A 57,671-nucleotide genomic window follows, 5' to 3' on the forward strand; every position below is an offset into this window, starting at 1 on the left:
GCTCGACCTGACTTCGGGCGCGACCGGCAACGACCGGGTGCTGGGCTTCGCCCTCGGCGACCTCGTCGAGGCCTTCACCGGCACCTACGACCCGGCCTCCTGCTATGCCGGCCACCGCCAGGTCGGCGCCGACCTGTTCCTCGATTTCCTGACCACCAGCGGCCAGGCGGCCTCCGTCTGCCTCGTGGATACCAGCTGGAACGCCGATGCGCTGAGCTTCGCCGCCGACCGCGTCATCTATGCCGGCACGGCCGCGCCCGCGCCAGCTCCCGCTCCGGAAGAACCGGCCGATCCCGGCACCGATCCGGCGCCCGCCCCCGACTCCGTCTCGGGCATCGAGATCACCGGCACCGAACAGGACGACACGCTTTCGGGCACCATCGGCGACGACACGCTGACCGGCGGGGCCGGAAACGACATCCTGATCGGCAACGGCGGCAATGACGTCTACCGCTTCGACCTGCCCGGCATCACCGGCGGCGGCGGCTCGGCCGCGCTGCCCCAGAGCGGCAACTTCTTCGGCAATCCCGCGGACGCCTACCTTAATTTCAATCTCGGCACCGGCTACGATCCGCTGGACCGGATCTACGGCATTGCCGACGGCCAGACCCAGCAGGCGGTCAATGTCGGCTCCACCGCGTCGACCATCCTGATCGACGACCGCATCTCCGAGCTGAAGATCTCGGGCACCCTGACCTCGCTGACGGACCTGTCCGAGGGCAGCTTCCACGCCCAGACCCTGGGCGAGAACATCAAGGACAAGCTCGGCATCCACCTGGCGGCCTATGCCGACCTGGCCTCTGCCGAGTCCGACAAGGGCCTGACGCTGGCGCTGCTCGACGGTCAGGGCGCCCTGTCCTTGGAGATGAAGGTGCTGCTATCCATCGCGGCGGGCGGCGGCGCGGCAGGCAGTGCGGCGGACTACGGCCTGCGCCTCGGCAGCTACGACATGACCGGCGACGGCATGCTCGAACTTCTTGTCGACGGCCGCGGCCAGACCGACATCCTGCGCTTCGAGGGCGACATCGCCAAGCTCGCCTTCGACCATGTCGCCATCGCCAACACCGCCGCCGACACCACCTTCGCCGACTACCAGGCCGAGATCGACCGGATCGGCGGGCTGATCCAGAACTTCCACGCCGCGACCCTGTCGGACGCGTTCCGCAACACCGTCGACGTGGCGCGCGACTACTTCTCGATGAGCGTGCTGGATGCCGGGCGCTCCTACGAGATCGACGAGACCGTCAAGTGGTTCCGCATCGGCGGCACGCTCTACGACGCCACCGACACGACCTCCGAAACCGCCTTCGTCAATCTCGGCGCCCGCGCGGCGATCGAGGCGGGCTACGGGCTGCATGTGGCGGCGATGACCGTGCCGGGCGACACCACCGCCAGCGCGCGCGAGCTGATGATCTACGACACGGCCGGCAACCTGACCGCCGAGTTCAAGGCGCTGCTGACGATCGCGGATGCCGGCGGCGCGGTGGACAGCGGCACCGACCTGAACCTGCGGCTGGGCGACTGGTCCGCCGGCGACGCGGCGCTCGAGGTCTATATCGACGGCACCCTGGCCACCGACCGGGTGACCCTGACCGGGGACCTCGCCGCCGCCGCTCTGGCCTATCTGGGCTCGGCCGCGAACGATCTCGACGCGCTCTTCCCCGAAGCCGTGACGCCGGGCGCCACGATCCTTTCGGGCGCCGCGCTGAAATACAAGAACTACGACCTGGGGTCCGGCTACGACCCGACGCTGCGCTACTACGATGCGCTGCGGCCGCAGCAGACGCTGAGCCTGTCGAACCAGGCAACCACCGTGGTGGTCGATGACAGCGTCAACAAGATCCGCCTGACAGGCCGGCTGACCAACACCAACGATGCCGAGGGCTTCGCCTCCAAGTCGCTGGCCGAGAATATCGCCGAGGGCTACGGCATCCATGTCGCCGCCATGGCCGACCTGGAGAACGGCGCCCGCGACAAGACGCAGGCGATCCGCATCCACGAGGCAGACGGCAGCCTGAGCGACGAGATGAAGGCGCTGCTGTCGATCGCCTCCCGCGGCGGCGAGATCGGCTCGGAGACCGATATCGGCCTGCGCATCGGCGACAGCGATCCCGCGGCGGGCTGGATGGAGATCCTGGTCGACGGCGTGAACCAGACCGACGTGATCCGGCTCGAAGGAACGGTGGCGCAGGAAGCGGCCGACTACCTGGCGGGCGACACCGCTTCCGTTCTGGCGGACCTGCAGGCGGAATACGACGCGCTGGCCGAGAAGTTCCAGGGCTTCATCCCCTCGACGCTCTACGACCCGTTCCGCTTCCGCCACGTGATCACGCGCGACAAGTTCGCCTTCGCGCTGACCGATGCCGCGCGGACCTATGTCTTCGACGAGACCGTGGACACGATCAATGTCCGCGGCCGGCTGACCGACATCCGCGACACGTCGGAGGGCGGCTTCGCAAGCCAGAGCCTGCAGCAGAACATCGAGGACGGCTGGGGCATCCACGCCGTGGCCGCGCTGCTGGCGCCGGTGGAAAGCAACCGCGAGAACACCGAGATCGACATCTGGGACGATTCGGGCAACCTGAGCCTCGAGATGAAGGGCCTTCTGGCCGTTGCCTCCGAGGGCGGACTGGACGGCACCTGGAACGATTACGGCCTGCGGCTGGAGATCCCGTCGGACGAGCCGGGCGTGCTGCTGGTCTATGTCGACGGGACGCGCTCCACCGACGTCTTCAAGCTGACCGGGGCGCTCGGCACGGCGGCCCTGGATTTCGTCAATTCCGCCGCCTGCTCGATCGAGGCCGTTCTGGGCTACACGCCCTCCGACGAGCCCGCCGGCGGCGCGGGCAGCGCCGATCCGACCCCATCGAACCTGCTGGGCGCGGCCGACGGGTCGGGCGTGACCGAGCTGGAGATGGGCTTCGGACGGGACGAAATCCGCGGCTTCGACCTGGGCGACCGGATCGAGGTTGCGACCGCGGAGGGCGACGCGACCCCGCTGGAGATCATTCTCTACGGCCGCGACACGATCCTGAAATTCGGCACCGCACGGAATAGCGAGATCACCATCAAGGGCTATTCGCTGGACCCATCCGAGATCTCATGGGACGGCACGACCTGCGTCATCACCGGGACCCAGGCCGCGAACACCGCATCGGCGGCCGCAAAGCCGCTGCAATCGGGCACGGCGGATGCGGATGTCTTCGACTTCGCGGCAGGCGAAGCGGGCTTCGGCCGCCAGCACCTGAACCATCTCGGGGCGGGCGATTCCATCGAGGTGGACGGCAGCGCGGCCGATTTCCTCGGGCTGCGCGTGGCGGACGGCAATTCGATCCTGCGCTTCGCCGATGCCGATGGCGGCTGGAAGAGCGAAGTCGTGCTCTGGCACACCGAGATCGCGGCGGACCAGCTGAGCTGGGACGGCGATCACCTGACCGTGCTGGTCTGACGGGACCCGAGCGGGGGAGGGAGCGCGGCGCAGCGATGTTGCGCTTTCCCGCCTGCGGGCGCCTCTCAGCCGCGCAGCCCGTCCAGCGCGATATCGAGCGCCGTGCGGAACCGTCGGCAGCGCTCGTCCAGGCATTGCTGCGTTCCCGGGTCCATCAGCTGAACCACAAGGTTCTGATGGATCATGTCGAGCAGGATCGACGAGACCAGCGCGGTATCCGCCGGGCGGATCTCGCCGCGCAGAATCGCGCGGTCCAGCTCCGCCCGGACGATTCCCATCGCCCGCTGGCGCAGCTTGCGCATGAATTCGCGGGCCATCTCGGGCCGGGCCGGCGCCTCGGCGATGATGCAGCGGAAGATTTCCAGCGGCAGCGCCGTCGGGCATTCCTCGCGCGGCTCGAGGATCAGCGTCAGCCGCTCGGCCAGCGGCAGGCCCTCCGCCTCCGCGGGCAGGTCGCGGATGAACTGGCAGCCGACCTTGTCGAAATAGGCGGTGAACAGCGCGCCGCGGTCCTCGAAGATCTCGTAGAGCGTGCGCTTCGACATGCCGGCGCGCCGCGCGACTTCCGCCATGGTCAGGCTGCCCGCGCCGCCTTCCTCGTAGACCAGGTCGAGCGCGTCGAGCACCAGAGCGCGCCGCGCCGCCTGCCCCAGGGCGGCCGGCCTGCCGCGGCGGCGCATCTTGCCGCAAACCTCGGTAACCACAGCAATTCCTCCTTCAGCCACTCTGATCACGTCATCGTGATCCGAAACCCGGTCGCTTCCTCTGCCGCGCCGGGCTTGCCAAGCGGGGGATTCCGCATTTATGAAACCCCTGAGTTTCGTAATTCAAGACCAGGGGCCGCGCAAGGTTCCCGCACGCGGAGTGCCAGACATGTGTTCCACCCGAATTTCCCGTCCCCTCCCGGCCCTTGCGCTCGCTTTCTGCGCGCTGGCCCTGCCCGCCGCGGCGCAGCAGGGCGGCGGACAGCGCCCGCCGAGCCCGGTCACCGTCGTCACGCTGGACCCGCAGCAGATCACGCTGACCTCCACCCTGCCCGGCCGCGTCGTCGCCTCCGGCATCGCCGAGGTGCGCCCGCAGGTGGCGGGAATCATCACCGAGCGCCATTTCAAGGAAGGCAGCCATGTCGAGCAGGGCGACCTGCTCTATTCGATCGACCCGGCGACCTACGAGGCGGCGGTGAAGCAGGCCAAGGCCTCGGTCGCGGCGGCGGAAGCGTCGCTGGCCGCCACGCAGCGCGACGAGAAGCGGGTGTCCGAACTGCTCGACCGCCGCGTCGGCACGCAGCAGGCCGTGGATGACGCCCGCACCGAGCGCGAGCAGGCCGAGGCGCAGCTTCTTGTGTCGCAGGCGCAGCTGGCCTCCGCGCAGATCGAGCTGGACCGTACCTCGATCCATGCCCGCCTTTCCGGCGAGATCGGCCGGTCGGACGTGTCCGAGGGCGCGCTGGTGACCACCGGCCAGACCACCGCGCTGGCGGTGATCCGCAACATCGACACGGTCTATGTCGACGTGACCCAATCGGCTGCCGACGTGCTGCGCTGGCGCCGCCGCGGCGATGCCACGCAGCCGGGGGTCGAGGACCAGACGGTGCAGCTGCGCCTCGCCGACGGCACGGTCTACGAGCAGACCGGCACGCTGACCGCCGCCGAACCGCATGTCGACGAGCAGACCGGCGTTGTCGTGCTGCGCCTGACCTTCGACAATCCCGCCAAGCTGCTGCTGCCGGGCATGTATGTCCAGGTGGAGATGCCGACCGCGACCGTCAACGACGTCTATCTCGTGCCGCAGGAAGGCGTGACCCGCGACCGCCGCGGCAACCCGATGGCGATGGTGGTCAATTCCGAGAACGTGGTCGAGACGCGCCAGCTGGACATCATCCAGGACCGCGGCAACAGCTGGATCGTCGACAGCGGGCTGAACCCGGGCGACAAGGTGATCGTTGCCGGCCTGCAGAAGACCGCCCCCGGCGCCACCGTCGCCCCCCAGGAGCGCGAGGCCCCGGCCGACGCCTCCGGTGCCGCATCGGAATGAGCCGTCCCCACGGCCCGTTCTGATCCCCAGTTTCCCGGAGTACCTCCATGGCCCGCTTCTTCATCGACCGACCGATCTTTGCCTGGGTGATCTCGATCATCATCATGGGCATCGGCCTCCTGTCGATCTTCTCCCTCCCGGTCTCGCAATACCCGCAGATCGCGCCGCCCTCGGTGCAGATCCGCGCCACCTATCCCGGCGCCTCGGCCGAGACCGTCGCCAATACCGTCACCCAGGTCATCGAACAGCAGATGACCGGGCTCGACGGGATGCGCTACATGTCCTCGAGCTCTACCTCGGCGGGCTCGGCGCAGATCACCCTGACCTTCGAGACCGGCACCGATCCGGACATCGCCCAGGTCCAGGTCCAGAACAAGCTCAGCCAGGCCAGCTCGCTCCTGCCCGAGGCGGTGCAGCGCCAGGGCGTGACCGTGCAGAAAAGCTCGGCGGGCTTCCTGATGGTCGTGGGCCTCGTCTCCCCCGACGGCACGTTCCAGCAGGCCGACCTTTCGGACTACCTGGTGTCGAACCTCGTCGACGATCTCAGCCGGGTCGAGGGCGTGGGCAACGTGCAGGTCTTCGGCGGGCAATATGCGATGCGCATATGGCTCGACCCGGCCAAGCTCGCCGCCTACGAGCTGACCCCCTCGGACGTGGTTGCGGCTGTTTCGGAAGAAAACGCGCAGATTTCGGCGGGCGCCTTCGGCACCCGGCCGGCCCCCGACGGGCAGATGCTGAACGCCACGATCACGGCGCAGTCGCTGTTGTCGACGCCCGAGGATTTCCGCCAGATCGTGCTGCGCGCCGAAACCGACGGCGGGCTCGTGCTGCTCGATGACGTCGCGAAGGTGGAAATCGGCGCCGAGAACTACTCCACCATCGCCCATTACAACCGCGGTCCGTCCTCGGGCATGGCGATCAGCCTGGCGCCCGGCGCCAACGCGCTCGACACCGCGACGCGGGTGAAGGAACGCGTGGCGGAATTCGCCCGGTTCTTCCCGGAGGGCATGGAATACGTCATCCCCTTCGACACCACGCCCTTCGTCGAGATCTCGATCCACGAGGTGGTCAAGACGCTGATCGAGGCCATCGTGCTGGTGTTCTTCGTGATGCTGCTGTTCCTGCAGAACCTGCGGGCGACGATCATCCCCACCCTCGCAGTTCCGGTCGTTCTGCTCGGCACCTTCGGGATCATGGCCGCGCTCGGCTTCTCGATCAACACGCTGACCATGCTTGCCATGGTTCTGGCGATCGGCCTGCTGGTCGACGACGCCATCGTGGTGGTGGAGAACGTCGAGCGGATCATGCACGAGGAGGGCCTCGGCCCGGTCGAGGCCACGCGCAAGTCGATGGACCAGATCACCGGCGCGCTGATCGGCATCGCCATGGTGCTGTCGGCCGTGTTCGTGCCGATGGCCTTCTTCGGCGGCTCCACCGGCGTGATCTACCAGCAGTTCTCGGTCACCATCGTCTCGGCCATGGCGCTGTCGGTGCTGGTCGCGCTGACCCTGACGCCCGCGCTCTGCGCGACGATCCTGAAGAACACGCCGCACAAGAAGAAAGGCTTCTTCGGCCTCTTCAACCGCGGCTTCGACAAGGTGAACAACGGCTATGGCGGCTTCGTCGGCTACCTGGTCAAGCGTCCGCTGCGCGTCGGCCTCCTCTACCTGCTGATCGGCGCGGGCGTGGTGACGCTGTTCCAGCGCACGCCGACCGGCTTCCTGCCCGACGAGGACCAGGGCATCCTCTTCACCCTGATCCAGGCGCCGTCGGGCGCCACCGCCGAGCGCACCGAAGCGGTCGTGCGCCAGGTCGAGAACTACTTCCTCGACCAGGAATCCGAGAACGTCCAGGCAATGTTCGGCGTCACCGGCTTCTCCTTCGCAGGCCAGGGCCAGAACATGGGCCTCGCCTTCGTGCGGCTGAAGGACTGGGAGGAACGCACCCGTCCCGACCAGAGCGCCCAGGCCATCGCGGGCCGCGCCTTCCCGGCCTTCATGGGCATCCAGGACGCCATGGTCTTCCCGATCGTGCCGCCCTCGGTGATCGAGCTCGGCAACGTCTCGGGCTTCGACTTCTACCTGCAGGCGCGCGGCGGCCAGACGCACGAGCAGCTGCTGGAAGCCCGCAACCAGCTTCTCGGCATGGCTGCGCAGAGCCCGCTGATCGGCTCCGCCCGGCCCTCGGGGCTGGAGGATGCAGCGCAGTACAAGCTCGACATCGACTGGCGCAAGGCCGGCGCGATGGGGGTTTCGGCCTCCGACGTCGGCAACCTGCTGAACGTCGCATGGGCGGGCAGCTACGTGAACGACTTCATCGACAACGGCCGGATCAAGAAGGTCTATGTCCAGGGCGAGGCCGGATCCCGCGCAACGCCGTCGGACATCGAGCAATGGCGCGTGCGCAACGACTCCGGCGGGCTGGTGCCGTTCTCGAACTTTTCCGAAGGCATCTGGACCTACGGCCCGCAGGGCGTCGTGCGCTACAACGGCGTGCCCTCGATGCAGATCCAGGGCTCGCCCGCGCCGGGCGTGACCACCGGCGAAGCGATGGCGGAGATGGAGCGGCTCGTCTCGCAGCTGCCCGAGGGCTACAACCTGGCCTGGACCGGCCTGTCGCTGGAGGAAGTCGAATCCGGCAACCAGGCGCCGATGCTCTACGCTCTGTCGCTGGCTGCGGTGTTCCTGTCGCTCGCCGCGCTCTACGAAAGCTGGTCGATCCCCTTCGCGGTGATGCTGGCCATGCCGATCGGCGTGCTGGGCGCGCTGGCCGGGGCCTGGGTCGGCGGGTTCGAGAACGGCGTGTTCTTCCAGGTGGGCCTGCTGACCGTGATCGGCCTGACCGGCAAGAACGCGATCATGATCGTGGAATTCGCCCGCGACCGCTACACGGCCGGCGAGCCGCTGCTGGAGGCGGTGCGCGAGGCCTCGAAGCAGCGCTTCCGCCCGATCATCATGACCTCGATGGCCTTCTCGCTCGGCGTGCTTCCGCTGGTCCTGTCGACCGGCGCGGGCTCCGGCGGGCGGACGGCAATCGGCTCGGGCGTGCTCGGCGGCACGATCTCGGCGACCGTGCTGGGCGTGCTCTTCGTGCCGGTCTTCTTCGTGGTCGTGGCGCGTCTGACCCGTCGCCGGAATCCCGCCGCCGCGGCCCCGGCCGGACAGGCCTGATCCGCCGGCGGACCGGCTGCAAGGCGCAAGGGCAGGACCTCCGGGTCCTGCCCTTTTCCGTTGCCGCAGAGCCGACGACGCGACGATCCGGGCGCTTTCGGTCGGCGGCGGCTTGTGGCCCTATGCCCGCAGAACGGGGCGGCAGATCCGCCCGCGCAGGGGACAAGATGGCAGAAGCGATTTTCCATATCGGCATGGGCAAGACCGGGACCTCTTCGATCCAGGCAGCCCTGCTCGGCAATTCCGCGGCATTGGAGGCCGCCCGGACGCGCTACATGGGCATGTGGATGGAACATCTCGACCCTGCTTTCGGCGGCTTCGCGGGCTTCCTCAAGTTCCGCGACCAGCCGCAGGAGAATTTCGCGCCGCAAGCCGAACGGCTCGCGCGGATGATGGAGGAGGCCGGGCGGGACGGCGGGCCGCAGCGCTTCATCTTCTCCAACGAGGCCTATCTGCCGCTGCTCGGCACGTTCCGCCCGTTCTTCGCCGCGCTGGCGGAGCTGGTCGATCTCAGGATCGTCGCCTATGCCCGCCCCGCGGGCAGCTGGCTGCCTTCGGCCTGCGCGCAATGGGCGCTCCTGCACAAGACCAATGCCGGGCCGATCGAGACGCTCGGGGAGGCCGGCACGCGGCTGATGGTGCAGTACGAGCCGATCCCCCAGTGGCATGACATGTTCGGCGACCGGATGGTCCTCCGCCTCTTCCACCAGGGCATCGACATCCTGGAGGATTTCAGCACGGTGATCGGCGTGCCGCTGGGGTCGGACGGGTTCCAGCGCCAGGCAAGGCTGCCGATCTCCGACCAGATCCTGCGCGCGGCGATCAACAACCAGATGCAGCCGCCCTGCCTGCCGGACCTGGCCGAGCGCGTGTACCTGCCGCAGCCCCGCGGCGGCCTGACCGGATCGGTCTCGGGCAAGTTCCGCCACCTCTTCGACAACAGCCAGCTGCGCCCGGTGATCGACGCGCATGCGCCGATGCTGCGCGAGATCGAGGCCAAGACCGGGATTGACCTGATCTCGGAACCGATTGCCCCGACCCCGGCCTACGATGCCGGGCTGGTAGCCGACGAGCTGATCGGCAGCCTGCTCGACATCACGGCCCGCCAGGCGCTGCAGCTGCGCCGGTCGGAGAAGCGGATCGGCGAACTGGAAACGCGGCTGGAGGCGCTGGAGAAGCGCCTGTCCGGAGGCTAGCGGTCCCGCCTGCGGACCGGGCGGGCAGACTGCCTCTGCGCGGCGCGCGGCGCCGGACAGGTCAGGCGCCGGCGGAAGACATGCATTTCCGGGCAGACAATGGCGACCTGCACGCCTCCGGCTGTCGGCGCGTGACCGGTCGGCTGACGGCCACGGCAGCCGGGATCCGACCCTGCGCTTGCGGAACCGCCCGCCTCCCCGCCCAACCAGCTGGGGACCATGCAACCGGTCCGGCGCCATGCCGGCCGGGACCGGCATCGGGAATGCCAGCGCGGCTGTGCAAGCCCGGCCGCCTCTGACATGAGCCGCGGGCCGCTCCCGATCTCGGGCGCCGCCGCGGAAACGCCAGGCAGCCGGGTTCCCGCTTTCCGGCGCCCTTCCCTGCGGTCCCTCGCGGACCGCAACTGCCGGTCCGCGCCCGCGGGTCGTGTCCCGGCCGGCTAGCGGGCCGCCTCCAGCCGGTCGGCGATCAGGCCAAGCGGATGGCGAAGCACGCGCCCGGCCTGCCGGACGGCCTGGCAGCGGCAGGAAAACCCGGTCGCCGCCGCATCCTCCGCCCCGGCCAGCGGCGCGGCCCAGGACATGTCGAACAGCCGCTCCGACACCTCGCGGTGGCGCGCCTTGTGGCCGAACATCCCGGCCATGCCGCAGCAGCCCGTCGCCGGGGTTTCCGCAGCGATACCCACGGCCGCAAGGACCGCAGCCCAGTCCTTCCGCGCCGCAGGAGCCCCGGTTGCCTCGGTGCAATGGGCGAAAACCGTGGCGCTGCCCCCCGCGGCCTGCGGGAACGCCCTTCCGCCCGCCGCTTCGGCCGCCAGGAATTCCTGCGGCAGCATCACCTCCGGCAGCTTGCGCCCGGCCTTGGCGTAATCCTGCCGCAGCGCCATGACGAAGGCAGGGTCCAGCCCGATCATCGGCGCGCCGGTCTCCGCCCCCGCCTCCAGCGCCGCCTGCAGCCGGTCCGCCATCTTCGCGAAGCCCGCCCGGTCGCCCAGATCGCCCGCCAGCTTGCCCGCAGGCAGCATGTCGACGAAGCGCGGCCGGTAGCCGAGCGCCGCCAGACCGCGCCGCACGTCCTCCTGCGCCGCGCCGTCATAGAGCGCCGAGAACCAGTCCATCCAGACCAGAACCGTGCCCTCGGACAGGGCCCCCTGTCCCAGCTCCGCCACGCTGATCCGCGCCTCGGCAGGCAGCGGCCCGGCCAGTTCGGCGGGCAGGTCGGTCATCCCCATGGCCTTGCCCGCCAGCCCCGAAACCAGCGGCCAGACCGGCCGCAGCAGCGGAGCGGCGCGGATCATCCACGGGCTGAACCGCTCGCCCATCAGCGCCAGCCGGTCGGCGAGCGGGCGGGCATGGCGGGAATGGTAGTCCTCCAGGAAGGCCGCGCGCATCGCCGGGATGTCCACTTGCACCGGGCAGGTCGAGGCGCACGCCTTGCAGCCGAGGCAAGTGTCGAGCACGCCTAGGATCTCGGCCTCGTCCACCGTCTGCGTGCCCGTCCGCCGGTCCTCGTGCCACGCCCTGAGCGCATCGGCCCGGCCCTTCGGCGAATGGCGCAGGTCGCCGGTCGCCTTGAAGGACGGGCACATCGGCGTCGCGGCGGCATAGCTGAGGCACTGCGCGTTGCCGTTGCAGCGGAAGGCCTTCTCCAGCGGGTCGCCCTCGGGCGCGTTGAAGGGGCGGAACGGCGTGGTCGCGATCCCCATCACCGGCGCGCCGTTCGACACAAGCTTGCCCGGGTTGAACCGCCCCGCGGGATCGAAGGCGGCCTTCACGCCCTGCAGCGCGCGATAGGCCTCGGCGCCGATCCAGCCTTCCAGATAGGCACCGCGCACGCCCTTGCCGTGCTCGCCCCAGAAGATGCCGCCATGCCGGTTCACCAGCGCGAAAATCTCGTCCGAGACGGCCTGCAGCCGCGCCCGGTCGGCCCCGCTGTCGATATCCAAGGCGGGGCGGATATGCAGGCAGCCGACATCGACATGGCCGTAGATGCCGAAGCCGAGCCCATGGCTGCGCAGGATGCCGAGGAAGCCATCGAGGAAGTCGGGCAGCTCCTCGGGCGGCACGACGCAATCCTCGACGAAGGCGACCGGGCGGGCGCGGCCCTCGACCTTGCCCAGGAGCCCGACGCCGGCGGAACGGATCGCCCAGAGCTCGCGGATCTCCTCGGGGTCCCCGGCGACATGGACAGCGCGGATGCCCGGCAGGCCGGCCAGCCGGTCGCGGCAGGCGGCCAGCCGCGCGGCCAGGTCCTGCGGATCGTCGCCGTTGAACTCCACGAAAGTGTACGCCGGGGCGGTGCCCGCAGCGGGGCGCAGCGCCTCCGGCAGGCGGCCGAGCAGACCGGCATCGCCCGCCAGCTGCGCCACGCGCTCGTCCATCACCTCGATCGCGGTCGGGTCGTCGGCCAGCAGCGGCACCCCCGCCGCCAGCGAGTCGCGGAAACTTGCGAAGGCGGCAACGACCAGCCGCTTCTCCTTCGCCAAGGGGCGCAGCTTCAGCCGGAGCCGGGTGATCGGCCCCAGCGTGCCCTCGGAGCCGGGGAAGAGCCGCCACCACTCGAAGCCGCCCTCTTCGGGACAGGCACGTTCCAGATCATAGCCGGTGAAGCGCCGGTTCAGCCGTGGCGTGGCGGCAATGAAGGCGTCGCGGCCCGCGCGTGCCGCCGTCTCGGCTGCGTCCAGCATCGGCCGCGCCCAATCCGGGGCGGGCGCGAGGCTGGACACCAGCCCCTGACCGCGGGCAATCTCCACGCCGATGAGGTTGTCCGACGTCTTGCCGTAGACGCGCGACCCCTTGCCCGAGGCATCGGTCGAGACCATGCCGCCGACCACGCAGCGGGTCGAGGTGGAGGTCTCGGGCGCGAAGAACACGCCATGGGGCCTGAGCTGCGCGTTGAGGTCGTCGAGCACGATGCCCGGCTCGACATCCGCCCACTGCCCCTCCGGATCGACCGCGATCAGCCGGTGCATGTGGCGCCGCATGTCGAGGATCACGCCGCGGTTCAGGCTCTGCCCGTTGGTGCCGGTGCCGCCGCCGCGCGCGGTCAGCGGGATCGCGTCGAAGGGCGGCGTCTCCAGCACGGTCATCGCCGCCACCACGTCGGCGGCATCCATCGGCGCGAGGATCAGGTCGGGCAGGATGCGGTAGACCGAGTTGTCCGTCGACATGGCCGCGCGCAGGGCGCTGTCGCGCTCGATCTGCCCGCGGAACCCGGCATCCTCCAGCGCGGCGGGCAGGCGGGACAGGCTCTGGCGGAAAGCGGGGTCTTGGGCGGTCACGTGGGGCACTCCTTCGGGTCGGGCGCATATTGACCGCTCGGGCAAGTTCTTTGAAATGGAAAGTTATGAAGACAGATTCGGAAAACACGAATTTCAGCCTGCGCCAGCTGCGCGCCGTCCATGCAGTCTGGACCGAGGGCAGCTTCGCCCGCGCCGCCGACCGGCTGGGCGTGGTGCCTTCGGCGCTGTCCGAAACCGTCCGCCAGCTGGAGGAACTGGCCGGAGGGCCGCTCTTCGACCGCCGCAGCCGCCCGCCGGAGCCGACGCCGCTGGGGCTGGGCTTCCTCGAGGAGACCCGCCCGCTGCTCGCCGCGCTCGACGGCGCGGTCCGGCACATGCGCGCGCGCGCCCGCGGGCTGGAGGGACGCCTGCGGATCGGCGCGGCGCCTTCGGCGATCTCGCCGCTGGTTGCCCCGGCGCTGGCCGCCTTCCGCCGCCTGCATCCGGGCATCGCGGTCACGCTGCATGACGACATCGCCGAGACGCTGGCGCGGATGGTCGCCGAAGGCGGGCTCGACCTCGCGATCGCCGGGCGCGCGCGCAGTTCCCCCGAGCTGGAGCAGCGCGAGATCGGCGGCGATCCCTTCGTGCTGACCTGCCATGCCGACCACCCTTTCGCCGCTGCCGGCGCCCCTGTCGCCGTGGACCGGATCGACCCGGCCGAGCTGATCCATCTCAGCGCCGATACCGGCACGGCGCGGCTGCTGGCCGAATGCGCCGCCCTGCCCGGGCCGCTGAAATCCGGGCCGCTGCAGACCCATTCTACCATCGCCCAGCTCTGTCTCGTGCGCGCAGGCGCGGGCATCGCCATCCTGCCGCGGAATGCCGCCGAGCTGTTCGGCGATCCCGCGATCCGCCTCCTGCCGCTGGCCGGCCTGGCGCTGGACCGGCGGCTCTGCCTGATCCTGCCCAAGCGCCGCCTGCCCGCGCCGCCGGTCGAGGCCTTCCTCGCCGAACTCTCCCGGCGCGGCCTGAACGTCACCGGCTGAGTTCTGCGCACCGCCCCCGAGGTTGGGCAAAACCTACCCGTTTGAACAGGCGACGGCCGAAGGAAAAGCCCCGCGGCGCTTCCCGGAGCGGGCGCCCGGACCCAGTGCGGGCATGGGCAGCTGGCCTGCGAGCGCCAATGCCCGCGATCTCGGAAGGCCGAGGCGGACAAGGCGTTCGGAGCTCCGGCTTCGACCGGGCCGCGAGGCCACCTTTCCCGGGCCGAGACGAGGCCGCCCGCATCGTCCGCTGGCCCATTTCCGCGCGCCTGCGGCGCAACCCTTCTGTCCGGTGCCACGGTCAAAGCGCGCCGGACGGCAGCGCAGGCCATCATCCGCAGCTTGGCGCCCAGTCCGGCGCGGGGAGAGCCGGCGGACCGATCTTCTGCCCATCCCGCCGCAGCTGCCCAACCGGCCGACTTGCACGCGAACAGTGTCGGCGCGGGCGGATGCGCGCCTCCGGACCATCGGCATCTCGGGCAACCGCTGCCGGACCTCGCGGAGGCTTCGGCCGATGAACCGCAAGAACGCCCGGTGCCAGGCGCCGGAAACATCCGGCAGCCCCGCGCAGGTCCGGCACCGGCACACGTCCCGCGCCTCCGCCCCGGCAAACGGCCGCCGACGCAGGCGCCGCCACGGCATGCATGCGCTCCGCTGCCATTGCCGGGGCGGCGGGACAGGGCGTTCCGGAACATCGCGTGGCAAAGCTTCCCGTTGCCATCCCTGTGTCGCGGGTTTCCGGCAATCCGGGCCTTCCGGACAGCCGCTCAGCCCGGTCCTGGCGAGGATCCCGGGACCGGTCCGCATGCTGCCGCAGCGTTCTGTTCCGGCCCGGCGGCGATTGTCTCCCGCGGGCCAGGCATCGCCGCAACCGCGATGGCCGGACGGCCCCGCGCCGATGCGCCAGCCGCGCCCGCCCTGCCGCGCCGTGCCGCAGGGCCTGCACCCGCGCGGACCTCGACCGGCTGCGGCGCCGCTGCTAGATCCGTCGGGCGGGCCACGGTGGCGCCCGGAGGATAGCCGATGACAGCGATGCCTGCGCCGCCGCCGCGCCGCGCGATCCGCCTTGCCTTTCTCGGCGGCATCTGCGCGCATCTGCTGACCATCGGCATCGCGCGCTTCGCCTACACGCCGCTGCTGCCCGCGATGCAGGCGGAGGCCGGGCTGACCCAGCAGGGCGCGGGGCTGCTCGGCGCGCTGATCTATGCGGGCTATCTTTCGGCCGTGCTGCTGCTGGCCGGACTGCGCGATCCCCGGCTGCGGCTCGGCGTGTTCCGGGCCTGCCTGGTCCTCGCCGTCCTCAGCACCGCGATGATGGGCCTGACCGCGCATCCCTGGCTCTGGGCCATCTCGCGCTATCTCGGCGGGCTGAGCGGGGCGGGCGGCATGCTGCTGGCGGCCGAGTTCATCCTCGGCTGGCTCTGCCGCAACGGCGCGCGGCCCGACCTGGGCCCGCATTTCATGGGACTGGGCCTCGGCATCTGCCTCAGCGGGCTTGTGGTACTGCTGCTCGGCGGCAGCCTCGGCTGGGCCGGGCAATGGGGCGTCTTCGCCGTGCTCGCGGCCGTGCTGCTGCCCGCCGCCTGGATGCTGACGCCGGTGCCGGAACCGATGGCGCCTGCCGCGGCCGGGACGCATGCCCCCAGCCCCGCCCCCGGCGCGAGGCGCTGGTTCTGGCTCTTCGGCGCGGGCTATCTCGCGGCCGGCTGGGGCTATGCGGTCGGCGCCACGTTCTGCGTCGACATCCTCGCGGCGGGCGGCCATGGCGGCGGCACGGCTGCGGCAGCCTGGATCGTGCTCGGCCTCGCCAATGCGGCAGGTGCCATGGCCGGCTCGGTCGTCTCGCGCTGGTACGGGCTGATGCCGGTGCTGTTCGGCGCCATGGCGCTGCAGGCGCTGTCGCTGGCCGGGCTGGCCGCTGGGGGCGGGATCGTCTTCGCCTATCTCTCGGCCATCGTCTTCGGCGCCGCCTTCGTCGTGGTCGTGGCGCTGTCGCTGCTGCTCGCCGGGCTGCGCATGCCGGGCGCCTCCGGGCAGGCGATGGCGCGGATGACCCTGCTCTACGGCACCGGCCAGATCCTCGGACCCCTGGCCACGGCAGAGCTGGCGGGGCGGAGCGGCGGCTATGCGCTGCCGCTCCTCGTGTCGGCGGGCCTCACTGCGCTCGGCCTCGCCGCGATGGCGGCGGCGGGCGGGCGGCAGGACCCGGGCTGAGCGTGGCTCAGCCCTCGATCAGTGCCGCGGTGACGATCACCTCGACCTTCAGCACGTCGCGGGCAAGCTTCGCTTCGCCGCAGGCCCGCGCCGGAGCATGGCCCTCGGGCACCCAGGCATCCCAGACCGCGTTCATCTCGTCGAAATCCTTCATGTCGGCGAGCCAGACGATGGCCTGGAGGATGTGCTCGCGGCTGGAACCTGCTTCCTTCAGCAGGGCATCGACCCGCGACAGGCAGTCCTCGGTCTGCGCGGTCACGGTCTCGCCCGCGCCGACCTGGCCGCACAGATAGACCGTGCCGTTGTGCTTGACGATCTTGCTCATCCGAGCGCCGGTATGGTGACGTTCGATCATCGGAGAGGTCCTTTCCCGTTCCATGGTTCCGGCCCGCAGATAGCAGCCCTCCCGCCCGGCCGGTAGTGCGGCGATGGCGCGGGCCGGCTGGCGATGATGCCGGAAGATGCCGCAGGTCCAGAGCTGTGCGAGCGGCCCGGCACCTCCATCGCTTTGCCTGCAGGCGCTGCTGCGCGGGCGGATGGATGCCGAGGCGGCGATGGCCCGGGCGGCCTTCTGCGGGAGGCAGCTGGACATCCTCGATCATCGTCGCTTGCCGCGGCCCGGATCGGGTCGTGGTCCGCGTATCCCGCCTCGGGACATGCCGGGCCTGGCCGGAGCGCAATGCCATCCGGCCCCCGTCCCTCAGGCAGTACCCGCCGAGATCTGGGGAGCTTGCGCCATGACCCTAGGGTAGATCGACGAAGGTATCTTGGGATCCTTGGGCCGCCCCGTCGCCGCGGACGCGGAGCGTGACGCGGCAAGCGCGCCCGTTCGCGTGCCAAGGCGAGGGAGTGCCCGAGCCCGCCAGTCCGGCCTTCGCCGTGACCCCTGGCGACAGCAAGCCTCCGCGGGGTGAAGGATAGCCCGGCCCGGAACACCGCAGGGGCCGGGAAAGGCGGCGGGCCCTGCCCGTTCCCCGGACGACCGTGTCGGCGGACCCGTGGCCGAGGAGACCGGCAGGCTGCCTGCGGCCCGGGCCATGCAGTCCGGCATCAATCCTGCCACCGCCCCCGGAAGAACCAGGCTGCCGGGGCAGGATCGTGCCACACCAGCTTCGGGACGCCGTCAGATATGGAAGGACACGCCCTCGTCCGCAAAGCCGCCGCCGAGCGCGAAGACCGTGCCGTCCGCGCGCCAGCAGGCCGCGCCGGTCATCACGCCCTCGGGCCCGAAGCCGATCGCGTTCATGCCGCCGCCGATATGCGGGACGATCCTGACATCGTGGCCCTTGGCGCGCAGCGCCTCGGCGTGGTGCTGGTAGGCCGGTTCCAGCTCGACATGCGCGCCCTCGGTCCAGATCCGCGGCGCCTCGACCGCCTGCTGCACGCTCATGCCGTGCTCGATCAGGTTCAGGATCGCCTGCATCGCCGAGGGGAAGATCCGCAGCGCGCCGGGCAGGCCAAGCGCGAAGCGCGGCTTGCCGTCCTTCAGCACGATCATCGGCGCCATCGAGGTCGGCACCCGCTTGCCCGGCGCGATCGACAGCGCCTTCCCGGGGTGCGGATCGAAATTGTACATGTAGTTGTTCGGGATGATCCCGGTCTCCGGCACCATGAAGCGCGCGCCGAAGAGCCCGTTGATCGTGTGCGTCGCCGACACGATCATGCCGTCGCCATCGGCCACGGTGATATGGGTGGTGTTGTTGCTTTCGTAGCCCGGCGGCACCTCGCCCGTCCCGCCAGCCCCGCGCATCCGCGCGCGGCAGGCCTCGCCATAGGCCTTGGAGACGAGCTTTTCCACCGGGATGTCGACGAAATCGGGGTCGCCCGAGGCCGCGCGGCGGTCCTCGAAGCCGATCCGGATCGCCTCGGCCACCAGATGCAGCCGCTCCGCGGAATCGAAGCCCATCGCCGCCAGGTCGTAGCCTTCGAGGATGTTCAGCATCTGCGCGACATGCACGCCCGAGGAGGCGGGCGGCGGCGGGCCGACGATGTCATGGCCACGGTAGCTGCCGAAGATCGCGTCGCGCTCGCGCGCCTCGTAGCCCGACAGATCCGCCATCGAGACCAGGCCCTCCGAGGCCCCGTCCTGCGCCAGCCGGTCGGTCAGCGCCTGCCCCAGCGCACCGCCATGCAGCGCCTCCGCCCCCTCGCGCGCGATCAGCCGCAGGCTTTCTGCATAGTCGCCCTGCACGATCCGGTCGCCCGCCTTCGCGGGCGTGCCGCCGGGCAGGAAGATCGCCGAGATCACCGGGTCGCGGATCATGTCGGCGGCGTGGCGCTCGATGTTCGAGCTCAGGTAGTGCGTCGCGCGGAAGCCCTCGGCGGCCCAGCGGATCGCCGGGGCGATGACATCGGCGAAGGGCAGCGCGCCATGGGCGGCATGCATGGCACACCAGCCGCGCAGGTTGCCGGGCACCGCCACAGAAGCCGGGCCCACCAGGTTGCGTCGGCCGTCGGTCTCCATGTAGTCGGGCAGATTGTCGGAGACCGGGCGGAACTGGTCGGCCCGCGCCGCCGCGGGCGCCTGCGAGAGGCAGTCATAGACGGTGTGCCGCCCGTCGGGCAGGCGCAGATGCGCGACGCCCCCGCCCGCGATGCCGACCATCATCGGTTCCACCACGGTGAGCGCCAGAAGCGCCGCGACCGCGGCATCGACCGCGTTCCCGCCGAGCGCCAGCATCTCCTGGCCAGCTGCGGAACCCAGCGGATGGTTGGTCACGACGACGCCGCGCGCCGCGGAGGCAGGCATCTTGCGGCAGGCGAAAGGCAGCGGGAGGGGGGCGGAGGTCATCTGGATCGTCTTCTTCTTCCGGCGGTCACCGGCACCCGCACCTGCCCCTCGCGGACAGGACCGGGAGTCCGGCCATGCATTGCCACATGAAAATGTGGTTTCGGGCAAATTAGCCGCGACCCCGGCAGAGGTCACGGAAAAATCTGACGCAGCCAGCAGCCTGCCGCCAGATGCGCTTCCGGCTGCCCGGATTCCCGGCATGGACGTGGCAAACCCGCCTGCAACCATGCCCGGATCGGGGTTATGGATGAATTTTCAGGCAATCTATATGACCGATCGCTCAGTTTTTCGCCTACCGGGCGTGCATAACCCGCGAATCTTGACCTCACGGCTGCTTTGCCATGGACAGGCATCACATAAATGACCGATCAGTCACTCATGATTGCACGTTCGGTCAAAACTGCACGACAGACGCAGCCGCCGATGCAGCCGCCACCAGACGCCCCGGCACGGTCCGGGCCCAAGAGGAGACATCAGATGGCCCTTGCAGCCAAACTTGCCAAGCTCGCCGCCGGCGCCGCCCTCGGTGCCATGCTGGCCCTGCCCGCCGCCGCGCGCGACATCAAGATCGGCCATTTCGGCACGCCCGGCACGCCCTTCGACGACGGCGTCGAGTACTTCATCTCGAAGGTGGACGAACTGTCCGGCGGCCGCATGACCGTCAAGAACTTCCCCTCGGGCCAGCTCGGCAACGAGGCGCAGCAGATCGGCGCGCTGCAGGGCGGGCTGCAGGAGATGCTGATCACCTCCTCCACGAACCTGATCAAGTACAACGAGCTGTTCCAGGTCATCGACCTGCCCTTCGCCTTCGCCGACGACGCCGCCACCGACAAGGTTCTGCTGGGCGACCTGGGCAAGGAAATGCTGGCCGGGCTCGACGGCTCGGGCATGCACGGGCTGATGTACATGGACAACGGCTTCCGCGACCTGTCGAACTCCAAGCACCCGATCGAGAGCCTCGCGGACTTCAAGGGCCTGACCTTCCGCGTCATCGGCGCCCCGGTCTTCATCGACACCTTCTCGGCGCTCGGCGCGAACCCGGTGCCGATGCCCTTCCCCGAGGTCTACACCGCGCTGGAAACCGGCACCGTCGACGGCCAGGACAACCCGCTGCTGACCGTGCGCGACATGAACTTCTACGAAGTGCAGGACTACCTGACCACCTCGAAGCACGCATATTCGACCCTGGTCATGCTGGTCAGCCAGCCCTGGTGGAACAGCCTGTCCGACGAGGACAAGGGTATCCTGCAGGAAGCCGCCGACCGCACCGCCGTGGAAAACCGCAAGGTGATGCGCGCCGCCGTGGCCGATGCCAAGGCCTTCCTCGCAGACGAGGCCGGGCTGCAGATCTCGGAATTCTCGCCCGAGGCGCTGGAGGAGATCCGTGCAGCCGTCGCGCCGGTCACCGAGAAGCTGCTGACCGACAAGACCCGCCCGCTCTACGAGAAGATGCAGGCCGTCCTCGCCGAGTGATCCGACAAACGGGACCGGCCGCCCCGCCGGTCCCGCCTTTCCAGGGAGCCCCCCGATGCCCGTGCTGCGCCTCGCCGAGAAATGCCTCGAAGCGCTCGTCGCCCTCCTGCTCTTCGTTCTGGTGGCGATGGTCTTCACCAATGTCATGCTGCGCTTCTTCCTCAATTCCGGCATCGTCGTGACCGAGGAACTGTCGCGCATCGCGCTGAGCATCCTGATCTTTTCCGGTGCCGTCCTCGCGCTGATCCAGCAGCGCCACATCGCCATGACGCTGGTCGTCGACCGCCTGCCCGAAGTGCTGCGCAAGGCGCTGGTCCTGCTGACCGGCGCGGTCATGCTCTACGGCAACTGGCTGCTGGCCAAGGGCGCGTGGATGCAGGCCAAGCTGAACTTCTCGGCGTCCTATCCGATCTCCGGCCTGCCCTCGGCGACGATCTATGTCGTGGCGACGCTGGCAGGCGCCGCGCTGGCCGCCGTGGTGGCGGTGCGGATGGCGCTGATCCTCTCGGGCCGGATGCCCTCCGCCCGCTTCTTCCAGGCGGCTTCGGCCGATATCGCGGAGTGACCGCCCCGTGACCTTCGTCATCTTCCTTTCCGTCCTGATCCTCGGCATCGTCGCGGGCCTGCCCATCGCCTGGGCGCTGATCGCCTGCGGCATCGCGCTGATGCTGCATCTGGACTATTTCAACGCCCAGATCGTCGCCCAGAACATGATCCTGGGCACCGACAACTTCATCCTGCTGGCGATCCCATTCTTCATCCTCGCGGGCGAGCTGATGAACCGCGGCGGGCTGTCGCGGCGGATCATCGAGGTCGCGATGTCGGCCTTCGGCCATGTCAACGGCGGGCTGGGCTACGTTGCCATCGCCGCCTCGCTGGTGATGGCCTCGCTCTCGGGCTCGGCAATCGCCGACAGCGCCGCGCTGGCCGCGATCCTGATCCCGATGATGAAGCTCGGCAACTATCCCGAGGGGCCCTCGGGCGGGCTGCTGGCCGCGGGCGGCGTGATCGCCCCGGTCATCCCGCCCTCGATCGCGCTCGTGGTCTTCGGCGCCATCGCCAACATCTCGATCAGCGGGCTCTTCATGGCCGCCATCGTGCCGGGCGCGCTGATGGCGCTGTCGCTGGTGCTGGCCTGGCGCTACGTCTCGCGCGGCGGCGGATTCGCCACGCTGGAGAAGAAGAGCCGCGCCGAGACCCTGCGCGCGCTCTGGCTGGCGATCCCGGCGCTGGTCCTGCCCGTCGTCGTCATCGGCGGGCTGCGCGCGGGCGTCTTCACCCCCACCGAGGCCGCGGTGATGGCCGCTGTCTATGCCGCCGCCGTCGGCGCCTTCGTCTACCGCGAGCTGACCGCGAAGGCCTTCTACGAGGCGCTGGTCGAGGCGGGCAAGACTTCCGCCGTGGTAATGTTCCTCGTCGGCACCTCGATGGTCTCGGCCTGGCTGATCACCATCGCCAACCTGCCCGACCAGGTGATCGCGTTCCTGTCGCCCTTCCTCGGCGCGCCGCGGCTGCTGGTCGGCATGGTCGTGCTGCTGACGCTGCTTCTGGGCATGGTGCTCGACTTCACGCCGCTCAGCCTGATCCTGATGCCGATCGTCATCCCGCTGGCCAAGGCGGCTGGCATCGACCTGACCTATTTCGGCGTGGTCTTCACCATTGCCGGGGCGCTCGGGATGCTGACCCCGCCGGTCGGCAACGTGCTGAACGTGGTGGCGGGCGTGGGCCAGGTGCGGCTCGACCGGATCATGACCGGCGTGCTGCCCTTCCTCTTCGCCGAGATTGCCGTTCTGGTGCTGCTGGTGCTCTTCCCCGGCATCGTGACCGTGCCGCTCGGCCTGCTGCGCTGATCCCTCCAAGGCGCAGCAAGAAGGCCGCCATTCCCGCGAATGGCGGCCTTTTCCGTTCGGGGGAAGGCTGTCAGCCGCGCCAGCCGCGCGCCCGCGCGACCGCGCCGCCGAAACGCGCCAGCCGTCCCGTCCGGTCGCAGTCCCGCGGCACGATCACGGCGCGCGGCGGAGCGGCAGGCAGCGCCGCCCCGATGCCGACCGCGGCCAGCTGCGCGGCGCCGAAGGCGGTGAGCTCCTCGGTCGCGGGCAGGACGATCTCGGCCCCGGTGACATCGGCAAGGAAGCGGCACAGATAGTCCGAGCGCGTCAGCCCGCCATCGACGGAGATCCGCTTGACCGGCTTGTCACCGGCCATCCGCGCCGCGATCTCGGCGGCGCGCAAGGCGATGCCTTCGACCAGCGCCTGCGCCATGTCGGCCCGGGTCGTCGCTCCGGTCATGCCGATGAAAAGCCCTGCCGCGGACCCGTCCCAATGCGGGGCGGCCAGCCCGGCGAGCGCGGGGACGAAGGCTAGATCCCGGTCGATGGCAGCAGGCGCATCGAAGCCCGACAGTGCCTCCGGCCCGTCGACGAGCCCGATCCGCATCGCCCATTCCACCGCCGCGCCGGCGGCATGCACGCCGCCTTCCAGAGCATAGGTCGTGTCGCCGCCAATCTGCCAGGCGACGGTCGGCAGCAGCCCCGACTCCGTCTCGGCTTGCGGCAAACCATCGGCCAGTGCCAGCGCGAAAGCGCCTGTGCCGAAGGTGATCTTGGCATCGCCCGTTGCGCGGCAGCCATGGCCGTAGAGCGCCGCCTGCTGGTCGACAACCGCCGCGGTCACGGGCATCCCGTTGATCGCGCCGAAATCGGCAACTGTGGGACGGATCGGCGGCAGACATTCGATTGGCACGCCAAACAGCGCGCAAAGCTCCGGGTCCCATTGCCCGGTCGCCAGCGACATCAGCGAGGTCCGCGACGCCGTGGTGATGTCGGTCGACGCCTCTCCGGTGAGGTTCTGCAGGAAATACGCATCCGTCGTGCCGAGCCGCAGCCGCCCCGCCCGATGCGCCGCCTGCACCGGCGCTGAAGTTTCCAGAAGCCAGCCAAGCTTCGAGGCGGAGAAATACGGATCGAGCGGCAGCCCGGCGCGGGCGCGCACGAAGGCTTCGCGCTGCGCCATCTCCGCCAGCCGCGCCTCGGTCCGCCGGTCCTGCCAGACGATGACCGGCGACAGCGCCTCGCCGGTCACCGCGTCCCAGGCCAGGCAGCTTTCGCCCTGGTTCGACAGCGCGATGGCATCGACCGGCCCGGCCGCATCGAGCACCGCGCGGAGATTGGCCAGCAGCTCGGCCGGATCATGCTCCACCCGGTCGGCCGCGGGGAAATGCTGCTCATGGCGGACCGCGCGGACGATCTCCGCCCTGCCGCCGTCATCCGCCACCAGCCCGCGGGTCGAGGTCGTGCCCTGGTCGAGCGCAAGGATCCGCATGGCTCAGCCCTCCCGGTCCAGCCGGACGACGAGCTGGCCCGGCAGCACGTCCAGCGCCGGCACGTCGAGGCGCAGGGACGCTTCGGGCGCGGCAGACACGCTGGCCGCGGCGAGTTCGCGGCCCGACGGCTCGGCCAGCACCAGCCGCCCCTTTGCAGCCCCTTCGGCGCGCAGGTTCAGCGTGACCGGACCCTCGCCCGCCACGAGGCGCTGCGGCACGGCATAGCGGAGCCCCGGCCCCAGCGTCAGCGGCACCGGCGCGGCCGCCGGCGCCTCCCCGGCCAGATCGGCGGCGATGCGGCCGGCGATGCGGCGGCCCTCGGCCCAGCAGTAGCCGGCGGTTTCCACCGGATGCAGCACGTTCCCGGCCACGAAGACGCAGGGGTCCGAGCTGCGGAAGGCGCCGTCGATCTCGGGGCCCAGAGTTCCGGCATCCAGCGCCAGCCCGCTGGCGCGCGCCAGCGCCGCCTCGGGCGTGAAGCGCCCCGAGAAGATCACGCCGTCGCAATCGATCCGCCGTTCCGCGCCGGAGGCCTCGCGGAGGCGCAGCCCGGTGACGCGGGTCTTGCCCTCGATCGCGACGATCTCGGCCCCCGTGACCAGCGGCACCCCGAACATGCGGTTGGCCAAGGCGTAGAAGCGCGGCCCCTGCACCCGGCCGCGGCTTTCCACCATGGCGGCGGGGCGGATTCCGTGGCGGCGGCAGCTGAGGACCGCCGAATAGGCGACCATCTCGCTGCCGACGATCACCGGGCGCGAGAACGGCGAGCGGCCTTCTTCGTAGAGGAAGGATTGCAGCGCGGCGGTGTTCATCACGCCGACCGGACGCAGCCCCGGCACCAGGGCCGCGGCGCGGGTGGTCTCGCGGTTGCCGGTGGCCAGCAGGATGCGTTTCGCCGCCAGGGTCTCCGCCCCATCCGTCGTGGCCAGCTCCAGCACGCCGCCGGGCCGGATCGCGGTGACGGTGCAGCGGGTGCGGATTTCGACACCGGCAGCCAGCGCCGTGCCGACGAGGCGCCGCGCATAGGCCGGGCCGGTCAGCACGCGGCGGAATTCGCGCATGCCGAAGGGCGGGTGGCCGCAATGGCGGGGAATGCCCCCGGCCACGCCGAAGCGCTCCAGCACCACGACCCGCCCGACGCCGAGGCGGCGCAGCTCGGTCGCGGCAGCCAGGCCCGACGGCCCGCCGCCGATGACGGCGACATCCAAGTCCATCGCGCTCATGCCTTGTCCTCCGGAACGATCGGCGCGCGCAGGCGGCCCTCGCTCAAGGTTGCAATCCGGGCGAGGCAGTTGAAGCCCTGGCAGCGGCCCATGGCACAGCGCGTGCGGCGGCGCAGACCGCCGAAATCGCCGGGCGGCAGCGGACTGTCCAAGGCCGCGCGGATCTCGCGGCCGGTGACCATCTCGCAATGGCAGACGATGCCGTCATGGCCCGGGGCCTGCCAGTCGCGCGGCAGATGCTCGGCCAGGTTCGGCATGACCGGCACCGGCGGATCGGCGGGCGGCACCGCCGCCCCGTCCCAGAGCGCGAAGACATGGCGCGCAATGCCGAGCGCCGCGGTCAGCCCGGTCGAGCGGATGCCTCCGGCGCAGTAATAGCCCATCTCCGGCACGGCATGGACGCGGTAGTCCTTCTGTTCGGTCGCGGGACGCAGCCCGGCATAGACGGCGGCAACAGGCATGCCGGCCAGCGCCGGGACCAGCTCGGCCGCCTTGGCGACCAGCGCCTCCAGCTCCGGGCGGGTCACGTCGGGGCGGTCGCGGTCCTCCTGCTCTTCCGCGGTCGGTCCGACCAGCAGGTTGCCGAAGACGGTGCGGGTCAGCACGACGCCCTTGGTGCGGTCGTTCGGCACCGGCAGAAGGATCGTCCGCAGCAGCGCGCCCGAGGCCTTGTCGAAGACCACGAACTGGCCCTTTCGCGGGCGGATCTCGAAACGCGACGCGCCGAGCAGCAGCGCCTCGATCCGGTCGCCCTGGTTGCCGGCGCAATTGACCACGCTGCGGGCCGTCACCGTTTCGCCTCCGGCCTCCAGCCGCCAGGTGCCGCCCGCGCGCTCCGCGGAGGTGACCGGCGCGCCGAACAGGAAGCGCGCGCCCAGCATCTTCGCCTGGGTCGCATAGGCCAGAGGCGCCGACCAAGGGTCAATCAGGTATTCGCGCGGCACCAGCAGCGCGGCGCGGATGCCCGGCGCGATCTGCGGCTCGCGCGCCAGGACGGCCTCCCGCCCGATGATTTCCGCGTCCGCCACGCCGTTGCCATGGGCCTGGGCCAGCAGGTCGGGCAGCCGCGCCTCTTCCTCGTCCGTCCAGGCCGCGACCATGGCGCCGGTTTCCAGCACCGGCAGGTTCATCGCCGCGCGGATCTGCATGTATTCGTCATAGGCCGCCTGCATGCAGCCGAGCTCGAGCGAGCCCGGCGGCGCGTCGAAGCCGGTATGCAGGATCGCGCTGTTCGCCTTCGAGGCGCCCGACAGGATGTCGGTCCCCGCCTCGATCACGGCCACCTTGGCGCCTTCCAGCGCAAATCTCCGCGCCATCGCGCAGCCGACCACGCCGGCCCCGATGATCGCCACATCCACGTCTGCCTCAGCCAAGAGCGGCCTCCGTCATCTTTCCGCGCCTCCACGAACGGGAGGCTGATTAAGTTGACTCGTGCACTTTTTTGACCGTTTCCACAATATTGCGGCAAGGCCCGCCGCCGAATTCACGGCCTCTGCCCGCCGGATGCGTCAAATTTCATCGCTCGCGGCCGGATTCAGACCTCTGCCACGACGATTTCAACCCCGGCGGCACGGAGTTCCGCGGCCAGCTCGGCAGGCGGCTCGCGGTCGGTGACCAGCCGGTGGATGGCGGAAAGCGGCGCGACCTCGAAGACCGCGGCGCGGCCCAGCTTGCCGTGATCGGCCAGCACGGTCACCGTCTCGGCCCGCGCCACCATGGCGCGCGCCATCTCGGTCTCGCGCAGGTCGTAATCCATGATTTCCGAACCGGTCAGCCCGCCGATGGTCAGCACGGCATGCTGCGCCTTGAAGCGCGAAAGCTGCTCGATGGCCAGCGCGCCGAGGGTTTCGCGGCCCTCCGCGGCCATTTCCCCGCCCAGCAGGTAGAGCCGGTGATGCGCCTCGGCGCGGGCGAGGATGCCCGCAACCTCGGTGGAATTGGTGATCACGGTCAGGCCGCGGCGCCGGGCCAGCGCGCGGGCGAAGGCGATGGTGGTGGAGCCGGTATCGACGAAAAGGACGGCGCCTTCCTCGAACAGCTCGGCCGCGCAGCGTCCGATCGCGGCCTTTTCCGCGGATTGCGCCGCCATGCGCGCGTCGAAGCTGCCTTCGACCGGCGCGCCCTCGGGCACCAGCGCAGCCCGCCGCGCGCCGCCATGGATCTTGCGGACCTGCCCGCAGGCGTCGAGCTCGTTCAAGTCGCGCCGGATGGTCTCGCGCGAGGTATCGAAGCGTTCGGCAAGATCGACGACCTGGACCTCGCCCTGCTCCTCGACGAGCTGCAGGATCATGTCGCGGCGGGCAGATGGCTTCATGGTCGTCCTTCCGGTTCGGGGCGCGGGCGGGCCGTTTCTGACGATATGGTCAGCCAGGCCGCCCGTTTCCACAAATGCCGGAAATTCCTCCGTCCCGCAATCGCCTTGCCCGCGTCACAGCGGCCAGAAGAGCGGGATCAGCAGGATCGTCGCCGCCCCGACGATGATGTTCATCGGCAGGCCGACCCGCAGGAAGTCGGAAAAGCGGTAGCCCCCGGCATTGTAGACCAGCGTGTTGGTCTGGTAGCCGATCGGCGTGGCGAAGCTGGCGGAGGCGGCGAACATCACCGCGATCAGGAAGGGCCGCGGATCGACGCCGAGCCGCGCGGCCAGCCCGGCCGAGATCGGCACCATCAGCACGGCGACCGCATTGTTGGTCACCAGCTCGGTCAGGATCGAGGTCGCGATGTAGACCAGCGCCAGCGCGATCAGCGGATTGCCCGCCGACAGGAACGGCGCCAGCCAGTCGACGATCATCGCCACCGCGCCGCTGCGGTCCAGCGCGGCGCCGATCACCAGCATGGAGACGATCAGCAGCAGGAGCCGCCCGTCGACCGCGCCCATGCCCTCCTCGCCGTCGACGCAGCCGGTGGCCAGCACCGCCGCCGCGCCAACCAGCGCCAGCGACAGGATCGGCGCGACATCGAACGCCGCGAGCCCGACCACGGCCAGCAGCACCGCGATGGCAATCGGCGCCTTTCCGCGGCGGAATCCGCGCGCGGCGGTCTCGGACAGCAGGACCAGCCGCTGGTCCTCGGCCAGCCGCTCCAGGTCCGAGGGGGCGCCTTCGACCAGCAGCGTGTCGCCGGGCACCAGCCGCGTTTCCTCGAGTCCGCCGACCGCGCCGCCATGGCGGTGCAGCGCCAGCGGATAGACCCCGAAGCGGCGGCGCCAGTGCATCGTGCCGAGGCTGCGGCCCGCCGCCTTGGCACCGGGCACCACGAGCAGTTCCATGACACGGGTGCGCCGCACCGGGCCGGAGGTCAGGCCGGGCAGGTCCGCCCCCTTCGCGGCGCCCTCGCGGAAGCCCATCAGCTCGGTCTCGCGGGTCTTCACGACCACCGTGTCGCCCGGCTCCAGCCGCACGGCGCCGAGGTCGCGGCGCAGCGAGACATCGGCGCGGATCACGTCGATCACCCGGCTGCCGCCGCGCTTCAGCGCCGCGATCTCCAGCGGCGCGCTGCCCAGCAGCGGAGAGCCTTCGGGGATCGTCAGGTTGACCAGCCAGGACCGGCCCTGGCGGCGGTCGAGCGCGGCGGCCATGGTCTGGCGCTCCGGCAGCAGCCGAGGGGCGGCAACGGCGAGGAAGAGCGCGCCGATCGCGGCGACGCAGAGGCCGAGCGGCGCGACCTCGAACAGGCCGAAGGGCGCGAGCTGCAGGTCGCGCGCCATGCCGTCGACCAGCAGGTTCGTCGAGGTGCCTATCATCGAGACCGTGCCGCCGAGGATCACCATGAAGGACAGCGGCATCAACAGGCGCGAGGGCGTGCTGCCCACCTGCCGCGCCAGCGCCGCGGCGACCGGGATCAGCACCATGACCACGGGGGTGTTGTTGACCAGCGCTGAGGACGCCGCCGCGGCGAAGAAGAAGAGCAGCACGGCCAGGCGCGGGCGGCTGCCCGAGAGGCGGCCGAGCCCGGCGGTCAGCGCCTCGAGCGCACCGGTGCGGACCAGCGCGGCGCTGAGGACGAACATCGCGCCGATCGTGGCGGGGGCCGGGTTGGCGATGGCGGCGAGCACCTGCTCGGGCCCGACAAGGCCGAGGGCCAGCGCGGCCGCCGCGCCGGTGAAGGCGACGATGTCGGCGGGCCAGCGCTCGGACAGGAAGGTGGCGAAGACGCAGGCGATCAGCGCAAGCGCCAGATAGGGGGCAAGGAAACCGGGGTCGATAAACATGGAAAGGCCGTTGAGGGAGGGACGGGAAACCCGGCTGCGGCGCCGCCGGGGCGCGGACCGGGGTCTCTGGAATGGCTGGGTCTGAAAAGTCCTTCGGGCGGAATGGCCGAGACCCGATTATAGAGAGGCGCGGAGACCCCGGCAATCGGCCGCTGCGGCCCCGCCCCGGCGGCGGCGCGAAACCGGCGGATATCGGGCGGCGGCGCGGCCTTCCCGGCGTCCGGTGCCGCGAAAACGGGCAATTCCGGCGGGCCCCGCCCCTGCGCGGGCCCCGCGGAACCGTTCGAACGCAAACGTCACAAAACGGATAACGGCACGACGCAAAACTGTCATGGCGGCCCGCTAGGACCCGCCGGAACAGCAAACGGGGGCAGCCATCCCCCGGCATTCCGAGGGACAGACATGATCCGCAAGGCCACGGTTTCCGCGATCGCCCTGATCGCCACGCTCGCATCCGCCACGGCAGACGACGCCACCCAGATCCAGTGGTGGCACGGCATGGGCGGCAAGAACCAGGAGGTCATCAACGAGATCTCCAAGCGCTTCAACGCAGCCCAGTCCGCCTGCGCGCTGACCCCGGTCTCCAAGGGCACCTACGAAGAGGCCCTGGCCTCCGGCATCGCCGCCTTCCGCTCGGGCGAGCAGCCGAACATCCTGCAGGTCTTCGACGCAGGCGCAGCGACCATCATGAACGCCCCGGGCGCCACCATCCCGGCCGAGGACCTGATCAAGAACGCAGGCTACGACTTCGACCGCGAGGCCTTCATCAACGGCGTGCGCTACTTCTACGCCGATGCGGACGGCAAGTTCGTCGGCATGCCGTTCAATTCCTCGGCGCCGATCATGTACACCAACACGGAAGCCTTCGAGAAGGCCGGCGTCGCGCCGCCGGAGACCTGGGAAGAGTTCGAGGAGATCGCGCCGAAGCTGAAGGAGGCGGGCTACATCCCGATGACCGCCTCGCAGCTGACCTGGATGTTCTTCGAGAACTTCTTCTCGCGCAACAACATCCAGATGGCGACGAACGGCAACGGCTACGACTCGGTCGAGGGCACCGAGATCAACGCCACCGACCCGAACCTCGTCATGATGTTCGAGAAGCTGAAGGAATGGCATGACGAGGGCCTGTTCGGCTTCTACGGCGCGGGCTGGTCGGACAACCAGGCGCCCTTCGAGCAGAACAAGGTCGCGATGTGGATCGGCTCCTCCGGCTCCTTCGGCGGGCTGCAGCAGACCGCGGAAATGCCGTTCTCGGCGACCTTCCTGCCCTATTGGGACGGGATCGAGGGCGCAGGCACCAACAGCTTCATCGGCGGCGCCGCGCTCTACGCGATGGCGGGGCATGACGAGGCGCAGGACAAGTGCACCGCCGACTTCTTCCAGTTCCTGACCTCGCCGGACGTACAGGTCTTCTGGCACGAGGAAACCGGCTATGTCCCGATCACCAACGCCGCCTACGAGCAGGCCAAGGCCGAGGGCTGGTACGAACAGAAGCCGGTCGCCGAGGTTGGCATCCAGCAGCTGAGCCTGCCGGGCGGCGAGTGGTCGAAGGGCTACCGCCTGGGCTTCTACCCGCAGATCCGCTCGGTCGAGGAACGCGAATTCAACCGCATCTTCTCGGGCGAGACCTCCGTCCAAGACGCTTTCGAGACGATCAAGGAAGAAGGCGACGCCCTGCTGGCGCGCTTCGCCAAGACTTCGGGCTGACGCCTGCCTGATCTGGGACCGGGGCTGCCGCGAGGCCGGCCCCGGTCCTTTCCGTTCCGCAAGACCGCATGCATCCGGGAAGACCGACTTGGCCGAGATCTCCGACACCTCCGTTATCGGCGGCCGCTTCCGCCGCAAGCCCCGCGCCGCAGCCGCCCCGGCGGAGCCCGCCAAGCGCGTGCAGTTCGACCGTCCGCTGCTGCCCTGGGTCTTCCTCGCGCCGCAGCTGCTGGTCGTTGCGATCTTCTTCTACTGGCCCTCGGTGCAGGCGGTGACCTCGTCCTTCTATATCGAGGATCCGTTCGGCTTCGGCGCCACCTTCGTCGGGCTGGAGAACTATGCCGACGCGCTGACCAGCTCCGAATACCACCGCGTGGCGCGCTTCACCGCGATCTTCACCGTGGCAGTCACGGCGCTGTCGCTGGGGCTGGGGCTGCTGCTCGCGGTCAAGGCCGATGCGGTGATCCGCGGCGCGTCGAGCTACAAGACGCTCCTGATCGCGGTCTATGCCATCGCGCCGCCGGTTGCCGGCCTGATCGGCATGATGTTCTTCGACATGCATATCGGCCCCTTCGTGACCGCGGCTTCCTGGGTCGGCTGGGACATGCAGGTCGGGATCGACTATTTCGACACCGCCTTCGCGATGATCGCCGTCGCGGTGTGGAAGCAGATCCCCTACAACTTCATCTTCTTCCTCTCGGGGCTGCAATCCGTGCCCGTGCCGGTGCGCGAGGCCGCGGTGATCGACTGCCGCAGCGGCTGGCGTCGGTTCCGCACGGTGACGCTGCCGCTGCTCGCGCCGACCGCGTTCTTCCTCTTGATCATCAACATCACCTACGCGCTCTTCGACACGTTCGGGATCATCGACGTGATGCTGAAGGACAAGCCCGCGAACAACCCGGTCACGCTGGTCTACAAGGTCTACAACGACGGCTTCCGCGGCAACGACATCGGCGGATCGTCGGCGCAGTCGGTGATCCTCATGGCCGTAGTCTTCGCGCTGACCCTCGTGCAGTTCCGCTTTCTCGAGAAGCGCATCCATTACAGCTGAGGCAGTCCGATGCACCGCACCCGCCCTCTCGACCATGCGATCCTGATCCTCGGCGCGCTCTTCCTGATGCTGCCGGTGATCATCGCCTTCACCACCTCCACCCACACCGCCGCCGAGATCCATTCCGGCGGGCTGACCCTGGTCCCCGGCAACAATTTCGCCGAAACATACGGCACGGTGCTGACCCAGAAGGGCGGCTTCACCGGGCAGGTCACCGGCGCGCGGATGCTGATGAACTCGATGATCCTCGGGCTGGGCTTTGCCTTGGGCAAGATCGCCTTCTCGATGCTCGCCGCCTATGGCCTCGTCTATTTCCGCTCGCGCTATGCGACCCTGCTCTTCTGGATCATCTTCACCACGCTGCTGCTGCCCCTGGAGGTCCGCATCGTGCCGTCCTTCCAGGTGATGGCCGATCTGGGGCTGATCAACACCTATCCCGGGCTGATCGTGCCGCTTCTGGCCTCGGCCACCGGCACGTTCTATTTCCGCCAGTTCTTCAAGTCGGTGCCAGATGAACTGCTGGAAGCCGCGCGGATCGACGGTGCAGGCCCGGTGAAGTTCTTCTTCGACATCCTCGTGCCGCTGTCGCGCACCATGATCGCGGCGATGTTCATCATCATGTTCGTCTATGGCTGGAACCAGTATCTCTGGCCGATGCTGATGACCACGGACGAGGGCATGTTCACCCTGATGCGCGGCATCAAGTCGATCCTGCAGGTCTGGGTCGGCAGCCAGATCCCCGAATACAACCAGGCCTTCGCCCTCGCGGTGCTGGCGATGGTGCCCCCGGTGGCAGTCGTCGTCATCTTCCAGCGCTGGTTCATCAAGGGCCTGACCGAGAGCGACAAGTAAGGAGCCGTCCCATGGGATCCATTTCCATCCAGCAGGTCGGCAAGACCTATCCCGGCGCCGGGAGCGCGTCGGTCGAAGGCGTCGACATCGAGATCGCAGAGGGCGAATTCCTGGTCCTGGTCGGCCCCTCGGGCTGCGGGAAATCCACGCTCTTGCGGATGATCGCCGGGCTCGAGACCATCACCGAAGGCACGATCTCGATCGGCGGGCGCGTCGTCAACGACGTCGACCCGGCGGACCGCGACATCGCCATGGTGTTCCAGAACTACGCGCTCTATCCCCACATGAGCGTGCGCGACAACCTCGCCTACGGGCTGAAGAACCGCCGCGTGCCGAAGCCCGAGATCGCCTCCCGCGTCGAAGAGGCCGCGCGGATGCTGGAGCTGGGCCGCTTCCTCGACCGCAAGCCCCGCGCCCTGTCCGGAGGCCAGCGCCAGCGCGTCGCCATGGGCCGCGCCATCGTGCGCGAACCGGCGGTGTTCCTCTTCGACGAGCCGCTGTCGAACCTCGACGCCAAGCTGCGCGTGCAGATGCGCGGCGAGATCAAGCAGCTCCAGGACCGGCTGGGCACCACCTCGGTCTACGTCACCCATGACCAGCTGGAGGCGATGACGCTGGCCCACCGGCTGGTCGTGCTCAACGGCGGCAAGGTGGAGCAGATCGGCAAGCCGCTGGAGCTGTACCACCGCCCGGCCTCGGCCTTCGTCGCTGGCTTCATCGGTTCGCCGGCGATGAACCTCCTGGATGCGGATTGCCGCGGCGGCCAAGTCCGGCTGGGCAATGCCCAGCTCTGGCTGCCCGGTGCGCCGGACGGTCCCGCGATCCTCGGCATCCGCCCCGAAAGCCTCGCCCCTGCCCTGCCCAGCAGCCCGGGCGCGGTGGCGATGCGCATCCTCTATGTCGAGGAACTGGGCGCCCAGCGGCTGGTCCATGGCGAAGTGGACGGCCAGCGGCTGACCGCCGCCCTGCCGTCGTCGGCAGAACTGGGGACCGAGCTCTGGCTCTTCCCCGATCCCGGCGCGCTACATCTCTTTGACATCGCTTCCGGAAAGCGGATGGAGACTCAGCAGCCCGCTCCTGCCGGAAGCTACGCCCCGGCCTTCTGACCCCGCCTGTCCGGCCTCCTACATTGGTCGGACAGGACATTTGTCGGACTTCCCTTCCGGCCCCCAAAAATGTGTGCTCCGTTCCGAGGCAAGCGTCGGCACAAGCGCCGGGATCACCCCCGACCGCCGTAGCGCAGTACCGCCGGATGGAGCGGCAGGGGACAGGGTCCCCACCACGAGTTTCATCCCAGAGACAGACCGGGATCGGCCGCGGCGCCGTTCCCGGAGGCATGCCGGAAAGGCTCCGGCGGATTTGAAGCAGGCGGCAGACGCCGCCCAGGATTTGACCTTAGGGAGGACAGACATGAACGAGATGACCCAGATCGACGCGAGCCGCACCTCGCCGTTCAAGACCCGCTACGACAACTTCATCGGCGGCAAGTTCACCGCGCCGGTGAGCGGCGAGTACTTCGACAACATCACGCCGATCACCGGCGAGGTCGTCTGCCAGGTCGCGCGTTCCGGCGCCGCCGATATCGAGCTGGCGCTCGATGCCGCGCATGCCGCCAAGGATGCCTGGGGACACACCTCGGTTGCCGAGCGCGCCAACCTGCTGCTGAAGATCGCCGACCGGCTGGAAGAGAACCTCGACCTGCTGGCCCGCGCCGAGACCTGGGACAACGGCAAGCCGATCCGCGAAACCACCGCCGCCGACATCCCGCTCTCGGTCGACCACTTCCGCTATTTCGCGGGCGTTCTGCGCGGCCAGGAAGGCTCGATGTCGGAAATCGACGCCGATACCGTTGCCTACCACTTCCACGAGCCGCTGGGCGTCGTCGGCCAGATCATCCCGTGGAACTTCTCCATCCTGATGGCCGCCTGGAAGCTGGCGCCCGCGCTGGCCGCCGGCAACTGCATCGTGATGAAGCCCGCCGAGCAGACCCCGGCGGCGATAATGGTGCTGATCGAGTGCATCGCCGACCTGCTGCCGCCGGGCGTGCTGAACATCGTCAACGGCATGGGCGCCGAGGTCGGCGCGCCGCTGGCCAGCTCGCCGCGCATCGCCAAGATCGCCTTCACCGGCTCCACCGCCACCGGCCGCAAGATCATGCAGGCCGCGACCGAGAACCTGATCCCGGTCACGCTGGAACTGGGCGGCAAGTCGCCGAACATCTTCTTCTCGGACGTGATGGCCGAGGATGACGCCTTCCTCGACAAGGCGGTCGAGGGCTTCGTGCTCTTCGCCTTCAACCAGGGCGAGGTCTGCACCTGCCCATCGCGTGCCCTCATCCAGGAGGACATCTACGAGGAGTTCATCAAGCGCGCCATCGCCCGCGTCGAGGCCATCGTCCGCGGCGACCCGCGCGACATGGCGACCATGGTCGGCGCCCAGGCCTCGCAGGAACAGCAGGACAAGATCCTGTCCTACCTGACCATCGGCGTCGAGGAAGGCGCGGAAGTCCTGACCGGCGGCAAGGCAGCCAAGGTGCCGGGGCTGGAGAACGGCTTCTACATCGAGCCGACGATCCTGAAGGGCCACAACAAGATGCGCGTCTTCCAGGAGGAGATCTTCGGGCCGGTCGTGTCCGTGACCACCTTCAAGGACGAGGAAGAGGCGCTCGCCATCGCCAATGACACGATGTACGGCCTCGGCGCCGGCGTCTGGACCCGCGATGCGAACCGCTGCTACCGCTTCGGCCGCAAGGTGCAGGCCGGCCGCGTCTGGGTGAACAATTACCACGCCTACCCGGCCCATGCAGCCTTCGGCGGCTACAAGCAGTCGGGCATCGGCCGCGAGAACCACAAGATGATGCTGGACCACTACCAGCAGACCAAGAACATCCTGATGAGCTACAACCCCAACAAGCTCGGCTTCTTCTGAACCTCCCTTCGAAAGTTCGAGCTTGCCTGCGGCGGTCCCATCAGGGGCCGCCGTTTTTCGGCTGGGTCATCGGTGTCTTCGGAGGGGTGCGGCAGAGAGCCTAGCGCTTGGCGGGCTCGATCTTCACCACGTTGGAAAGGTTTTCGTAGGGAGCATTCTTCACGGCCTGGTCGATATCGACCGGGCGCGGCTGCGGGCGGTGGCGGACCATCGCGGCGTAGCCCATGCAGGTGGCAAGCGCGCTGATCCCGATGATCGAGCCGCCGACCAGGACTTCGCTAGAAAGTGCTTCGAACATGCGCAGTCTCCCTGTACTCCCGCAATATAACCCGCCGGGCCGTTAATTTCCAGTTCCCGGCCCCGCGGCCCCGGCGGAGGCGACGAGCGTCTCCAGGTTGGCCAGCCTTGCGCAATCGCTGCGCAGGGCGACGCAATCGGCGGTGATCCGCGACCGGAACCTTGTCGTCGCCCAGCTTGCGGCGGCCCCTGCCGCAACGGCGGCAGCCGCCATGCCGCCGCCCAGCGTGCCGGTCGCGAGGAAGCCCATCGCCGCCAGGAGCGAGCCGCCGCCCAGGCGCTGCGCCCAGACGCCCTGGCTGCGGTCGTCGCCCTCGCGGCTGTCGAGCTGCCGCGCGATCTCGGCCTGGCGGTCGCGGATCAGATCCAGCACCACCGGCGGCAGATCCGGGTCCTGCGAGCTCTTCACCAGGGAATAGAGCTGGAACCGCTCCTCGGGCCGCACCGCGATCTCGTCGATCAGCCCGTCGATGACCCGCCGGTCATAGGCGCGCCGGCTGGGCACGGCCATGGCATGGGCCATCAGCGCCGCCGCCCGCGTCCTGTGATGCACCCGCTCGCCGGTCACCGCTGCCTCTCCTGCCTGACACTCCCCAGGCTAGGGCAAGGGCACGCGCCTGCCCAGAGGACGGGGCGCCTCAGCCGCCGATCGCCAGCACCGCGTGATAGGCGAGGAAGCTCGCCGCGTAGGCCAGCGCGAACATGTAGCCGGTGGCGATCCACATCCAACGGGCGGAGCCGGTCTCGCGGCGGATCACGGCGAGGGTCGACAGGCATTGCGGCGCGAAGATGTACCAGACGATCAGCGAGACGCCGGTCGCGAGGCTCCAGTGCCGGGCCAGCGCCAGGGCCAGGGCCCCGTCGCCGCCGCCCTGGATCGCGTAGACGGTGGACAGCCCGGCCACCGCGACCTCGCGCGCCGCCATGCCCGGCACCAGCGCGACGCAGATTTCCCAGGTGAAGCCGATCGGCGACAGGATCGGCGACAGCAGATGGCCGATCATCGCCGCGAAGCTGTAGTTGATCGCAGGGCCCTCGGCCCCCGCCGGCGCGAAGGGGAAGGTGGACAGCACCCAGATCACCAGGCTGGCAGTGAAGATGATTGTGCCCGCCCGGCGCAGGAAGGCCTGGCCCCGCTGCCACAGGCCCAGCACCACGCCGCGCAATTGCGGCAGCTTGTAGTCGGGCAGGTCCAGCATCAGGGGCGCTGCGATCTCGTGGCGGCGGAACATCATCCGGCCGGCGAAGGCGACGGCCAGCGCCGCGACGATCCCGGCGGCATAGAGGCCGAACATGACCAGCCCCTGCAGCCCGATGCCGAAACCGATGGTCCTTGCCGGAACGAAGGCGCCGATCAGCAGGACATAGACCGGGATCCGCGCCGAGCAGGTCATCAGCGGCGCGATCAGGATGGTGGTCAGCCGGTCCTTGCGGTCGTCGATCACCCGGGCCGACATGATGCCGGGGATGGCGCAGGCGAAGCTGGACAGCAGCGGGATGAAGGCGCGGCCATGAAGGCCCGCCACCCCCATGATCCGGTCCATCAGGAAGGCCGCGCGGGCCATGTAGCCCAGGTCTTCCAGGATCAGGATGAAGGCGAAGAGGATCAGGATCTGCGGCAGGAAGACGATGACGCTGCCGACCCCGGCAATCGCGCCGTCGACCACCAGCCCCTGGATCAGCCCGTCGGGCAGGATCGCGGCGGCGGCAACGGCCACGCCATCGACCGCGGCGGCCAGCGCGTCCATAAGCGGCGTCGCCCCGGCGAAGACCGCCTGGAACATCAGGAACATGATCGCCAGCAGGATCACCGGCCCGGCGACGGGATGCATCACCACCGCGTCGACCCGCTCGGTCGCGCTGCGGCGGCGCTCGGGCACTGTCACCGCATGGGCGATCATCCGGTCCGCCTCGCGCAGCAGAGCGCGCAGGTCGGCGGCCGAGGGCTCGCTCCAGCCCATCTCGCCGCGCGCGGGCAGGCCGCTGCCGATCATCGCGTCGAGCTGCGTCCAGAGCGCCTCCATCCCCGCCTTGCGCACCGCGGTGGAGGCGACGACCGGCAGGCCGAGATCGCGCGACAGCAGGCCGAGGTCGATCTCGATGCCGCGGTGGCGGGCGATGTCGATCATGTTGACCACGACGAGCAGCGGCAGGCCGATCCGGCCCAGCTCCTGCGCCAGCCGCAGGCCCGGGCGCAGATGGGTGGCATCGATCACCACCATCATCAGGTCGATTTCGCCCGCGTCCCTGCGGACCCCGAGGATGATGTCGCGCGTCACCATCTCGTCGGGGCTGCGCGCGCGCAGGCTGTGGGTGCCGGGCAGGTCGACGATCGCCAGCCGCTCGCCGCCCGGGGTGGCCGCCATGCCGATCTTGCGCTCCACCGTGACGCCGGAATAGTTGCCGACCCGCTGGTTGGCCCCGGTCATCGCGTTGAACAGCGAGGTCTTGCCGCAATTGGGCGCACCGATCAGGGCGATGCGGGTCTCCCGCTCGCCGGTTGCTGCCGCAACATCCTTCATCATGTCACTCCGTCAGGATCGCCATCGCGTCGCGGCGGCGCAGCGCCACGGTCGAGCCGCCGACCCGGACCGCGATCGGGTCCCGGCCGAACGGGCCCTCGTGGATCACGGAGACCTCGACGCCCTCGATGAAGCCCATCTCGATCAGCCGGCGCTCCATCTCCTCGGGGGCGAGGCGGCCGCTGCCGGGCAGCGGCAGCAGGCAGACCACCCTCCCGCGGAACCCCTTGCCTGCCTCGCCGAGCGAGACCGTGCGGTCGATGGCATCCAGCTGTCTCAGTTCCATGGCAGGTCCTTTCGGGGCGCGGCTAGTAACTGATAGATTCAGTCGGATTAGCTTGGCAACCTTGTTCCAGATCAAATTCCCGGGATGCCAGCCGTCACGGAACCGTCATGTGCCCGGGTTTTGTGCGCATGGATGCCCGGAAGAACCGCAACATGGCCTGCGCAGGACCGGAGGTCCCGGAAAGCGCGCGACTCGCCCGCCGGGATACGGCACGGCCCCGTGCTCACGGCGCCGCGATCCGGACTTGCTGCCGCGGAGGGTAGGATGCTAGTAATATATCACTGGCATTTCAGAAGAACCGCAAGAACGGGCCGGAGCGCGGGACGAGGCGGACACAGAGGGGAGACGGCAGATGGACGGAACCGGCAGCGCGCGCGCAGGCAGCAAGCGCAGGACGGACGGAAAGCCGTCCGGGCGTCCCGCCAGGGCTCCCTCCCTGACCGAGCAGGTCTACCAGCGGCTCAAGTCCGAGATCCTGTCCTGCCGGCTGGAGCCGGGCCAGGAAATCTCCGAGGCCGAGCTGGCCGAACGGTTCGAAGTCTCCAAGACCCCGGTGCGCGAGGCGCTGGCCGCGCTGCGCCAGGAAAGGCTCGTCCAGACCTTCCCGCGCCGCGGCTACCAGATCGCGCCGATCACCTTCGGCGACATGAACGAGCTGTTCGACCTGCGCACCATCCTGGAAGCCGGGGCCGGCGAGCTCGCCTGCGAGCAGATCACGGAAGACGAGCTGGCCCAGCTGCGCGAACTGGCCGTAGTCGCCTACGAGAAGGACGAGGTGCCGACGATAGAGGCCTTCATCGCCGCCAACCGCGAATTCCACCTCGCCATCGCGCGGGCCTCGCGCAACGAGCGGCTTCTGGGCGTGCTGACCCGGCAGATCGCCGAGCTGGAGCGGTTCTTCTATCTCGGCGCGCAGCTGCGCGACGTGAACAGCGAGACCAACACCGACCACGTGGAGATCGTCGACGCGCTGGCCGCCCGCGACCGGGCCAAGGTGCGCGAGCTGATGATCCGCCACAACGACGTCACGCGGCAGGGCCTGTTCCAGGCGCTCGCCACCTCGCGGCAGTTCGGCAGCATCCGCCTCTGACCGCCGCCGCGGGACAGCTGCCGCCGCCGGCGCAGGCCTGTCCCGCCCCCCGCCGCATATGGCAATCCCGCAGGCATGTTTTCCCGCAGCCGCCCGCATTTTGCGCGGAGGAAGAACTTTATCCGGATTGACGAACTGAAATATCAGTCGCAACATCAGAATAGTAAGACAGATATTTCACGGTGCGCAAAATGTCCCTCGCCCTCCGGAACACCCTCATCGTCCATGGCCCCGCAGGCAGCGCGCCCCCGGTGCTGGCAGAGGCGCTCCGGGCCGCGCAGGCCGAGGCGATGCCGCACCTGCCGCCGCTGGACCTGCTGCCGAAAGGGGATGATCCGGGCGTCGATTCAATGCATTGGATGCGGGCCCGGAGCGGCGACGCCAGCCTGGTCTCGACCTGCACCCCGGTCTTCATCCAGGCGCCGCTGCTGCGCGGCATGTCCCTGACCCATCGCGACCTGACGCCGATCGCCCGGCTCGTGGCCGACCGCTTCTTCGTAGTCGCGCGCAGCGACTCGCCCTGGGCGACGGCGGCGGGCTTCCTCGATCACATCGCGAAGACCACGACCCGCACCGGCGGCTATTTCCTCGGCGGCATCAACCACCTGCTGGCGCTCTCCATCGCCGACGGCACCGGCGCGGATGTCGAGTTCATCGTCACCGAAAGCGAGCCCGCCGTCTGGAACGCGCTGATCGAGGGCCGCATCGACTGGGGCGTCGGTGTCGCCGCCGAGATCCTGCCGCATGTCGAGGCAGGCACCATGACAGTCATCGCCGCGCTGGACGGAACCCGCCGCCCCGCCTTCCCCGACGTGCCGACGCTGGGCGAGGCCGGGCTGCCGGTCAGCTTCCAGCTCTGGCGCGGGATCATGGCGCCCGGCGGACTGTCCGAAGAGGCCCAGGCCGATTGGCACGCGCATTTCGAGCGGCTCCGCGACAGCGACGCCTGGCGCGGCTACCTCGCCCGCAACGGCCAGGAGGACGCCTGGCTGGCCGGCGCGGCCTTCCGCGATTTCCTCGAGGCCGAATGGGACTGGTACGGGAAGCATCTGGGCCTCGCGGGCCTGCTTCCCGAACCCGCCTGATCCGGCCGCAGGCAAGCCACGAGCAGGCAATCCGCCAGACGGGCCCAAGCCCGCATTCCCGCCAACAGGAGAACCCCAAATGCTGAAGACTGGTCTCGCGACCTCGACGCTCGCGCTGATGCTCGCCGCCGCCCCCGCCATCGCCCAGGATGGCGCCGCCAAGGCCTTCGAGGAGGCAATCGGCGCGCCGCAGCCGGTGAAGAACTATCCCACCCCCTGGCCGCTGAAGAACCTCATCAAGGACGGCGTGCTGACCGTCGGCACCACCGGCGCCTCCCCGCCCCGCACCTTCGTCGACCCGGCCACCTCCGAGCTGACCGGGTCCTATGTCGAGCTGTTCGAGAAGCTCGCCGCCGATCTGGGCCTGAAGATCGAGTTCGTCCAGCTCGAATGGGCGGGCATCCTGCCGGGCCTTGCGGCGGGCCGCTTCGACCTCGCCTGCGACGGTGCGTCGTGGAATCCCGACCGGCTGGGATCGGACCAGTTCCTGATGACCTCGCCCACCGGGCTGAACGCCACCGTCGGCATCACCACCAAGGATAGCGGCGTGACCTCCTTCGAGGATGTCGGCGACGCGGTTGTGGGCGGCGTGCGCGGCGAAATCTATTTCGAGGGCGCCAAGAAGGCGCTGCCCGAGGCCGAGACCACCGAATTCCCCGGCCTGCAGGAAAGCCTGATGGGGCTGATGAACGGCCAGGCGGGCGTGATCGTGATGAACCTGTCGAACGCCCTGAACACGCTGGAGGAATCGCCAGTGAAGGATCAGCTCGCCATGGTCGGCCCGGCGCTGGAGGTCTTCCCGCAGAGCCTCTGCGTCAACCCCAACGAGCCCGACCTGCTGGTCGCGGTCAACACGATGCTCGGCAACTACCGCGCAGACGGCACGCTGTCGGAGCTGATCGGCAAGTACGCGACCTCCACTGCCGAAGTCGACCTGCTGAACCGCATCGGGTACTGACCCGATTGTCCCTGGATTTCAGCTCCATTCCCACGGTGGTCCCGGCGCTCCTGAAAGGGGCGGCGGTGACGCTGGAACTGACGCTGGCAGTGCTGGTGCTGGCCACGCCGGGCGGGGTTCTGGTCGCGCTCCTGCGCGGCGCCCCCTCTCCCGCGCTGCGCGGCGCGGTGATGGGGGCGAGCTGGATCTTCCGGGGCATCCCCCCGCTCCTGCTGCTGTTCTTCGCCTTCTTCGGCCTGCCGCTGATGGGGCTGACCCTGCCGCCGCTGCCGGCCGCGATCCTGGCGATGACGGTCTACATGTCCTTCTATTTCGGCGAGGTCTTCGCCTCCGGCCTGGCCTCGGTGCCGAAGGGCCAGTGGCAGGCGGCCGCCGCGCTCGGCCTGCCCAGGCACCGGGTGCTGCTGCGCATCATCCTGCCCCAGACCATTCCCGCGGCGCTGCCGCCCTACATTTCCCACGCCACCGAGATCCTCAAGGGCACCGCGCTGGCCGCGGCCGTGGCGGTGCCCGAACTGACCTCGGCGGCCAAGAAGGTCTTCGTCGTCACCTTCCGCCCGATGGAGGTGCTCATCGTCGCGGCCGCGATCTATGCGGTGCTCGATGCCGGGCTCCTGATCCTGCAGATGCTGGGCGAGCGCTGGTCGGCCCGGCGCCGGGCGCGGAGCTGACATGCCCGCCTGGTCCGTCATCGCCCCCTACTGGCCGAACCTCCTCTCCGGCTTCTGGATCACGGTCCAGCTCTCGTTCTGGACGCTGCTGCTGGCGACGCCCATCGCGCTCGCCATCGCGCTGGCCCGCGAGACCGGCCCCCGCTGGGCGGCGCTCCCCCTCGCCATCCTGGTCAATGCGGTGCGGCTCCTGCCGGCGCTGATCGTGCTCTATTTCGTCTTCTACGGCATGCCGCAATTCGGCATCCGGCTGAAGCCCTTCGCGGCGGCCAGCATCGGCCTCGTCGCCATGGGCGCCGCCTATATGAGCGAGGACATGCGCGGCGCCATCGCCGCCGTGCCGAAGGGCCAGCTCTCGGCTGCGGCGGCGCTCGGACTGCCGCGCACCCACGCCATCCGCCGCATCCTGCTGCCGCAGGCGCTGCCCCTGATGATCCCGCCCTACATGACCCGCGCCATCATCATGGTGAAGGGCACCTCGCTGGCCTCCATGGTCTCGGTCGCCGACCTGACCGCCGAGGCGACGCGGGCCTCCTCGATCACCTACCAGCCCTATGTCTTCCTGCTGATCGCCGGGGGGTTCTACCTCGCGCTCAACGGCATCCTCGCCCTGATCCAGGCTCTGGCGGAACGGCATCTGCGGCTCAGCCGACGGACTGCCGCCGCATGACTGCCCCCATCGTTTCCGTGAAATCCGTGACCCGCCGCTATGGCAGCTTCATGGCGCTTGACGACGTGTCGCTCGACGTGATGCCCGGCGAGGTGGTCGCGATCATCGGCGCCTCGGGCTCGGGCAAGTCGACGCTCCTGCGCACCATCAACCATCTCGACCCGCCGGACGAGGGCCAGGTCTGGATCGACGGCCGGCTGATGGGCGTCGCCGAGGGCGCGCGCGGACCCCGCCGCCTGTCCGAACGCGACCTGCGCCGCCAGCGCTCCGAGGTCGGCATGGTGTTCCAGCATTTCCACCTCTTCCCGCATTTCACCGTGCTGCAGAACCTGATCGAGGCGCCAATGGCGGTGCGCGGGCTCTCGCGTCCCGCCGCCACGGAGCGCGCCGAAGGGCTCCTGGCCGAGGTCGGGCTCGAGGGCCGCGGCGGTGCCTTTCCGGCCGAGCTTTCCGGCGGCCAGCAGCAGCGCGTCGCCATCGCCCGCGCGCTCGCCATGCAGCCCAAGGTCATGCTCTTCGACGAGCCGACCTCGGCGCTCGACCCCGAACTGGTGGGCGAGGTGCTGCGCGTCATGAAACGCCTCGCCGAGGGCGGCATGACCATGCTGGTCGTCACCCATGAAATGGATTTCGCCGAGGAGGCCGCCGACCGCGTGGTGTTCTTCGACAAGGGCCGCATCGTCGAGACCGGCCCGCCGGCCCAGCTCCTGCGCAGCCCCTCCGAGCCCCGCACGCAGGCCTTCCTGCAACGACTGCTGAGAAAAGACCGATGACCGACATGCTGACCCCGCCTGAACGCCAAGTCCTGGACGCGCTCTTCGACCGGATCTTCCCGCCCGGCGAGGGCACCCCCGGCGCAGTGGAGATCGGGGCGGCGGAGTATGTCGCGGCGGCGCTGGCCGGTCCCTATGCCGGGCATCTGGCCCTCTACCGCCAGACGCTGGCCGCGCTCGGCGCGGCGGGCTTCGGCACGGCGGAGGCAGAGGCGCAGGACCGCCTGGTGGCCGCGCTGGAGGATGGCACCCTGCCCGGCCTGCCGCATCCGGCCGGGCATTCCGCCTTCGACCTGATCTGGCGTCACCTGCGCGAGGGTCTGTTCTGCGACCCGGCCCATGGCGGCAACCGCGACATGGCGGGCTGGCGGCTGATCGGCTTTCCCGGGGCGCAGAACGGCTATGAGGAGGCCGAGCAGACCGTCGGCCGCAAGGTGGCGCGCGATCCCCAGCCGATGGCGTCCCTGTCGCAGGATGCGCGGCTGGCCGAGGTTCCGCAGACCCGGCCGGCCGGCGCGCCGATCGACGGCGCCGATGCGGTGATCGTCGGCGGCGGCTTCGTCGGCAGCTTCATGGCGCTGAAGCTGGTGCGCGCAGGCAAGCGCGTGGTGATGCTGGAGGCGGGCTCCCCCCGCCATGGCCGCGAACACGCGATGGACGAGTTGTCCGCCACCGCCTTCCGCAACCTGGGCGGGGCCGAGAAATTCAATGCCGAGGTGCCGACCTGGCGGCTCAACCCGGAGAGCCCCGCCCGCCCCGCGAGCATGAGCCAGGGGCTGGAGACCCGGCTCGGCGGCAATTCCGTCGCCTGGGGCGCGGTGGCGATGCGCTTCTACGAGGATGATTTCGAGATCCATTCGAAGACGGTCGCGAAATACGGGGCGGAGCGTCTGCCCGAGGGCCATGCGGTCGCCGACTGGCCGATGAGCTACCGCGATCTGGAGCCCTTCTATGACGAGGCCGAGGAGTGGCTGGGCGTCTCGGGCCATGCCGGCGGGCCGCGCGATGGCGGGCGCAGCCGCGGCAACCCGTTCGAGGCGCCGCGCGCCAAGCCCTACGAGATGCCCGCCCTGCGCCGCTCGGGCCTTGGCGCGCGTTTCGCCGGGGCCGCCGAAACGCTCGGCTATCACCCGTTCGCGCTGCCCGCCGCGATCCTGACGGCGCCCTACAAGGGCCGCCATGCCTGCACCTATTGCAGCTTCTGCTCGCGCTTCGGCTGCCATGTCGATGCCAAGGCCTCGGCGCAGAACACCGTGCTGCCCGAAGCGCTGGCCTCCGGGCTTCTGACCATCGTCACCGGCGCGCGCGTCACCGAGATCGTCACCGAAGGCGGCCGCGCCACGGGCGCGCGCTACCGCACGACGGACGGCGCCGAGCATGTCCAGTCCGGGCGCCAGATCATCGTCGCGACCTACGCCTTCGAGAACACGCGGCTGCTGCTGCTGTCGCGCGACGCGGACCACCCCGACGGGCTCGGCAACAACCAGGGCCAGGTCGGGCGCTACTACATGACCCGCCAGCAGCCCTCGGTCTATGCGGTCTTCGACGGCGAGCCGGTCAACCGCTTCATCGGCCCGACCGCGCAGGCTCAGGCCATTGCCGATCTCAGCTGCGACCACTTCGACCATGCGGACAAGGATTTCATCCGCGGCGGGCGGATCGCGGTCTTCAACCAGTACCTGCCGATCGAGGCGTCGGGCGTGCTGCCCCCGGACGTGCCGCGCTGGGGCGCCGCCTGGCGGGACTTCTTCGTGAAGAACTACAACTCGATCTCGATGCTGTTCCTCGATCCCGAGATCCTGCCGAGCCAGAACAACCGGCTCGATCTCGACGACACGGTGACCGACGATCTCGGCCGCCCGGTGGTGCGCATCACTTTCGATATCGGCGGCAACGAGAAGAAGATGATCCCCTGGCTGCAGGATCGCGCCGAGGAAATCGCCCGCGGCATGGGCGCGACCCGGACCTGGCGGCGCCCGGCGCTGACCGGGCCGATCTCCACCCACGACACGGGGGGCACGCGGATGGGCCATGATCCGGCGACATCGGTCACAGACGGCTTCGGCCGCGTCCATGACACGCCCGGCCTGACCGTGGTCGGCGGGTCGAGCTTCGTCTCGCTGCCGCCCGTGAACCCGGCGCTGACCATTCTGGCGCTGTCGCTCAGAGCCGCCGGGGCCGTGATCGCCGATCTGGCCGAAACCCGCCTGGAGGAAACCGCATGAGCCCCGATGTCATCGTCCTGGGCGCCGGCGTCACTGGCGGCGCCATCGCCTGGCATCTGGCGAGATCCGGGGCAAAGGTCGCGCTCGTCGATGCCGCAGGTCCGGCCGCAGCACCCTCGGCAAGCTGGGCCAGCGCCGGCGGGCTGCGCAGCCAGGGCCGCCACGCCGCCGACCAGCCGCTGACCCTGATGGCCGCCGCGCGCTGGCCCTTGCTCGGGGCCGAGCTCGGGGCCGATCTGGAGGAAAGCTTCGGCGGACACCTGCATCTGGCCGAGACCGAGGCGGAGATCCCCGTGATCGAGGCGCGCATTGCCGCCGATCTGGCCGGCGGGCTTGCCATCGAGCGGGTGGAGCCGGCCCGGATCCGCGAGATTGCCCCCGAGATCACGGCCCGCGCGCTGCTCGGCGCCTATACGCAAGGCGACGGGCAGGCGCATCCGGGCCGTGTGGCCCGCGCCTTTGCCGCCGCCGCGGCACGCGAGGGCGCGGCGCTGCGTTTCGGCCAGGCGGCCAGGCTGCTGCCCGGGGCGGACGGCGTTGCCGGGGTCGCCTTTGCCGATGGCAGCGCGCTGAAGGCGGGCACGACCGTCGTGGCAGCCGGGGCCTGGACGGAGGCGCTGCTGGCGCCCTTCGGCCTCGACCTGCCGATCCGGGCGCGCGGGCTGCAGATGCTGCTGTCGGATATCGCGCCGCGGGATCTGCTGGCCCCGACCGTCACCGCCGTCGGGCGCAACCTGTCGCTGAAGCAGCTCCGCTCGGGCGCCTTCATGATGGGCGGGCGCTGGTTCGCGCGGCCGACCGGGCGCGGGCTGGAGACGCTGCCGCTCGACGCCCATGCCGCGAAGCAATGGGCCGGGGCGGCCGCCATCCTGCCGCGTCTCGCCCGCCACCGGCTCGTGCATCAATGGGCCGGGACCGAGGCGCAGTCGATCGACGGCAATCCCTTCATCGGACGGTCGCTGCCCGGGCTCTACCTCGCCTGCGGCTTCTCGAACCACGGCTTCCAGATCTGCCCGGCGGTGGGCGAGCTCGTCGCCCGCGACCTGGCCACCGGGTCCGAGCCGCTGCTGGCGCCCTTCGCGACGGACCGCATCGCGCCTGACGCCGCAAGGCTGGCGGCCTTCCGCGCCGAGCCGATCCTCGAGGTCGCCTGAGCCATGACCGCCTTTCCGCGCCTGATGGAGCCGATCCGGCTCGGCCGCTGCGAGATCGCCAACCGCATCGTGCTGACCGGCCACGGCACCGGCATGCCGAAGGACGGCACGCCGAACGACCAGATGATCGCCTATTACGAGGAGCGCGCGAAAGGCGGCACCGGGCTCATCATGCTGGGCTCGCAGCAGGTCCACCCGTCCTCGCCGGGGATCACCGGGCTCCTGTGCAACTATGACGACCGGATCATTCCCGGGCTCGCGCGGCTGGCGCGCGCGGTGCAGCGCCATGGCACGAAGGTCTTCGGCTATCTGTCGCATATGGGCTTTGCCACCTCCGCCCGCCCTGTGCCGCTCTGGTCGGCCTCAGCGGGCTACGAGGAGAAATACGGCGAGGTCGCACATGAGATGACCGCGGCCGAGATCGCGATGATCGTGGCGGCCCATGCCGATGCGGCGGCGCGCTGCATCGAGGCGGGGCTCGACGGGATCGAGGTGCATTGCGGCCACGGGCTTCTGGTGCAGCAGTTCCTGTCGCCGCTCTCCAACCACCGCAGCGACGGCTATGGCGGCAGCCGGGAGAACCGGGCGCGCTTTGCCATGGAGATCCTCGCCGCGGTGCGCGCCCGCATCGGTCCGGACGTGCCGCTGGGCATCCGCTGTTCCGGCGACGAGCTGGTGCCGGGCGGGCTCGGTGCCGGGGAAATGGCGGAGATCGTGCCGATGCTGGTGGCGGCGGGCCGGCTCGATTTCGTCGATGTCTCCGCCGGAACCGATGGCAATCTGGTGTCGAACATGCTCCACGAGCCGCCGATGGGCCTGCCGCCGGGGCCGTTCCGCCCGGTCGCCCGCACCATCCGGGAGCGCATCGGCGTGCCGGTGATCCATGGCACCCGCATCCATACCGCCGAGTTTGCCGAAGAGATGCTGGAAGCGGGCGACGCCGACATGGCCGGGATGGCGCGCGCGCTGATTGCCGATCCGCATCTGCCGCGCAAGGCCCGCGAGGGCACGCCGGAGCGCATCACCCCCTGCATCGCCTGCGAGCAGGCCTGTTTCGGGCGGCTCTACCGCGGACGGGCGATCAGCTGCCTCGGCAATCCGGTCACCGGGCGCGAGACCGAGCTGGCAGCGCCCGCATCCGTCCTGGCCCCGCAGAAGGTCCTGGTGATCGGCGGCGGCCCGGCCGGGATGGAGGCCGCGCTTGCCGCGGCGCGGCGCGGCCATCGCGTCACGCTCGCCGAGGCGACGGAGCGGCTGGGCGGCCGGCTCGACCTTGCCCGCCGCCCCGTCGGGCGCAGCGAATGGGCGCGGCTCATCGGGTTCAAGGCGGCCGAGCTCGCGCGGGCCGGCGTGACCGTGCGCACCGGCGTGGCGGCGGACCGCGCGCTGATTGCGGCGCTGGCGCCCGGCCGGGCGATCCTGGCCACCGGCGCCGTGCCGCGTCCCTTCCTGCTGCCCGGGGCTCCGCCCGGGACGATCCTGACGCTCGACGAGGCCGTTCTCGACTGGTCCGAAGGCGGCAGCCGGATCGGCCGGCGCGTGCTGGTCCATGACGGGATGAACCGTGCCCCGGCGCTGGCCCTGGCGCTCAGCCTCGCGCAGTCGGGCCATGAGGTGACGCTCTCGACCGCGGCCTTCCATGCCGGGCAGAACCTCGAAATCCAGAACCTCACCTATTTCCAGCGCGAATGCCTGCGGGCCGGGGTGCGGTTCCTGGCCACGGTCGTGCCGCTGCGCGTCGAGGACGGGGCGGTCGTCTTCCACAACGTGATGACCCGGACCGAGACGGAGCGGCTGGCCGCCGACAGCCTCGTCGCTGCCCTGCCCGGCCTGCCGCGGAACGGGCTTGCCGCCGATCTGGAGGCGCTCGGCATTCCCTACGAGGTGATCGGAGACGCCTATGCGCCGCGCGATGCCGAAGCGGCGATCCTCGAGGGGCTCGAAGCGGGGCTCCGGGCATGACCGGCCGGGATGGCGCCGCAGCGGCGCAAGCCGCAGCCGCTGCGCGCATCGCAGGCGGTCAGCCTTCCGGCCGCGCCGCGGAGGCGCCAGGGACCCGATCGCCGCGAAAGATGGCGCGGAGCGCCCCTGCCGCAAGGCCCGCACCCGTCGCTCCGCAGCGCGGCCGGCTCCCCGGGGCCGGCACCGGATTGCGGCGGCTGCCCGCCGCACGGCGCCCCGGAGCGGCCCAGTCGCACCGCCCCCTGCCGGTCCGGGCCGCAGGCGCAGTGCGGCGCAGCGCGGAGAGACCTGCATGACCGGCAATGGATCGCTCTGGGAACGGCTGGCGCCGCCCGCCCCGTACTGCCCGCCGCTTGAGGGGAGCGCCAGAACCGACTTGGCCGTGATCGGCGGCGGATTTCTCGGGCTCTCGGCAGCGCTGCATGCGGCGGAGGCTGGCATGGATGTGGTGCTGCTGGAGGCCGAAGGCCCCGGTTTCGGTGCGTCGGGGCGCAATACCGGCTTCGTCGTGCCCTCGCTTAAATCCGCGCTCGGTCCGGCAGAGGCCGAAGCCCTTCTCGGGCAGCCCCATGCCGCGCGCCTGCTGCGGCTGGTGGCCGGCTCCGGCGATGCGGTTTTCGGGCTGATCGAGCGGCACGGGCTGGAGGTCGCCCGCGCGCGGAACGGCTGGCTCCAGCCCGGGCACAGCACGGCCGCGGAGGCGATGCTGAAAGGCCGGCTGCCCGCGCTGCTGGAAGCCGGGGTCGATGCCGAATTCCTGTCCCGCGGCGAGATGCTGGCCCTGGCCGGGCTGCCGTCGCTGCATGGCGGGCTGCGCGTCGCCTCGGGCGGGCAGATCAACCCGCTGGCCTATGCCCGCGGGCTGGCCCGCGCCGCGCTGGCCGCCGGGGTGCGGATCCATGCCGGAAGCCGCGCATCGGGCCTGCAGGAGACCGCCACGGGCTGGCGCGTGGCCACGGCGGCGGGCGAAGTCGCCGCGCGGCAGGCGCTGCTGGCGACGAACGCGATGGTCGGCCCGCTCTGCCCGCCGATGCGCGACGGGATCGTGCCGGTGCGGGTGTACCAGGTGGCGACCCAGCCGCTGCCGGATGAGTTCCGCCGCCGCATCCTGCCCGCCATGGCCCCGGTCGCCGATACCCGCCGCCATACTTTCGCCCTGCGCTGGACCGAGGACGGACGGCTGGTCACCGGCGGCATGGCCGTGCCCGGCCCCGGCCGCGACGCCCGCGCAGCCAGGGGCTTCCTCGCGCGCCTGCGCGCCTTCGTGCCCGGCCTGCCTGAGCTGCGCGCGGACGCGGTCTGGACCGGCACCATTGCCGCCACGATGGACGCGCTGCCGCGCATGGTCCGGCTCGGCCCCGGGCTCTTCGGCGCGATCGGCTGCAACGGCCGGGGCGTGGCGCTGTCCACCGCGCTCGGCCGCGAAACTGCCGCGCTTCTCGCGGGACGCACCGCCGCGCAGGACTTCGTCCTGCCGGTCACCGCCCCCCGCCCCGTTCCCATGGCCCGGCTCTCCGGCCTCGGCCCGCATCTCTGGCTGCCCTGGAGCGGCCTGCGGGACCGGCTGGAGGCGCAGGGCTGACCCCGGCAAGACAGGAGAAACACGATGAGCGACGATCAGATCCGGTGGTCCCGGCAGGAAGACGTGGAGCTGACCTGGGTCCACAAGGACAAGGAGTTCAGCCACAGGCTGATCACCAACAAGCTGCATGGCAGCCCGATGTCCTTCCACATCACCACCTACATGCCGCATTTCGACGTCATGGTCGAAGGCGACGGCAAGCATGAGGTGATCCTCTACTGCCTGCATGGCTGGTCGACGCAGATCGTGGAATCGACCGGCATCACGCATCATTTCAAGCAGGGCGACGCGGTCTTCCTGCCCAAGGACTACCGCTACCGCCACGTCATCGGCGAGGCCGGGCTGGTGATCGCGGTCTGCGCCACCCCCTCGAAGGAAGCGGGCGACATGTGAGCGGCTCCGCTTGCAAGTCCCCAACGGAGAACAGGACCGAGGCATGACCGACGCCACCCCCCGCCATTTCGCCCCGCGCGCCCTGATCTGGGCCGAGCTCACCCGCGCCGAACTGGCCGAAGCCGCCACCAACGGCGCGCTGGTGCTGATCCCGACCGGATCGATCGAGCAGCATTCCGACCACCTTCCGGTCGAGACCGATGCGATGCTGGCCGCCGCCGTCGCCGAGCTGGCCGCCGCACGGATGCAGGACACGCCTGTCGTGGTCGCGCCGGCGGTAAGTTTCGGCTTCACGCCGCATCACCTGAGCTGGCCCGGCACGATCAGCCTCAGGCTGGAAACCTACATGGCGATGCTGACCGACATCGCGCGCTCCATCATCGACGCGGGCTTCCCGCGCGCGATCTTCGTCAACGGCCATGGCGGCAATTCGGCGCCGCTGCGCGCGCTGGTCGGGCAGCTGACCACGGACGGCTATCCGGTGGGCATGGTGGACTACACCGCGCCCTCGGATCCCGCGTTCCGCGCCTTCATGAAGGGCGGGCTGCCGCGCCAGGGCCATGCCTGCGAGCACGAGACCGCGATGCTGATGGATCTGGCCGGCGCCGAGACCGCCGGGCTGATCGAGGGGAAGATCGCCGGCCTGCCTGCCCGCCTGATCCAGCCCTGGATCGCGCCGGGGCATCCGGACGACCCGATCACCGATTACGGCGCGAGCTGGGCGGCGATCTTCCATGCCGATGATTGCGGCTACTGGGGCGATCCGGGCGTCTCGACACGGGAAACCGGTGCGGAGCTGACCGAAGTGACGGTGGCCAAGCTTGCGGAATTCCTGGAACGTTTCGCCCGCACCCCGCTGCGGGTGGGCGTGGCGCGGGACCGCCATGCGCCGGGCATAGCGGCCCCCGTCGTCGCGCCGAAGGCCGCCAAATGAGCCGCCGACGCGCGCAATGCATGCCGCCGCCGGCCCCCTGAGAACCGGCGGCGGCAAGATCCGGGCGCCCGCGGGACGCCCGGACCGGAAGATCAGTTCAGCAGCGCGCTGGCGAGGCCGACGACGGCAAGCACCTTCAGCGTGTTGCTGTCGACCCGCACGACCTGGTCGTTCATCACCCGGTACTCCTGGCCCTTCGGCGGCGCCTGCAGATGGCCATGTGCCGGGGGCTGCACCGGCCGGCCGGCCCGCGCGCTGTCGCCGACATGGGGGGCGCCGTGCGGCTGGCCCTTGGGCGGGGTCTGCGCCATCTGGCGGCCCGGCTGGCCCTGCGCCTGCTGGCCCGGGCCATGGGCCGGACCTCCGTGCTGCGGACCGCCCTGCTGCGGACCTCCGGGACCCCTGGGCTGGCCCTGGGCCCGCTGGTCCTGGCCTTTGCCCGGACCGCCATGCTGGGGCCCGCCCTGCTGCGGGCCGCCAGGGCCCCTGGACTGGCCCTGCGCCTGCTGGCCATGGCCCTGGGCCGGGCCGCCCTGTCCCGGCTTCTGGCCGGAGGGACCGCCCTGCTGCTGGACGCAGGCCTGCTGGCCGGGCTTGCAGGACGGCTGGCCGCCGCCCTGGGACTGGGCGAAAGCCGCGGGAGAGAACGCCAGCGTCAGGACCGCGGCGGCGGCGGCGAAAGTTGCGGAACGGGCCATGTCTTGGCTCCTTCGGTCATGGGGGATCGGGACGGGAGCGGCCCCGCCGGAGCGGCGGGACCGGGCAGGCCTACTGCGCCGCCGGGGGCTGGGCCGGGCGCTGGCCGTCGGGGCGCGGCCCGCCCTTGCCGGGCATGTCCGGGCGCTGGCCGTCATGCGGGGCGCCATGGGGCGGCATCTCCGCCATCGCGAGCTTGGCAAGCTGGTCATCCGTCAGCGCGGATTTCAGCCCCTCGACCGCCTGTTTCAGCGTTTCCGCCGCCTGCGCCCTGGCGATCGCGCGGTCGGCCATCATCTCGGCCATCAGCGGCCGCGGCGCCGGCGCCTGGGCGCCTTCGGGTGCACCCTCGGCATGCGGCGGGGCATCCGCCCCCGGCGCGGCGCCGGGCTTCGGCCCCGGTCCGCCCATCGGACCGGGATGCCCGGTCTCGAAGAAGTCCAGCAGCGCCACTGTATAGGCGCGCCAGGCCGGTTCCTGCCCTGGCGTGACGCCGATCAGCGTCTCCAGCGTCGACAGCCGCTCGGCCACGGCCATTTCCGGGTTGCCCTTCGGCGGGATGCGGTGGTCGTGCATCTGCGCCTGGCCGGCCGGAGCGCGCGGAGACTCCGCCAGTGCCGGGATCGCGGCGCTGCCCACCAGGGCGGCTGCCAGAAGACTGCTCATGACGGTTCGTTTCATCGCACCTTTCCTTTCCTCGGTGTGGTGACAGGAGCAGAGATAGGCTGCCTCCTTGTCCGGGCTTGGTCCGGCGCGTGACGAAAGGTTTCCGGCCGGCGGAGATTTGCAAACGAACGTTTCCAGCGCCGCCCCGGCAAGCTTGCGCAACAAATCCGTTTCCCGCCGAGAGCTTGCAGCCGCTATGGTCCGGCGCAGGACATTGGACACAGAGACATGAACAGCGCGCCCGACATTCTCATCGTCGACGACGACCCCGAAATCCGCAGCCTGCTGGGGCGCTACCTGGCCGGGCAGGGATTCCGCGTGCAGACCGCCGCCAACCGGCGCGACTGCCAGGCGCGGATCGCCCAGTCGCTGCCCGACCTGGTGGTGCTGGACGTGATGCTGCCCGACGGCTCGGGACTGGAGATCTGCCGCGAGCTGCGCGCCCGCCTGCCGGACCTGCCGGTCATCATGCTGACCGCGCTGAAGGAGGATGTCGACCGGATCATCGGGCTGGAGCTCGGCGCCGACGACTACCTCGGCAAGCCGTTCAACCCGCGCGAGCTGGTGGCCCGGATCAAGGCGGTGCTGCGCCGCGCCGCGCAGGAGCCGCCCGCGCCCGAGACCGCGGGGATGCGGCGGTACCGCATCGCCGGGATGGACATCGACATCGAGCGCCGCAGCGTCACCGCCGGGGACGGCCGCGACATCGAGCTGACCGGCGCCGAGTTCGACCTCCTGCGGGTCTTCCTCGAACGTCCCGGACGGCTGCTGTCCCGCGACCAGCTGCTCGACCTGACCCAGGGACGCGAACGCGACCCGATGGACCGCTCGATCGACGTGCTGATGAGCCGGCTGCGGCGCAAGCTGGGCGAGGGCCGCGAGGAGGCTCTGTTCAAGACGGTCCGCAACGGCGGCTACCAGCTGGTGGTACCGGTCGAGGCGCAGGCGGCGACGCGATGAAGATGACCTCGCTCAGCGCCCGGATCGCCGCGCTGATGATCGTGGCGATCGTGACCGTGGCGGGACTGGCAACGCTGGCGGCCAGCCGCGCGCTGGTGCCGCCGCCGCCGCAGGCGACGATCGAGCCGATTGCCCGCCAGATCCAGATCCTCGCGCGCCTGGCCGAGACCGATCCGGCGGCGCTGCGCCGCGCGGGCGGCCGGCTGCAGGCAGCCCCGGCCGCGGGCGTGCCCGATCCGCATTCCACCCGCTTCCTCAACCGCGCGCTGGAGAAGACCGGCCCGCACCGCGAGGTCCAGGTCAGCCATGGCAGCGACCTGCCGGCCAAGACCGCCTCGGTGCGGCTTGCCGGCGGCAGCTGGCTGGTCTCCGGCATCCCGGACATGTCCCCGCCCGAGAGCGGCTGGCAGATCTTCGCCATCTGGATCGCGGTGATCCTCGGCGGCTCGGCGGTGGTCGCGCTCTATGCCGCCCAGCGGCTGGTGCGGCCGCTGCGCCTGCTGGAAACCGCGGCCGGCCGGATCGGCGCGGATGCGACGCTCTCGCCGGTGCCCGAAACCGGCCCCGCCGAGGTGCGCGCCACCGCCCGCGCGCTCAACCGGCTGTCCGAACGGCTCTCGGCCGCGATGGAAAGCCGGATGCGGCTGGTGGCGGCGGCGGGACACGACCTGCGCACGCCGATGACGCGGATGCGGCTGAGGGCGGAATTCATCGAGGACGATGCCGAGCGCGCAAAGTGGCTGGCCGATCTCGAGGAACTCGACCTGATCGCCGACAGCGCCATCCGGCTGGTGCGCGAGGAAGTCAGCCGCGACGGCACCGAACCGCTGCGGCTCGACCGGCTTCTGGCCGAGATGGCCGCCGAACTGGCCGAGCTGGGCCATCCGGTGCAACTGGGCACGACCGTTCCGGCGACGGTGACGGCCGGTCCGCTGGCGCTGAAGCGCGCGCTGCGCAACCTGGTGCTGAACGCGGCGACCCATGGCGGCGGTGCCGAAGTTGCACTGGCCTGCGCGGACGGCCACGCCGTGGTAACGATCCGCGACGCCGGGCCGGGCCTGCCGCCTGACATGCTGGGCAGGGTATTCGAGCCGTTCTTCCGCGTCGATCCCGCGCGGCGCAAGACGCTGCCCGGCGCGGGGCTCGGCCTGGCAATCGCCCGCGAGATCCTGGAACGCTTCGGCGGCACCATCGAGATCGCCAATCTCGAGCCCAGGGGGCTCTGCCAGACGGTGACGCTGCGAACCGACCCGGCGCAGCGCTAGCGCCGGAGGTCCCTCATTCCGGGACGGGCCGGAAGCGGAGCCGACACCGTCGGGCATGCTCGCCGCTTTCTGGGACGCCCCGGAAAATGAAAATCACGCCCGTCTTCTGGTCTGCGCCCTGAAAATCGGTCCTGCCTGAAGTAGGCTTTCGAGCCAGATGGAGGATTGGAACATGGGACAGTGAACCGCCCGGGGTCTGCCGGAGGCCGGTTTGCGATAGTTGCGCGGCCATGTCTTCGGGTTCCAGAGCTGCGTGGAAATTTGTCCCGGCTTCCGCAGGCGGGATGCTCCCGATCGGCTCGAACAGGCGGCGGTTGCTGAACCAATCCACCCATTCAAGCGTCGCGCATTCTACAGCCTCGAAGTTGCGCCACGGGCCACTGTGGTGGATGACCTCGGCCTTGTGGAGACCGTTGATCGTCTCCGCCAAAGCGTTCTGCCCCTTTGCTTGAATTCATGGCTGTCCCCCACGCTGCCAACCGAGGGCCCGATGCCCGCTTCCGCCAGCCGCTCCGTGCGCTTGATGGACAGGTGCTGGGAGCCGCGGCCGCTGTGATGGGCCGGCGCCCTCCCCTTTGCCGGACGGCGATCGCGGACCGCCTGCTCCGGGGCATAGGGGACGGCTGCCCGCCGCGGCGCCATCGGTCCGGGCCCGATGGCGGGCGGCCGCGCAGGCGCCCCCCTTCCGGGTCGCCGCGCAGGCGAAGCCGCCCACCTGTCACCCGGCAGGCGATTGCACGCAGTCGTCGAGAGGGCAGAGCATGTTCGGAGCAGGCGCCCGGAACTGCCGGTTCACCTTGTCCGAAGGGCATGCAGCCTTCTTGTCCGGCACCGTCGTTCCGTGCGGCTTGCCGCGGAGCGAGCCGCTATCCGCCATTGATCCGAGGAATTGCCAGCGGAAGCGCCACCGGTCCGAGCCCGATGGGCGACGGCGAGGGAGCGTCTTCGCAAGGCCGTCTCGGACCTGACGCCCGAGACGCTGATCCTGAAGGAGTGAGCGCGGTCGCACCACGGGTCCAAGCGGCCGCGCGACCGCACCGGGAGCGAAGGGCGTCCCGGAACCGGTCCGGCGGACCGGCTCAGCGCCGAGCGGGGGGAGCCCCCGAGTCCCGCTCGCTGCCGCGGCTGCATCGGCTCCGTCCGGCAGACGTTCAGAGGCGGGCCATGGAGGCGCCACCGGTCCGGGCCCGATGGAGGGCGGACGCCGTGCCTGCCGCAGTCTCGGCCAGCAACGGTCCACGCAGCTCAAAGTGCCGCGCGGGCGGGCCGGCGAGGATGCCTTGACCGCGGACATCATCGCTCCGACCAGCCAAGCCGCTGCGGATGTCGCCGCATTGCAGCCATGCTCCGCGGGGCCGGGCGGGCAGCGAACGCGAAGCGCGTGGAACGGCGGGCCTGAATTGCGCCGCTGCGGGCGGGCCAGGCGGCCGGGTTGAATTCGCCCTCCGCGGGCTTCCAGAGGAAGAATGCCCATGCCCGGACGCCACCGAGGCCGCAGCACCGGATTCAAGCGCCAGGTCGCCGCCGGGTTTCGGGGCGGCGGAACGCTCCGCGCGCTCGGCCGCCGCCGCGGCCTGCCGCGCAGCCTGATCCGGG

The 57,671-nt window shown here is 70.2% G+C and carries 43 protein-coding genes and 2 pseudogenes (1 of these 45 cut by a window edge); 29 read left to right on the forward strand and 16 right to left on the reverse strand.

Translation table 11 applies throughout. The features are described from left to right. On the forward strand, positions 1 to 3,448 hold the 3' portion of the coding sequence (locus HCC78_RS04985) for a M10 family metallopeptidase C-terminal domain-containing protein (RefSeq protein ID WP_172327639.1). 1,112 nt of this gene lie to the left of the window's left edge; only the last 3,448 of its 4,560 coding nucleotides appear in the window; the start codon falls outside the window, past its left edge; its stop codon occupies positions 3,446 to 3,448. A gap of 65 nt (positions 3,449 to 3,513) precedes the next feature. On the opposite strand, the gene HCC78_RS34435 is transcribed toward HCC78_RS04985, so the two are convergent. Then, positions 3,514 to 4,152: a TetR/AcrR family transcriptional regulator gene (locus HCC78_RS34435; protein ID WP_172327640.1), complete on the reverse strand. Its 639-nt coding sequence runs from the start codon at positions 4,150 to 4,152 to the stop codon at positions 3,514 to 3,516. A 169-nt stretch (positions 4,153 to 4,321) separates the two neighbouring features. On the opposite strand from HCC78_RS34435, the gene HCC78_RS04995 reads away from it, so the two are divergent. From HCC78_RS04995 to HCC78_RS05005, 3 genes are all read left to right on the forward strand, one after another. Next, complete coding sequence (locus HCC78_RS04995) at positions 4,322 to 5,482, forward strand: efflux RND transporter periplasmic adaptor subunit (protein ID WP_172327641.1); 1,161 nt, start codon at positions 4,322 to 4,324, stop codon at positions 5,480 to 5,482. A 47-nt stretch (positions 5,483 to 5,529) separates the two neighbouring features. After that, positions 5,530 to 8,652, forward strand: coding sequence for an efflux RND transporter permease subunit (locus HCC78_RS05000; protein WP_172327642.1), 3,123 nt, complete (start codon positions 5,530 to 5,532; stop codon positions 8,650 to 8,652). A gap of 167 nt (positions 8,653 to 8,819) precedes the next feature. Next, entirely contained in the window at positions 8,820 to 9,848 is a 1,029-nt protein-coding gene (locus tag HCC78_RS05005) for a hypothetical protein (RefSeq protein ID WP_172327643.1), read from the forward strand. A gap of 440 nt (positions 9,849 to 10,288) precedes the next feature. Here HCC78_RS05005 and HCC78_RS05010 read toward each other — a convergent pair whose 3' ends face one another. Then, the gene (locus HCC78_RS05010; protein WP_172327644.1) at positions 10,289 to 13,129 is read right to left on the reverse strand and encodes an FAD-linked oxidase C-terminal domain-containing protein; all 2,841 of its coding nucleotides are present in this window, start codon (positions 13,127 to 13,129) and stop codon (positions 10,289 to 10,291) included. Between the two features lie 65 nt (positions 13,130 to 13,194). Here HCC78_RS05010 and HCC78_RS05015 point away from each other — a divergent pair, with 65 nt between their 5' ends. Together HCC78_RS05015 and HCC78_RS05020 are read left to right on the forward strand one after the other, a co-directional pair. Beyond that, the gene (locus HCC78_RS05015; protein ID WP_172327645.1) at positions 13,195 to 14,118 is read left to right on the forward strand and encodes a LysR family transcriptional regulator; all 924 of its coding nucleotides are present in this window, start codon (positions 13,195 to 13,197) and stop codon (positions 14,116 to 14,118) included. 1,020 nt (positions 14,119 to 15,138) lie between these two features. Continuing rightward, positions 15,139 to 16,329, forward strand: coding sequence for a YbfB/YjiJ family MFS transporter (locus HCC78_RS05020; protein ID WP_172327646.1), 1,191 nt, complete (start codon positions 15,139 to 15,141; stop codon positions 16,327 to 16,329). A gap of 7 nt (positions 16,330 to 16,336) precedes the next feature. On the opposite strand, the gene HCC78_RS05025 is transcribed toward HCC78_RS05020, so the two are convergent. Together HCC78_RS05025 and ggt are read right to left on the reverse strand one after the other, a co-directional pair. Further along, positions 16,337 to 16,684, reverse strand: a complete 348-nt coding sequence (locus HCC78_RS05025; RefSeq protein WP_172327647.1) for a RidA family protein — start codon at positions 16,682 to 16,684, stop codon at positions 16,337 to 16,339. Positions 16,685 to 17,452: 768 nt separating this feature from the next. Then, positions 17,453 to 19,120 (reverse strand): gamma-glutamyltransferase, encoded by a 1,668-nt coding sequence (ggt, locus tag HCC78_RS05030; RefSeq protein ID WP_172327648.1) that lies wholly within the window; start codon positions 19,118 to 19,120, stop codon positions 17,453 to 17,455. 477 nt (positions 19,121 to 19,597) lie between these two features. Here ggt and HCC78_RS05035 point away from each other — a divergent pair, with 477 nt between their 5' ends. Genes HCC78_RS05035 through HCC78_RS05045 form a run of 3 tightly spaced genes read left to right on the forward strand, consistent with a single transcriptional unit; the run spans position 19,598 to position 22,443 of the window. Continuing rightward, positions 19,598 to 20,593, forward strand: a complete 996-nt coding sequence (locus tag HCC78_RS05035) for a DctP family TRAP transporter solute-binding subunit (RefSeq protein ID WP_172327649.1) — start codon at positions 19,598 to 19,600, stop codon at positions 20,591 to 20,593. A gap of 55 nt (positions 20,594 to 20,648) precedes the next feature. Next, positions 20,649 to 21,158 carry a TRAP transporter small permease gene (locus HCC78_RS05040; protein ID WP_172327650.1) on the forward strand — a complete coding sequence of 170 codons (510 nt, stop codon included), beginning with the start codon at positions 20,649 to 20,651 and terminating at the stop codon, positions 21,156 to 21,158. A gap of 7 nt (positions 21,159 to 21,165) precedes the next feature. Continuing rightward, on the forward strand, positions 21,166 to 22,443 hold the full coding sequence (locus tag HCC78_RS05045; protein ID WP_172327651.1) for a TRAP transporter large permease subunit: 1,278 nt from the start codon (positions 21,166 to 21,168) through the stop codon (positions 22,441 to 22,443). A gap of 70 nt (positions 22,444 to 22,513) precedes the next feature. Here the strand turns inward: HCC78_RS05045 and HCC78_RS05050 are convergent, their stop codons facing one another. From HCC78_RS05050 to HCC78_RS05070, 5 genes are all read right to left on the reverse strand, one after another. After that, positions 22,514 to 23,914 (reverse strand): FGGY family carbohydrate kinase, encoded by a 1,401-nt coding sequence (locus HCC78_RS05050; protein ID WP_172327652.1) that lies wholly within the window; start codon positions 23,912 to 23,914, stop codon positions 22,514 to 22,516. 3 nt (positions 23,915 to 23,917) lie between these two features. Continuing rightward, positions 23,918 to 25,138, reverse strand: a complete 1,221-nt coding sequence (locus HCC78_RS05055) for an NAD(P)/FAD-dependent oxidoreductase (RefSeq protein WP_172327653.1) — start codon at positions 25,136 to 25,138, stop codon at positions 23,918 to 23,920. Continuing rightward, the gene (locus HCC78_RS05060) at positions 25,135 to 26,511 is read right to left on the reverse strand and encodes an NAD(P)/FAD-dependent oxidoreductase (protein ID WP_253949035.1); all 1,377 of its coding nucleotides are present in this window, start codon (positions 26,509 to 26,511) and stop codon (positions 25,135 to 25,137) included. Before HCC78_RS05060 ends, HCC78_RS05055 begins: the two co-directional genes overlap by 4 nt. Before the next feature lie 161 nt (positions 26,512 to 26,672). Then, positions 26,673 to 27,452: a DeoR/GlpR family DNA-binding transcription regulator gene (locus HCC78_RS05065; RefSeq protein WP_172327654.1), complete on the reverse strand. Its 780-nt coding sequence runs from the start codon at positions 27,450 to 27,452 to the stop codon at positions 26,673 to 26,675. A 114-nt stretch (positions 27,453 to 27,566) separates the two neighbouring features. Further along, on the reverse strand, positions 27,567 to 29,348 hold the full coding sequence (locus HCC78_RS05070) for an SLC13 family permease (RefSeq protein WP_172327655.1): 1,782 nt from the start codon (positions 29,346 to 29,348) through the stop codon (positions 27,567 to 27,569). A 402-nt stretch (positions 29,349 to 29,750) separates the two neighbouring features. Between HCC78_RS05070 and HCC78_RS05075 the strand changes: the two genes are divergently transcribed. The 5 genes from HCC78_RS05075 to adh all read left to right on the forward strand — a co-directional run bounded on the left by HCC78_RS05075 (position 29,751) and on the right by adh (position 35,886). Then, positions 29,751 to 31,055, forward strand: a complete 1,305-nt coding sequence (locus tag HCC78_RS05075; protein ID WP_172327656.1) for an extracellular solute-binding protein — start codon at positions 29,751 to 29,753, stop codon at positions 31,053 to 31,055. 115 nt (positions 31,056 to 31,170) lie between these two features. Continuing rightward, positions 31,171 to 32,106 carry a carbohydrate ABC transporter permease gene (locus HCC78_RS05080; protein ID WP_371743777.1) on the forward strand — a complete coding sequence of 312 codons (936 nt, stop codon included), beginning with the start codon at positions 31,171 to 31,173 and terminating at the stop codon, positions 32,104 to 32,106. 9 nt (positions 32,107 to 32,115) lie between these two features. Next, entirely contained in the window at positions 32,116 to 32,958 is an 843-nt protein-coding gene (ugpE, locus tag HCC78_RS05085) for a sn-glycerol-3-phosphate ABC transporter permease UgpE (protein WP_172327657.1), read from the forward strand. Positions 32,959 to 32,969: 11 nt separating this feature from the next. Then, a complete protein-coding gene (locus HCC78_RS05090) occupies positions 32,970 to 34,064 on the forward strand; it encodes a sn-glycerol-3-phosphate import ATP-binding protein UgpC (RefSeq protein WP_172327658.1) in 1,095 nt (364 codons plus the stop codon). A gap of 304 nt (positions 34,065 to 34,368) precedes the next feature. Beyond that, positions 34,369 to 35,886 (forward strand): aldehyde dehydrogenase, encoded by a 1,518-nt coding sequence (adh, locus tag HCC78_RS05095; protein WP_172327659.1) that lies wholly within the window; start codon positions 34,369 to 34,371, stop codon positions 35,884 to 35,886. Between the two features lie 100 nt (positions 35,887 to 35,986). Here adh and HCC78_RS05100 read toward each other — a convergent pair whose 3' ends face one another. The 4 genes from HCC78_RS05100 to HCC78_RS05115 form a co-directional block, all read right to left on the reverse strand. Beyond that, on the reverse strand, positions 35,987 to 36,184 hold the full coding sequence (locus HCC78_RS05100) for a hypothetical protein (protein ID WP_172327660.1): 198 nt from the start codon (positions 36,182 to 36,184) through the stop codon (positions 35,987 to 35,989). A 42-nt stretch (positions 36,185 to 36,226) separates the two neighbouring features. After that, complete coding sequence (locus tag HCC78_RS05105; protein WP_172327661.1) at positions 36,227 to 36,751, reverse strand: hypothetical protein; 525 nt, start codon at positions 36,749 to 36,751, stop codon at positions 36,227 to 36,229. A gap of 70 nt (positions 36,752 to 36,821) precedes the next feature. Next, positions 36,822 to 38,708, reverse strand: a complete 1,887-nt coding sequence (locus HCC78_RS05110) for a ferrous iron transporter B (RefSeq protein WP_253949036.1) — start codon at positions 38,706 to 38,708, stop codon at positions 36,822 to 36,824. A 1-nt stretch (position 38,709) separates the two neighbouring features. After that, on the reverse strand, positions 38,710 to 38,991 hold the full coding sequence (locus HCC78_RS05115) for a FeoA family protein (protein WP_172327663.1): 282 nt from the start codon (positions 38,989 to 38,991) through the stop codon (positions 38,710 to 38,712). A 352-nt stretch (positions 38,992 to 39,343) separates the two neighbouring features. Between HCC78_RS05115 and HCC78_RS05120 the strand changes: the two genes are divergently transcribed. The 12 genes from HCC78_RS05120 to HCC78_RS05175 all read left to right on the forward strand — a co-directional run bounded on the left by HCC78_RS05120 (position 39,344) and on the right by HCC78_RS05175 (position 52,488). Then, the gene (locus HCC78_RS05120) at positions 39,344 to 40,081 is read left to right on the forward strand and encodes a GntR family transcriptional regulator (RefSeq protein WP_172327664.1); all 738 of its coding nucleotides are present in this window, start codon (positions 39,344 to 39,346) and stop codon (positions 40,079 to 40,081) included. A gap of 191 nt (positions 40,082 to 40,272) precedes the next feature. Next, positions 40,273 to 41,166, forward strand: coding sequence for a tripartite tricarboxylate transporter substrate-binding protein (locus tag HCC78_RS05125; protein WP_172327665.1), 894 nt, complete (start codon positions 40,273 to 40,275; stop codon positions 41,164 to 41,166). A gap of 79 nt (positions 41,167 to 41,245) precedes the next feature. Further along, positions 41,246 to 42,124: an ABC transporter substrate-binding protein gene (locus HCC78_RS05130; RefSeq protein ID WP_172327666.1), complete on the forward strand. Its 879-nt coding sequence runs from the start codon at positions 41,246 to 41,248 to the stop codon at positions 42,122 to 42,124. A gap of 5 nt (positions 42,125 to 42,129) precedes the next feature. Beyond that, a complete protein-coding gene (locus tag HCC78_RS05135; RefSeq protein WP_172327667.1) occupies positions 42,130 to 42,795 on the forward strand; it encodes an amino acid ABC transporter permease in 666 nt (221 codons plus the stop codon). Between the two features lies 1 nt (position 42,796). Next, on the forward strand, positions 42,797 to 43,465 hold the full coding sequence (locus tag HCC78_RS05140) for an amino acid ABC transporter permease (RefSeq protein WP_172327668.1): 669 nt from the start codon (positions 42,797 to 42,799) through the stop codon (positions 43,463 to 43,465). Next, entirely contained in the window at positions 43,462 to 44,238 is a 777-nt protein-coding gene (locus HCC78_RS05145; RefSeq protein WP_216671031.1) for an amino acid ABC transporter ATP-binding protein, read from the forward strand. Before HCC78_RS05140 ends, HCC78_RS05145 begins: the two co-directional genes overlap by 4 nt. Further along, the gene (locus HCC78_RS05150) at positions 44,235 to 46,463 is read left to right on the forward strand and encodes a GMC family oxidoreductase (RefSeq protein ID WP_172327669.1); all 2,229 of its coding nucleotides are present in this window, start codon (positions 44,235 to 44,237) and stop codon (positions 46,461 to 46,463) included. The genes HCC78_RS05145 and HCC78_RS05150 overlap by 4 nt, the downstream gene beginning before the upstream one ends. Further along, positions 46,460 to 47,617, forward strand: coding sequence for an FAD-binding oxidoreductase (locus HCC78_RS05155; protein ID WP_172327670.1), 1,158 nt, complete (start codon positions 46,460 to 46,462; stop codon positions 47,615 to 47,617). Before HCC78_RS05150 ends, HCC78_RS05155 begins: the two co-directional genes overlap by 4 nt. A gap of 3 nt (positions 47,618 to 47,620) precedes the next feature. Then, a complete protein-coding gene (locus HCC78_RS05160) occupies positions 47,621 to 49,579 on the forward strand; it encodes an FAD-dependent oxidoreductase (RefSeq protein ID WP_172327671.1) in 1,959 nt (652 codons plus the stop codon). A gap of 292 nt (positions 49,580 to 49,871) precedes the next feature. Beyond that, positions 49,872 to 51,161, forward strand: a complete 1,290-nt coding sequence (locus HCC78_RS05165; protein WP_172327672.1) for an FAD-binding oxidoreductase — start codon at positions 49,872 to 49,874, stop codon at positions 51,159 to 51,161. A gap of 24 nt (positions 51,162 to 51,185) precedes the next feature. Then, complete coding sequence (locus HCC78_RS05170; protein ID WP_172327673.1) at positions 51,186 to 51,554, forward strand: hypothetical protein; 369 nt, start codon at positions 51,186 to 51,188, stop codon at positions 51,552 to 51,554. 43 nt (positions 51,555 to 51,597) lie between these two features. Continuing rightward, a complete protein-coding gene (locus HCC78_RS05175; RefSeq protein ID WP_172327674.1) occupies positions 51,598 to 52,488 on the forward strand; it encodes a creatininase family protein in 891 nt (296 codons plus the stop codon). A gap of 92 nt (positions 52,489 to 52,580) precedes the next feature. On the opposite strand, the gene HCC78_RS05180 is transcribed toward HCC78_RS05175, so the two are convergent. Together HCC78_RS05180 and HCC78_RS05185 are read right to left on the reverse strand one after the other, a co-directional pair. Further along, entirely contained in the window at positions 52,581 to 53,186 is a 606-nt protein-coding gene (locus tag HCC78_RS05180; RefSeq protein WP_172327675.1) for a hypothetical protein, read from the reverse strand. 70 nt (positions 53,187 to 53,256) lie between these two features. Continuing rightward, entirely contained in the window at positions 53,257 to 53,865 is a 609-nt protein-coding gene (locus HCC78_RS05185) for a hypothetical protein (protein ID WP_172327676.1), read from the reverse strand. 213 nt (positions 53,866 to 54,078) lie between these two features. On the opposite strand from HCC78_RS05185, the gene HCC78_RS05190 reads away from it, so the two are divergent. Beyond that, positions 54,079 to 54,810: a response regulator gene (locus tag HCC78_RS05190; RefSeq protein ID WP_172327677.1), complete on the forward strand. Its 732-nt coding sequence runs from the start codon at positions 54,079 to 54,081 to the stop codon at positions 54,808 to 54,810. Next, positions 54,807 to 56,075 carry an ATP-binding protein gene (locus HCC78_RS05195; RefSeq protein ID WP_253949037.1) on the forward strand — a complete coding sequence of 423 codons (1,269 nt, stop codon included), beginning with the start codon at positions 54,807 to 54,809 and terminating at the stop codon, positions 56,073 to 56,075. Before HCC78_RS05190 ends, HCC78_RS05195 begins: the two co-directional genes overlap by 4 nt. A 223-nt stretch (positions 56,076 to 56,298) precedes the next feature. Here HCC78_RS05195 and HCC78_RS34710 read toward each other — a convergent pair. Next, positions 56,299 to 56,940, reverse strand: a pseudogene (locus tag HCC78_RS34710) (IS3 family transposase); the annotation flags it as partial. A 72-nt stretch (positions 56,941 to 57,012) separates the two neighbouring features. Here HCC78_RS34710 and HCC78_RS33565 point away from each other — a divergent pair. Further along, positions 57,013 to 57,465: pseudogene (locus HCC78_RS33565) on the forward strand (hypothetical protein); the annotation flags it as partial. Positions 57,466 to 57,671: the final 206 nt, after the last annotated feature.

Origin of the sequence: Mangrovicoccus sp. HB161399 (assembly GCF_013184745.1) — a bacterium.
In the GTDB taxonomy this organism is placed as follows: Bacteria; Pseudomonadota; Alphaproteobacteria; order Rhodobacterales; family Rhodobacteraceae; genus Mangrovicoccus.

Excerpts from the sequence above, each read along its gene's own strand:
- HCC78_RS05110 (WP_253949036.1), bottom strand. The coding sequence starts at position 38,708 with ATGATGAAGGATGTTGCGGCAGCAACCGGCGAGCGGGAGACCCGCATC.
- HCC78_RS05165 (WP_172327672.1), top strand. The coding sequence starts at position 49,872 with ATGACCGGCAATGGATCGCTCTGGGAACGGCTGGCGCCGCCCGCCCCG.
- HCC78_RS05115 (WP_172327663.1), bottom strand. The coding sequence starts at position 38,991 with ATGGAACTGAGACAGCTGGATGCCATCGACCGCACGGTCTCGCTCGGC.
- HCC78_RS05185 (WP_172327676.1), bottom strand. The coding sequence starts at position 53,865 with ATGAAACGAACCGTCATGAGCAGTCTTCTGGCAGCCGCCCTGGTGGGC.
- HCC78_RS05040 (WP_172327650.1), top strand. The coding sequence starts at position 20,649 with ATGCCCGTGCTGCGCCTCGCCGAGAAATGCCTCGAAGCGCTCGTCGCC.
- HCC78_RS05025 (WP_172327647.1), bottom strand. The coding sequence starts at position 16,684 with ATGATCGAACGTCACCATACCGGCGCTCGGATGAGCAAGATCGTCAAG.
- HCC78_RS05150 (WP_172327669.1), top strand. The coding sequence starts at position 44,235 with ATGACCGACATGCTGACCCCGCCTGAACGCCAAGTCCTGGACGCGCTC.
- HCC78_RS05155 (WP_172327670.1), top strand. The coding sequence starts at position 46,460 with ATGAGCCCCGATGTCATCGTCCTGGGCGCCGGCGTCACTGGCGGCGCC.
- HCC78_RS05175 (WP_172327674.1), top strand. The coding sequence starts at position 51,598 with ATGACCGACGCCACCCCCCGCCATTTCGCCCCGCGCGCCCTGATCTGG.
- HCC78_RS05065 (WP_172327654.1), bottom strand. The coding sequence starts at position 27,452 with ATGAAGCCATCTGCCCGCCGCGACATGATCCTGCAGCTCGTCGAGGAG.
- HCC78_RS05055 (WP_172327653.1), bottom strand. The coding sequence starts at position 25,138 with ATGAGCGCGATGGACTTGGATGTCGCCGTCATCGGCGGCGGGCCGTCG.
- HCC78_RS05035 (WP_172327649.1), top strand. The coding sequence starts at position 19,598 with ATGGCCCTTGCAGCCAAACTTGCCAAGCTCGCCGCCGGCGCCGCCCTC.
- HCC78_RS05120 (WP_172327664.1), top strand. The coding sequence starts at position 39,344 with ATGGACGGAACCGGCAGCGCGCGCGCAGGCAGCAAGCGCAGGACGGAC.
- HCC78_RS05075 (WP_172327656.1), top strand. The coding sequence starts at position 29,751 with ATGATCCGCAAGGCCACGGTTTCCGCGATCGCCCTGATCGCCACGCTC.
- HCC78_RS05145 (WP_216671031.1), top strand. The coding sequence starts at position 43,462 with ATGACTGCCCCCATCGTTTCCGTGAAATCCGTGACCCGCCGCTATGGC.
- HCC78_RS05180 (WP_172327675.1), bottom strand. The coding sequence starts at position 53,186 with ATGGCCCGTTCCGCAACTTTCGCCGCCGCCGCCGCGGTCCTGACGCTG.
- HCC78_RS05050 (WP_172327652.1), bottom strand. The coding sequence starts at position 23,914 with ATGCGGATCCTTGCGCTCGACCAGGGCACGACCTCGACCCGCGGGCTG.
- HCC78_RS05000 (WP_172327642.1), top strand. The coding sequence starts at position 5,530 with ATGGCCCGCTTCTTCATCGACCGACCGATCTTTGCCTGGGTGATCTCG.
- HCC78_RS05125 (WP_172327665.1), top strand. The coding sequence starts at position 40,273 with ATGTCCCTCGCCCTCCGGAACACCCTCATCGTCCATGGCCCCGCAGGC.
- HCC78_RS05100 (WP_172327660.1), bottom strand. The coding sequence starts at position 36,184 with ATGTTCGAAGCACTTTCTAGCGAAGTCCTGGTCGGCGGCTCGATCATC.
- HCC78_RS05160 (WP_172327671.1), top strand. The coding sequence starts at position 47,621 with ATGACCGCCTTTCCGCGCCTGATGGAGCCGATCCGGCTCGGCCGCTGC.
- HCC78_RS05005 (WP_172327643.1), top strand. The coding sequence starts at position 8,820 with ATGGCAGAAGCGATTTTCCATATCGGCATGGGCAAGACCGGGACCTCT.
- adh (WP_172327659.1), top strand. The coding sequence starts at position 34,369 with ATGAACGAGATGACCCAGATCGACGCGAGCCGCACCTCGCCGTTCAAG.
- HCC78_RS04995 (WP_172327641.1), top strand. The coding sequence starts at position 4,322 with ATGTGTTCCACCCGAATTTCCCGTCCCCTCCCGGCCCTTGCGCTCGCT.
- ugpE (WP_172327657.1), top strand. The coding sequence starts at position 32,116 with ATGCACCGCACCCGCCCTCTCGACCATGCGATCCTGATCCTCGGCGCG.
- HCC78_RS05195 (WP_253949037.1), top strand. The coding sequence starts at position 54,807 with ATGAAGATGACCTCGCTCAGCGCCCGGATCGCCGCGCTGATGATCGTG.
- HCC78_RS05015 (WP_172327645.1), top strand. The coding sequence starts at position 13,195 with ATGAAGACAGATTCGGAAAACACGAATTTCAGCCTGCGCCAGCTGCGC.
- HCC78_RS05170 (WP_172327673.1), top strand. The coding sequence starts at position 51,186 with ATGAGCGACGATCAGATCCGGTGGTCCCGGCAGGAAGACGTGGAGCTG.
- HCC78_RS05190 (WP_172327677.1), top strand. The coding sequence starts at position 54,079 with ATGAACAGCGCGCCCGACATTCTCATCGTCGACGACGACCCCGAAATC.
- HCC78_RS05020 (WP_172327646.1), top strand. The coding sequence starts at position 15,139 with ATGACAGCGATGCCTGCGCCGCCGCCGCGCCGCGCGATCCGCCTTGCC.
- HCC78_RS05070 (WP_172327655.1), bottom strand. The coding sequence starts at position 29,348 with ATGTTTATCGACCCCGGTTTCCTTGCCCCCTATCTGGCGCTTGCGCTG.
- ggt (WP_172327648.1), bottom strand. The coding sequence starts at position 19,120 with ATGACCTCCGCCCCCCTCCCGCTGCCTTTCGCCTGCCGCAAGATGCCT.
- HCC78_RS05130 (WP_172327666.1), top strand. The coding sequence starts at position 41,246 with ATGCTGAAGACTGGTCTCGCGACCTCGACGCTCGCGCTGATGCTCGCC.
- HCC78_RS05140 (WP_172327668.1), top strand. The coding sequence starts at position 42,797 with ATGCCCGCCTGGTCCGTCATCGCCCCCTACTGGCCGAACCTCCTCTCC.
- HCC78_RS05090 (WP_172327658.1), top strand. The coding sequence starts at position 32,970 with ATGGGATCCATTTCCATCCAGCAGGTCGGCAAGACCTATCCCGGCGCC.